The organism is Streptomyces vulcanius, from assembly GCF_042653945.1.
In the GTDB taxonomy this organism is placed as follows: domain Bacteria; phylum Actinomycetota; class Actinomycetes; order Streptomycetales; family Streptomycetaceae; genus Streptomyces; species Streptomyces mangrovi.
This window is the reverse complement of sequence record NZ_JBHSFK010000015.1, coordinates 1-55,937: the sequence shown is the minus strand read 5'-3', so window position 1 is coordinate 55,937 and position 55,937 is coordinate 1. Positions and strand designations below refer to the sequence as shown.

50 protein-coding genes and 5 pseudogenes (1 of these 55 running past the window's edge) are annotated in these 55,937 nt (G+C 70.8%); 23 read left to right on the top strand and 32 right to left on the bottom strand.

The features are described 5' to 3' along the window. Positions 1–2,436: the 5' portion of an alpha-L-rhamnosidase gene (locus tag ACFPIH_RS23370; protein ID WP_381175045.1), read on the bottom strand. Its footprint begins 777 nt before the window's first position; 2,436 of the gene's 3,213 nt are visible here — the first part of the coding sequence; the start codon lies at positions 2,434–2,436; the stop codon falls past the left edge of the window. Between the two features lie 22 nt (positions 2,437–2,458). Here ACFPIH_RS23370 and ACFPIH_RS23365 point away from each other — a divergent pair, with 22 nt between their 5' ends. Continuing rightward, on the top strand, positions 2,459–3,106 hold the full coding sequence (locus tag ACFPIH_RS23365) for a serine hydrolase (RefSeq protein ID WP_381175047.1): 648 nt from the start codon (positions 2,459–2,461) through the stop codon (positions 3,104–3,106). 43 nt (positions 3,107–3,149) lie between these two features. Here the strand turns inward: ACFPIH_RS23365 and ACFPIH_RS23360 are convergent, their stop codons facing one another. After that, entirely contained in the window at positions 3,150–3,878 is a 729-nt protein-coding gene (locus ACFPIH_RS23360) for a TetR/AcrR family transcriptional regulator (protein ID WP_381175049.1), read from the bottom strand. Between the two features lie 124 nt (positions 3,879–4,002). On the opposite strand from ACFPIH_RS23360, the gene ACFPIH_RS23355 reads away from it, so the two are divergent. From ACFPIH_RS23355 to ACFPIH_RS23345, 3 genes are all read left to right on the top strand, one after another. Further along, positions 4,003–4,710 carry an NAD(P)-dependent oxidoreductase gene (locus ACFPIH_RS23355; protein ID WP_381175051.1) on the top strand — a complete coding sequence of 236 codons (708 nt, stop codon included), beginning with the start codon at positions 4,003–4,005 and terminating at the stop codon, positions 4,708–4,710. A 125-nt stretch (positions 4,711–4,835) separates the two neighbouring features. Next, positions 4,836–5,405: a PadR family transcriptional regulator gene (locus ACFPIH_RS23350; protein WP_381175053.1), complete on the top strand. Its 570-nt coding sequence runs from the start codon at positions 4,836–4,838 to the stop codon at positions 5,403–5,405. Then, on the top strand, positions 5,392–6,210 hold the full coding sequence (locus tag ACFPIH_RS23345) for an SGNH/GDSL hydrolase family protein (RefSeq protein ID WP_381175055.1): 819 nt from the start codon (positions 5,392–5,394) through the stop codon (positions 6,208–6,210). The genes ACFPIH_RS23350 and ACFPIH_RS23345 overlap by 14 nt, the downstream gene beginning before the upstream one ends. A 392-nt stretch (positions 6,211–6,602) precedes the next feature. Here the strand turns inward: ACFPIH_RS23345 and ACFPIH_RS23340 are convergent, their stop codons facing one another. Then, complete coding sequence (locus ACFPIH_RS23340) at positions 6,603–8,135, bottom strand: UbiD family decarboxylase (protein ID WP_381175057.1); 1,533 nt, start codon at positions 8,133–8,135, stop codon at positions 6,603–6,605. A 74-nt stretch (positions 8,136–8,209) separates the two neighbouring features. Here ACFPIH_RS23340 and ACFPIH_RS23335 point away from each other — a divergent pair, with 74 nt between their 5' ends. Beyond that, positions 8,210–8,443: a Rossmann-fold NAD(P)-binding domain-containing protein gene (locus tag ACFPIH_RS23335; RefSeq protein ID WP_381175059.1), complete on the top strand. Its 234-nt coding sequence runs from the start codon at positions 8,210–8,212 to the stop codon at positions 8,441–8,443. A 6-nt stretch (positions 8,444–8,449) separates the two neighbouring features. After that, entirely contained in the window at positions 8,450–8,635 is a 186-nt protein-coding gene (locus ACFPIH_RS23330) for a hypothetical protein (protein WP_381175061.1), read from the top strand. Positions 8,636–8,718: 83 nt separating this feature from the next. On the opposite strand, the gene ACFPIH_RS23325 is transcribed toward ACFPIH_RS23330, so the two are convergent. The 3 genes from ACFPIH_RS23325 to ACFPIH_RS23315 all read right to left on the bottom strand — a co-directional run bounded on the left by ACFPIH_RS23325 (position 8,719) and on the right by ACFPIH_RS23315 (position 13,010). Continuing rightward, positions 8,719–9,399, bottom strand: coding sequence for a response regulator (locus ACFPIH_RS23325; RefSeq protein ID WP_381175063.1), 681 nt, complete (start codon positions 9,397–9,399; stop codon positions 8,719–8,721). Then, a complete protein-coding gene (locus ACFPIH_RS23320; RefSeq protein WP_381175065.1) occupies positions 9,396–10,607 on the bottom strand; it encodes a sensor histidine kinase in 1,212 nt (403 codons plus the stop codon). The genes ACFPIH_RS23325 and ACFPIH_RS23320 overlap by 4 nt, the downstream gene beginning before the upstream one ends. A gap of 129 nt (positions 10,608–10,736) precedes the next feature. Continuing rightward, the gene (locus ACFPIH_RS23315) at positions 10,737–13,010 is read right to left on the bottom strand and encodes an MMPL family transporter (RefSeq protein ID WP_381175067.1); all 2,274 of its coding nucleotides are present in this window, start codon (positions 13,008–13,010) and stop codon (positions 10,737–10,739) included. A gap of 377 nt (positions 13,011–13,387) precedes the next feature. On the opposite strand from ACFPIH_RS23315, the gene ACFPIH_RS23310 reads away from it, so the two are divergent. Continuing rightward, positions 13,388–13,807, top strand: coding sequence for a phage holin family protein (locus ACFPIH_RS23310; RefSeq protein WP_381175069.1), 420 nt, complete (start codon positions 13,388–13,390; stop codon positions 13,805–13,807). Further along, positions 13,804–14,268 carry a DUF3618 domain-containing protein gene (locus tag ACFPIH_RS23305; RefSeq protein WP_381175071.1) on the top strand — a complete coding sequence of 155 codons (465 nt, stop codon included), beginning with the start codon at positions 13,804–13,806 and terminating at the stop codon, positions 14,266–14,268. The genes ACFPIH_RS23310 and ACFPIH_RS23305 overlap by 4 nt, the downstream gene beginning before the upstream one ends. A gap of 22 nt (positions 14,269–14,290) precedes the next feature. Here ACFPIH_RS23305 and ACFPIH_RS23300 read toward each other — a convergent pair whose 3' ends face one another. Further along, entirely contained in the window at positions 14,291–15,178 is an 888-nt protein-coding gene (locus ACFPIH_RS23300) for an oxygenase MpaB family protein (protein ID WP_381175073.1), read from the bottom strand. A gap of 236 nt (positions 15,179–15,414) precedes the next feature. Here ACFPIH_RS23300 and ACFPIH_RS23295 point away from each other — a divergent pair, with 236 nt between their 5' ends. Beyond that, a complete protein-coding gene (locus tag ACFPIH_RS23295; protein WP_381175075.1) occupies positions 15,415–16,647 on the top strand; it encodes an MFS transporter in 1,233 nt (410 codons plus the stop codon). An 18-nt stretch (positions 16,648–16,665) separates the two neighbouring features. On the opposite strand, the gene ACFPIH_RS23290 is transcribed toward ACFPIH_RS23295, so the two are convergent. From ACFPIH_RS23290 to ACFPIH_RS23235, 12 genes and pseudogenes are all read right to left on the bottom strand, one after another. Continuing rightward, positions 16,666–17,640, bottom strand: coding sequence for an aldo/keto reductase (locus ACFPIH_RS23290; RefSeq protein WP_381175077.1), 975 nt, complete (start codon positions 17,638–17,640; stop codon positions 16,666–16,668). Next, the gene (locus tag ACFPIH_RS23285) at positions 17,637–18,380 is read right to left on the bottom strand and encodes a thioesterase II family protein (protein WP_381175079.1); all 744 of its coding nucleotides are present in this window, start codon (positions 18,378–18,380) and stop codon (positions 17,637–17,639) included. Before ACFPIH_RS23285 ends, ACFPIH_RS23290 begins: the two co-directional genes overlap by 4 nt. Then, complete coding sequence (locus tag ACFPIH_RS23280) at positions 18,377–18,601, bottom strand: MbtH family protein (RefSeq protein ID WP_381175081.1); 225 nt, start codon at positions 18,599–18,601, stop codon at positions 18,377–18,379. Before ACFPIH_RS23280 ends, ACFPIH_RS23285 begins: the two co-directional genes overlap by 4 nt. 4 nt (positions 18,602–18,605) lie before the next feature. Continuing rightward, positions 18,606–24,755, bottom strand: a pseudogene (locus tag ACFPIH_RS23275) (amino acid adenylation domain-containing protein); the annotation flags it as partial. Between the two features lie 243 nt (positions 24,756–24,998). Beyond that, the gene (locus ACFPIH_RS23270) at positions 24,999–25,937 is read right to left on the bottom strand and encodes an amidohydrolase family protein (RefSeq protein ID WP_381175086.1); all 939 of its coding nucleotides are present in this window, start codon (positions 25,935–25,937) and stop codon (positions 24,999–25,001) included. After that, entirely contained in the window at positions 25,934–26,182 is a 249-nt protein-coding gene (locus tag ACFPIH_RS23265; RefSeq protein WP_381175088.1) for a phosphopantetheine-binding protein, read from the bottom strand. The genes ACFPIH_RS23270 and ACFPIH_RS23265 overlap by 4 nt, the downstream gene beginning before the upstream one ends. Further along, entirely contained in the window at positions 26,179–27,228 is a 1,050-nt protein-coding gene (locus ACFPIH_RS23260) for an amidohydrolase family protein (RefSeq protein WP_381175090.1), read from the bottom strand. The genes ACFPIH_RS23265 and ACFPIH_RS23260 overlap by 4 nt, the downstream gene beginning before the upstream one ends. Further along, positions 27,225–28,730 (bottom strand): AMP-binding protein, encoded by a 1,506-nt coding sequence (locus tag ACFPIH_RS23255; protein WP_381175092.1) that lies wholly within the window; start codon positions 28,728–28,730, stop codon positions 27,225–27,227. The genes ACFPIH_RS23260 and ACFPIH_RS23255 overlap by 4 nt, the downstream gene beginning before the upstream one ends. 45 nt (positions 28,731–28,775) lie before the next feature. Further along, positions 28,776–30,479: an aspartate aminotransferase family protein gene (locus tag ACFPIH_RS23250; RefSeq protein ID WP_381175094.1), complete on the bottom strand. Its 1,704-nt coding sequence runs from the start codon at positions 30,477–30,479 to the stop codon at positions 28,776–28,778. Then, positions 30,451–31,098, bottom strand: coding sequence for a GNAT family N-acetyltransferase (locus ACFPIH_RS23245; RefSeq protein WP_381175096.1), 648 nt, complete (start codon positions 31,096–31,098; stop codon positions 30,451–30,453). Before ACFPIH_RS23245 ends, ACFPIH_RS23250 begins: the two co-directional genes overlap by 29 nt. Positions 31,099–31,132: 34 nt before the next feature. Continuing rightward, entirely contained in the window at positions 31,133–32,089 is a 957-nt protein-coding gene (locus tag ACFPIH_RS23240; RefSeq protein WP_381175099.1) for a fatty acid desaturase family protein, read from the bottom strand. Between the two features lie 200 nt (positions 32,090–32,289). Further along, positions 32,290–33,588, bottom strand: coding sequence for a condensation domain-containing protein (locus tag ACFPIH_RS23235; RefSeq protein ID WP_381175101.1), 1,299 nt, complete (start codon positions 33,586–33,588; stop codon positions 32,290–32,292). 757 nt (positions 33,589–34,345) lie between these two features. Between ACFPIH_RS23235 and ACFPIH_RS23230 the strand changes: the two are divergent. The 6 genes and pseudogenes from ACFPIH_RS23230 to ACFPIH_RS23205 form a co-directional block, all read left to right on the top strand. Further along, positions 34,346–34,573, top strand: a pseudogene (locus tag ACFPIH_RS23230) (discoidin domain-containing protein); the annotation flags it as partial. 230 nt (positions 34,574–34,803) lie between these two features. After that, a complete protein-coding gene (locus tag ACFPIH_RS23225) occupies positions 34,804–35,742 on the top strand; it encodes a M20/M25/M40 family metallo-hydrolase (RefSeq protein ID WP_381175103.1) in 939 nt (312 codons plus the stop codon). A gap of 66 nt (positions 35,743–35,808) precedes the next feature. Beyond that, on the top strand, positions 35,809–37,299 hold the full coding sequence (locus ACFPIH_RS23220) for a M1 family metallopeptidase (protein ID WP_381175105.1): 1,491 nt from the start codon (positions 35,809–35,811) through the stop codon (positions 37,297–37,299). Further along, positions 37,296–38,381 (top strand): alpha/beta hydrolase, encoded by a 1,086-nt coding sequence (locus tag ACFPIH_RS23215; protein ID WP_381175107.1) that lies wholly within the window; start codon positions 37,296–37,298, stop codon positions 38,379–38,381. Before ACFPIH_RS23220 ends, ACFPIH_RS23215 begins: the two co-directional genes overlap by 4 nt. A 272-nt stretch (positions 38,382–38,653) precedes the next feature. Further along, a pseudogene (locus tag ACFPIH_RS23210) lies at positions 38,654–38,809 on the top strand (IS5/IS1182 family transposase); the annotation flags it as partial. Further along, positions 38,749–39,486, top strand: a pseudogene (locus tag ACFPIH_RS23205) (transposase); the annotation flags it as partial. The pseudogenes ACFPIH_RS23210 and ACFPIH_RS23205, both read left to right, overlap by 61 nt. A 20-nt stretch (positions 39,487–39,506) precedes the next feature. Here ACFPIH_RS23205 and ACFPIH_RS23200 read toward each other — a convergent pair. From ACFPIH_RS23200 to ACFPIH_RS23180, 5 genes and pseudogenes are all read right to left on the bottom strand, one after another. After that, on the bottom strand, positions 39,507–39,683 hold the full coding sequence (locus ACFPIH_RS23200; protein ID WP_381175109.1) for a hypothetical protein: 177 nt from the start codon (positions 39,681–39,683) through the stop codon (positions 39,507–39,509). Between the two features lie 324 nt (positions 39,684–40,007). Then, positions 40,008–40,541 (bottom strand): TetR/AcrR family transcriptional regulator, encoded by a 534-nt coding sequence (locus ACFPIH_RS23195; protein WP_381175160.1) that lies wholly within the window; start codon positions 40,539–40,541, stop codon positions 40,008–40,010. A gap of 22 nt (positions 40,542–40,563) precedes the next feature. Then, entirely contained in the window at positions 40,564–41,400 is an 837-nt protein-coding gene (locus tag ACFPIH_RS23190; protein WP_381175111.1) for an alpha/beta fold hydrolase, read from the bottom strand. 132 nt (positions 41,401–41,532) lie between these two features. Next, positions 41,533–41,667, bottom strand: a pseudogene (locus ACFPIH_RS23185) (MFS transporter); the annotation flags it as partial. A gap of 6 nt (positions 41,668–41,673) precedes the next feature. Continuing rightward, positions 41,674–42,966, bottom strand: a complete 1,293-nt coding sequence (locus tag ACFPIH_RS23180; protein WP_381175113.1) for a multidrug effflux MFS transporter — start codon at positions 42,964–42,966, stop codon at positions 41,674–41,676. Between the two features lie 61 nt (positions 42,967–43,027). Here ACFPIH_RS23180 and ACFPIH_RS23175 point away from each other — a divergent pair, with 61 nt between their 5' ends. After that, positions 43,028–43,531: a MarR family winged helix-turn-helix transcriptional regulator gene (locus ACFPIH_RS23175; protein ID WP_381175115.1), complete on the top strand. Its 504-nt coding sequence runs from the start codon at positions 43,028–43,030 to the stop codon at positions 43,529–43,531. Positions 43,532–43,705: 174 nt separating this feature from the next. Here ACFPIH_RS23175 and ACFPIH_RS23170 read toward each other — a convergent pair whose 3' ends face one another. From ACFPIH_RS23170 to ACFPIH_RS23155, 4 genes are all read right to left on the bottom strand, one after another. Further along, the gene (locus ACFPIH_RS23170) at positions 43,706–44,326 is read right to left on the bottom strand and encodes a hypothetical protein (protein WP_381175117.1); all 621 of its coding nucleotides are present in this window, start codon (positions 44,324–44,326) and stop codon (positions 43,706–43,708) included. 68 nt (positions 44,327–44,394) lie between these two features. Continuing rightward, positions 44,395–45,543: an ABC transporter permease gene (locus ACFPIH_RS23165; RefSeq protein WP_381175120.1), complete on the bottom strand. Its 1,149-nt coding sequence runs from the start codon at positions 45,541–45,543 to the stop codon at positions 44,395–44,397. A 107-nt stretch (positions 45,544–45,650) separates the two neighbouring features. Beyond that, entirely contained in the window at positions 45,651–46,373 is a 723-nt protein-coding gene (locus tag ACFPIH_RS23160) for an ABC transporter ATP-binding protein (RefSeq protein ID WP_381175122.1), read from the bottom strand. Then, a complete protein-coding gene (locus ACFPIH_RS23155; RefSeq protein WP_381175124.1) occupies positions 46,370–47,722 on the bottom strand; it encodes an efflux RND transporter periplasmic adaptor subunit in 1,353 nt (450 codons plus the stop codon). The genes ACFPIH_RS23160 and ACFPIH_RS23155 overlap by 4 nt, the downstream gene beginning before the upstream one ends. 81 nt (positions 47,723–47,803) lie before the next feature. On the opposite strand from ACFPIH_RS23155, the gene ACFPIH_RS23150 reads away from it, so the two are divergent. Together ACFPIH_RS23150 and ACFPIH_RS23145 are read left to right on the top strand one after the other, a co-directional pair. After that, on the top strand, positions 47,804–48,574 hold the full coding sequence (locus ACFPIH_RS23150) for a response regulator transcription factor (protein WP_381175126.1): 771 nt from the start codon (positions 47,804–47,806) through the stop codon (positions 48,572–48,574). Beyond that, a complete protein-coding gene (locus ACFPIH_RS23145; RefSeq protein WP_381175128.1) occupies positions 48,571–50,439 on the top strand; it encodes a sensor histidine kinase in 1,869 nt (622 codons plus the stop codon). The genes ACFPIH_RS23150 and ACFPIH_RS23145 overlap by 4 nt, the downstream gene beginning before the upstream one ends. Positions 50,440–50,670: 231 nt before the next feature. Here ACFPIH_RS23145 and ACFPIH_RS23140 read toward each other — a convergent pair whose 3' ends face one another. Genes ACFPIH_RS23140 through ACFPIH_RS23125 form a run of 4 tightly spaced genes read right to left on the bottom strand, consistent with a single transcriptional unit; the run spans position 50,671 to position 52,307 of the window. Beyond that, on the bottom strand, positions 50,671–51,528 hold the full coding sequence (locus ACFPIH_RS23140; RefSeq protein ID WP_381175130.1) for a class I SAM-dependent methyltransferase: 858 nt from the start codon (positions 51,526–51,528) through the stop codon (positions 50,671–50,673). A 20-nt stretch (positions 51,529–51,548) separates the two neighbouring features. Continuing rightward, positions 51,549–51,893: a VOC family protein gene (locus ACFPIH_RS23135; RefSeq protein ID WP_381175132.1), complete on the bottom strand. Its 345-nt coding sequence runs from the start codon at positions 51,891–51,893 to the stop codon at positions 51,549–51,551. A 1-nt stretch (position 51,894) separates the two neighbouring features. Further along, complete coding sequence (locus tag ACFPIH_RS23130; RefSeq protein WP_381175134.1) at positions 51,895–52,074, bottom strand: CopG family transcriptional regulator; 180 nt, start codon at positions 52,072–52,074, stop codon at positions 51,895–51,897. Between the two features lie 17 nt (positions 52,075–52,091). Beyond that, positions 52,092–52,307: a hypothetical protein gene (locus tag ACFPIH_RS23125; protein ID WP_381175136.1), complete on the bottom strand. Its 216-nt coding sequence runs from the start codon at positions 52,305–52,307 to the stop codon at positions 52,092–52,094. Between the two features lie 875 nt (positions 52,308–53,182). On the opposite strand from ACFPIH_RS23125, the gene ACFPIH_RS23120 reads away from it, so the two are divergent. The 5 genes from ACFPIH_RS23120 to ACFPIH_RS23100 all read left to right on the top strand — a co-directional run. Continuing rightward, on the top strand, positions 53,183–53,329 hold the full coding sequence (locus tag ACFPIH_RS23120) for a hypothetical protein (RefSeq protein WP_381175138.1): 147 nt from the start codon (positions 53,183–53,185) through the stop codon (positions 53,327–53,329). Between the two features lie 58 nt (positions 53,330–53,387). Next, a complete protein-coding gene (locus ACFPIH_RS23115; protein ID WP_381175140.1) occupies positions 53,388–54,491 on the top strand; it encodes a mandelate racemase/muconate lactonizing enzyme family protein in 1,104 nt (367 codons plus the stop codon). Between the two features lie 29 nt (positions 54,492–54,520). Beyond that, complete coding sequence (gene catA, locus ACFPIH_RS23110) at positions 54,521–55,375, top strand: catechol 1,2-dioxygenase (protein ID WP_381175142.1); 855 nt, start codon at positions 54,521–54,523, stop codon at positions 55,373–55,375. Positions 55,376–55,384: 9 nt separating this feature from the next. Continuing rightward, positions 55,385–55,678 (top strand): muconolactone Delta-isomerase, encoded by a 294-nt coding sequence (gene catC / locus ACFPIH_RS23105; RefSeq protein WP_465270379.1) that lies wholly within the window; start codon positions 55,385–55,387, stop codon positions 55,676–55,678. Then, a partial coding sequence (locus ACFPIH_RS23100; protein ID WP_381175146.1) for a CoA-transferase occupies positions 55,675–55,937 on the top strand: 263 nt, incomplete at its 3' end. The genes catC and ACFPIH_RS23100, both read left to right, overlap by 4 nt.

The following is a 55,937-nucleotide window of genomic DNA, read 5'->3' as shown; positions in this document are numbered from 1 at the left end:
CCGGGCCGCGAGGTCGGCGCCGTGCGCGAAGTAGGCGGTGGCGATGACGTCCTTGGGGGTCTCGTCGGAGACGTTCAGCCAGTCGCCGTAGCCCTCGGCCGGCCGCAGCAGATTGGTGCTGTTCCTCTCCAGATACTTCAGCCAGGCCTGGATGGACGACCAGGCGTCCTCCAGAACCTGCCGGTCGCCGTAGGCCTGGTACAGGGACCAGGGGACCGTGACGCCCGCGTCGCCCCATCCGGCGACACCGTCGCCGAGCCCGCCGACCGCGGGCGCCACGTTCGTGAAGGAGCCTTGGGCGGTCTGGGCGTCGCGCAGGTCCACGAGCCACTTGGTGAGGAAGCGGGCCGATTCCATGGTGTACGCGGCCGTGGGCGCGAAGACGTTGATGTCGCCCGTCCACCCCAGGCGCTCGTCGCGTGCGGGGGTGTCCGTGGGGACGGAGAGGAAGTTGCCGCGCTGCCCCCAAGTGATGTTGCTGTGCAGCTTGTTCAGCATCGGAACGTCGGTCTCGAACGCGAAGGTGAGGGGCGCGGAGGTGTGCATGACGCGACCGGTCACGGCTTTCGCCGAGGGGGTGCCGGGGAATCCGGTCACCTCCACGTAGCGGAATCCGTGGAAAGTGAAGCGCGGCTCGTACGTCTCCTCGCCGCCGCCCTTGAGGGTGTACGTGTCGGTGGCCGCGGCGGTGCGCAGGTTCGCGGAGTACAGGGTGCCGTCCGGGTTGAGCACCTCGGCGTGCCGCAGACGTACGGTCGTTCCCGCGTCGCCCGAGACGCGCAGCCGTACCGACCCGACCATGTTCTGGCCCAGATCGAACACGAAGACGCCCGGCTTGGGTTCGGTCACTGCCCTGGTCCGGAGTTCCCCGGCCACCCGGACCGGGCCGTCCACCTGCGCGACGATCAGGCCGGGAGCGGCGTCGCCCGCGGCGCGGACGTCGAGCCAGGTCCGGTCGTCGAAGCCGGGTAACGTCCAGCCGGAGGTCTCCTTGCGCGCGTCGTACGTCTCACCGCCCAGCAGGTCGGCGGAGACGATCGGTCCGGAGGTGGCCCGCCAGTCCGTGCCCGAGGTGATGCGCTCGCTCGTTCCGTCGGCGTACTCGACCTCCAACTGCGCACGCAGCGCGGGGCGTTCGCCGTACTGGTGGGGTCCGAACATGCCGACGTTGCCCGCGTACCAGCCCGGCGCCACGTATGCGCCGATGGCGTTGGCGCCGGGCCGCACGAGGCTGGTGACGTCGCATGTCTGGTACTGAACGCGTTCGCGGTAGTCGGTCCAGCCGGGGGCGAGCTGGTCGCGGCCCACGCGGCGGCCGTTGAGGTGGGCCTCGTACAGGCCGAGAGCCGTGGCGTACAGGCGGGCGCGTGACACCTTCTTGCGCGGCAGTGCGAACTCGTGCCGCAGCTGGTTGGCGGCGAACGACGCCGGGACGACCCGCCCCCAAGGGCCGGCTCCCCAGGCGGCGGCGACCTTCGCCGCGGGCCAGCCGCTGTCGTCGAAGTCCGCCTCGCGCCAGTCGGCGGCGGGCGCCTGGTTCGCCGACCTCCAGGAGGCGTCGGTGACGATCCGCTGTTCGCCCGCCGCCATGTGGACCGTGAGGACGGCGACCAGCCCGGCGGGTCCCACGGTCGCGTTGGCCGCGGAGACCGCGAGGACGTTCTTCCCGGACCGCACCTGATCGAGGACGTCGAGGACGGCCGGCCGACGCCAGTCCTCGTTGTCCGTCTCCAGGTCGGTGCGGGCCACCTCGGTGCCGTTCACGGAGACGGCGTACACGTTGTCGGCGGTGATGGCCAGAGTCGCGGCCGTGATCCCGTCCGGGAGGTCGACGGTACGCCGGAACCAACGGGTGGCCGCGGGCGCGCTGTTGGCCGGTTCGCCTTCCGGGTACCAGATCCACGCGCAGCCCTCCAGCGAGGGCGCGTCGGTGAGGGCCGCGGGAGCGGAGACCCATTCCGCGGACCACTGCGTGGCGTCCATGAGGCCGGTCTCCCACCAGGCCGGCGCGCTCCAGCCAGAGGCGTCGCCGTCGGCGTCCCATACGCGTACGGACCAGAAGTAGCGTGTACGCGGCTTGAGCCGGGGTCCGGCGTACGGGACGAGGACGGACTCGCCGGAGGTGACCTTTCCGCTGTCCCAGACATCCGGGTGCGACAGGCCCGACGCGCTGGAGGCGACGCGGATCCGATAGGCGCTCTGGCTCGCACCCGGCCTGTCCGAGGCCATCGGCCAGCTCAGCCGCGGGTGCTGGGCGTCGAGACCGAGGGGGTGCTGAACGTACTCGACGGTCGGCGCGGTGACGCGCAGGGCGCCACGGTGCGTACGTGTGTGGGCTGGTGTGGACGCCTGGGCGGCCCCTGCTGCTCCGGCGTCGGTGGCAGCGGCGGCCACTGTGGCGGCTGCGGCCGCCAGGACGTTCCTCCTGCTGATCATTAAGGCCCCCTGCATAGAAGCGATGAATCGATTCACGGCGGTGAACGTAGGGACGTATGGGCCAAGGGTCAATGGAACGCGCAGAAACTTCCTGACGGGGCGTCGGGCGAACACGTCGGATCGGCGATGCGCCACGCGTCCCCGACAGGTGCGATTGAACGGTTTCAATCGACCGGCTCCTCGCAGCGGTGGGAGGTCGGGCGCCCTCGCGTACGACGGCAAGGTGACGCATACGGCCGGCGTCGCGAACCTGGAGTCGGGCCGTCCGATGGTCGGTGGGCAGGGCCGGTTCCGGGTGGCCGGCAACTCCAAGGCGTTCACCGCGGCGGCCGTGAGGCGCCTGGTGGCGGACGGGCGGCTACGACTCGGCGGCCGCGACGTCTACCCGGCGGGCAGCCGCTACGGCTATGGTGTCGCCTCGGTCCCGCTCAGCTGCGGCGGTGTCTACTGGGGCCACGGCGGCGATCTGCCCGGCGGCTCGGTGGGCGGCGGCAGGGCCACGGCCGGGCGCGGCACCGTGACCGTCCGCACCACGACTTGGGCGGCCGAGGGCGAAAGCCTGCGCCATCTCCAGGGGGCGGTGGACGCGGCCCTGTGCGCCCGTGGCCGCCGGCTCGGCCTTTCGTCCGGGGTCCGGCTGAAGCCATCCCGTGCGGCGACGGGCCGGTGAGATCGCCGGCCGAGCTCTCATTGGCGGGCGGACACCGACGCGGTCATGGCCGGCTCGGAATGCCCAACGACCGTACGAGCTGGGTCACTTCCTCGCGGAAGAGCTTGTCCGGGCTGGTCGTCTGGGTGCGCAGATGGCCGTAGATCTCCAGTGACACCAGGCCGTGCAGGCGTCCCCAGAGGCGCAGGGCGAGCGCGACGGCAGCGGGCGGCAGGCCGGGGAAGTCCGCGCGGACCTTGTCGACAAGCCCGGCGTCGAAGTCGGACCACTCGAACTCGCTGCTCTCATGGAGGTGTGCGGCGTGCGGCCAGGCGGCTGCCGCGAGGGCGGTGAGCCCCGCGCAGACCCGGTGGGCAGCCTCGGGGGCGGCGCCTCCGTGGGGGGTGTCGTAGCCGGGGACGGGATCGCCGTAGACGAGCCGGAAGCCCTCGGGGTTGGTCAGGGCCCAGCTCCGGAAGGCGCCGGCCCAGCCCTGGATCCGGATGGCCGGACCCTCGGCGGAGGCGCCCTCCCATGCGGCGTCCACGGCGTCGGCCAACTCGGTGTACACGTCGCTGATGAGCACGGTGACCAGATCGTCGCGAGTGGCGAAGTAGCCGTAGATGGCGTTGGCCGTCATGCCCATCTCGCGGGCGATGGCCCGCAGGGTGATGGCCTCGGGGCCGCCGGAGGCCATCAATTCCAGCGCCACGTCCTTGATTTCGGCCGTCGTCTCGGCCCGCAGCCGCTCGCGTCGCCCGTTGCTTCCTGCCCTGCTCGCTGTACCTGCCACCCGGGCACTCTACAGCGTCACTGAAATTGAGAGCCATATAGAAACTTCACGGCGTATAGTCACCGCACGGGCCTGCCGAATCGCGTTGGTTGCGCCCGCACATCCGCATGAACAGGGGAGAACCATGCACATCGGAGTCGTCGGAGCCACGGGGACCATCGGCAGCCGGGTCGTCACCGAGGCCCTCGACCGGGGGCATCGCGTCAGGGCATTGAGCCGTGACGCGTCGCGGCCGCAGGCCGACGAGAAGCGGGAGAACATCACCTGGGCGAGCGTCGACGTCCTGGATGCGGCGAGCATCATGGCCGTACTGCCGGGCCTCGACGTTCTCATCAGCGCCTATCAGCCAGGCAATGCCGCCAAGGACTTCGAGGACACGGTCCGGCGTTCCATCGCCGACCCCGCGGCCCACTCCACCGTGGCGCGCGCCCTGACGAAGGCGCTGGAGAGCCATCCGCGAACCCGGCTGATCGTGATCGGCGGCGCAGGCAGCCTGGAAGTCGAGCCCGGACTGGTGCTCGCCGACTCGGACGAGCGCATGCACGAGACCCTCGACGAGCTCGGGCTGCCCCGCGCCTACGCGGCGGCGGCGCGCGGGGCCCGCGACGGTTTCAACGTGCTGCGCACCTCGAACCGGTTGTGGACCTACTTCAGCCCCGCCGAGGAGATCTCCCCCGGCGAGCGCACCGGACGCTTCCGCTTCGGCGGCGACCAGGCGGTCCGCGACGCGCAGGGGCGCAGCCGCATCTCGGCAGAGGACGCGGCGGTCGCCTTGGTCGACGAGGCGGAGCTGCCACGGTTCGTGCAACGGCGCTTCACGATCGGGTACTGAAGGGTCGCGTTGCCCTGAGGCCCCGGCCGGTTCCCTGTCCCTCCCTCTCAATACTCAAGGATATGATTAGTCATTTTCTTGAGTATGATGGAGTGTCGGACGAGGACCGGGAAGGGGCTGCTTCGATGGCCTTGCGGCATGCGGTGCTGGCGGCGCTGCTGGACGGCGAGTTCAGCGGATACCAGCTGGCGAAGGCGTTCGACATCGGCGTCGCGAACTTCTGGCACGCCCTGCCGCAGCAGCTGTACGCCGAGCTGGCCAAACTGGAGAAGGAAGGGCTGGTCTCGGGTCGGCAGGTGGTCCAGGAGACCCGGCCCAACAAACGCCTGTTCCGGGTCACCGACGCCGGTCGCGCCGAGCTGGAGAAGTTCGCCGCAGCCGTATCGAAGCCCTCCTTCATCCGGGACGACCTGCTCGTCAAGGTCCAGGTCGCCGACCGTATCGGCACGGCGTCGGTGATCGAACAGCTCGAGGAGCGGGCGTCCGCGGCCGAGGCCAAGATCGAGCTTCTCGGCAAGCTGCTGCGGCAACTGCGCGGCGAGGCGGACGAAGAGGAGTTCCTCCGCCGGGGCGAGCGGATCGGGCCGTACCTGACCTGCCTGCGCGGCCTGGCCTTCGAGCAGGAGCACCGGGACTGGTGCCTGCGGATCGCAGCCGTCCTCAAGGAAAGGCAGTCGAACCATGCCGAACGGTGAGTACCTGAGCTACGTCGCCCTGGGCGACAGCCAGACCGAAGGACTCGGCGACGGGGACGACACCGTCGGTCTACGGGGCTTCGCCGACCGGCTGGCCGAGCACCTCGCGGCCGTCAACCCGGGGCTTCGGTATGCCAACCTGGCCGTACGGGGCCGTGTCGCCGGCCAGGTCCGCAGTGAGCAACTGGGGCCCGCCCTGGCCCTGCGGCCCGACCTGGCCACCGTAGTCACCGGGGTCAACGACCTTCTCCGGCCCCGGTTCGACGCCGCAGAGGTGGCCGGGCACCTGGAAGAGATGTTCTCCGCGCTCACGGCAGCCGGGGCCCACGTGGTGACGCTGACCTTCCCCAACGTAGGGAAGATCGCGCCCCTTGCCCGCCCGATCAGGTCCCGCGTGTTCGACCTCAATACCCGCATCCGCGCTGCGGCCGCCCGTCACGGGGTCACGGTCGCCGAGACCGGCCGACAGGCCGTCGCCACCGATCCACGGCTGTGGAGTGCGGACCGACTCCACGCCAGCCCCCTCGGCCACGAACGGATCGCCGCAGCCGTCGCCCAAGCCATCCACCTGCCCGGAAGCGACGACGCCTGGACGCTCCCCCTGCCGCCGCAGAGAGTTCCCACAGCTGTGCAGGCCGCGGGAGCCGAACTGCGCTGGGCGGCCGCGTTCCTCGGCCCCTGGCTCGGTCGCCGTCTGCGCGGTCAGTCCTCCGGAAACGGCCGCACCGCGAAACGCCCCCAGCTCCTGCCCCTCACCGCCACGCCCGGCTCCGCGGCGGTCACCGGTCGACAGGAGTCTTCGTAAGGTCTTACCGAGTTGTGGCAGCGCTTCGACAATTGGCTGGCCGGGCATGCTCCCGGAACCACGGGTCCTTGCGGCCGGGTTGTCCTGACGGCGAGATCGAGCGCCTGGAAGACGGCCTCGGTTTCTCCCTCCATGAGGATATGAGGACAACTCTCGGAGGACGCCCGCGAGGAGGGCGAGGAGGACCTGGTCGTCGGCCACATCGCCGACAGGCAATGGGTTCCTCTCGCCCAGAACATCTCCGGCGATCTGCTGTTCGTGGAGAACAGCGCTCCGGTGACCTCCGTACCGCGTGGCACGTCCGCCCCCCACTGCACCTGCCGATGTCCGGGCAGCGGGACGGACATGGGGCAAGCTATCGCTGAGTTCCCGGCACGGGCCCGGTCGTTCGCCTATTGGGCCCAGTGGGACCGGATGTGCCACTGCAGGTCGGGGGAGAAGTTCTCGGCGAAGGCCGTACTGCGGGGGGCGTTCCTTGTGGTGGGCAGGAGGCAGTTCAGCAGTTCGACCGGGCCGCGCGCGTTGCCGCGTTCAGCCCGGGTGTAGAGCACATCGCTGCGTGCGATCGGCTGGCCGCCGACAACCGTACGGTCGTTGACCGGGTGACAGCGGGTCGCCCAGGCCCACATCAGGTCCCGCAGGTCGGTGGGGTCGATGTCCTGGTCGACCAGCATCACACGGGTGGCGAGCCAGCCACCGTGAGTGGCCTTGCAGATGGCGAGTATGCGGTGGCCCAGATCGGCCGCGGACAGCGGGATGCGCCGCGCCCAGTCAGGGGCGACGACAACGGCCAGCACATGCGCTGCGGATTCGGGTACGAACCAGGCGGCGCGGGCCGGAATGCCATCGGCGCGCAGGGCTTCCAGGACGACCGCCGCGAATCCCGGTCCCATGATCGTGTGGTCCTCGTCGACCGGCTTGCCCGCGGCCACCACCGGCAGGATCGGACGGTGCCGATGGGTGATCGCGCTGACGTGGTAGACCGGCTTGTCCTTGGCCCCGCCGTGCAGATAGCCGTGGTACTCGCCCATCGGCCCCTCCTCCCAGACCTCCTCCGAGGCGACGTAGCCCTCGACGACGATCTCCGCGGTCGCCGGCACCTCCAGGTCCACGGTCCGGCAGGGCACCGTCTCCACCGGCTCTCCGAAGTAGCCACCGAGGTAACCCGCCTCGTCCACCCCTTCGGGCAGTGCCATGCCGGCGACGAACAGAGCGGCCGGCTCGGCCCCCTGAACGAGAGCGAAGGGCATGGGCTCGCCGCGGTCACGCCACATCTGGCGGATCATCCCTATGTGTTGGGAACCGCCCATGGAGCCGGTCATACGCGCACCGTCGATCATCATGGCGCGGGTGATCGACCAGTTGCTCCACGTCCCGTCCGGGCTCCGCAGTACGACCATGCCAAGGGTGTTGAAGTACCGGCCTCCGTCCCCGTCGTGGATGAGCGGGACCGGAAACTTCGTCAGGTCCGCCTTGTCACCGATGAGCACGTGCTCCTGGCAGGGCGCATCGCGCACGGTCACCGGAGGGACGGGTAATGCGTGGGTGGCTTCAGCCAGTGCTTCGATGATCCGCAGTCCGTGGGTCGTCCTGTCGAGACCCAACGCGAGGGCGACCCTGGCCATCCGGGCCTCCGGATCGGAACTGTAGGAGAGCGGGGCTCCCACCACGCGGTAGCCGGCATGGTCACGGATGTTGGTGAACAGCGGTGCGGGCGCGTTCACTTCATGACAGCGGCGGATGATCGCACCGATCTCCAGGTGGGTGTCCACCTCACGTGCGACCTTCTGGAGATCACCCAGTTCGGCCAAGGCGTCCAAGTAGGCCCGGAAGCTCTTCAGACGCTTCTTCGCGGGGAGTTGACCACTCACGACGACACCCTCCAGCTCGCTCGGCGCACCCGCCCCGCCCCTGTGGACCGTCACTCCGCGAGGCTGCCGAAGCGTCTTGACCGGCCGGTCACCCAAGCGACGGCATATGCCACGTGTACCGTACCGGCTTGCATATCGTCGAGGGCCCCATCGACCGCGGCCGGCTCGGCCCTGCCGACGTACTGGTGCCGGCCGCCACCTCCTACGCCGTCCACGACGCGAACCAGGACCGCGTCGTCGCCCCGTACATCGTGGAGGCGGCGAACCTTCCGGTGACAGCGTCCGCGGAGGAGAAGCTGCGCCGACGCGGCTGTGTCATCGTTCCCGATGTCGTCGCCGATTCGGGAACCAATGCCTGGTGATGGTGGGTGCTCTTCGGCGATGTGGCACCGGACGCGGCGTCGTCGCTGGCCAAGGTGCGGATCTCGTTGCGCGCACTGGTGACGGAGACGCTGCGGCTCGCCGAGGAAGCGGCATGCACCCCTCACCAGGCGGCGCGCCGCATCGCCGAGGCCCGGCACGAGGAACTCCTGCGTCGGCCGGGTACCGGATGACGGCATGCCCTTCGCGGACGTACTTCGATGGCAGAGGCGTGCGCCGCAGGACATCGCCGACGGCGCCCCGGAGGCCGTCGAGGTCAGGGCCGTGGCGTTGTGGGCCGCACCAGTCCGGTCTGGTAGGCGATGACGACCAGTTGGGCGCGGTCTCGCGCGCCGAGCTTGGTCAGAGCGCGCTGAATGTGACTGCGTACGGTCAGGACGCTCAGGAAGAGTTCCTCGGCGATCTGGTCGTTGGACTTGCCCCGGGCGGCGAGTGCGGTGACCTCGCGTTCTCGGGGAGTGAGGTCGTTCAGGCGCTCCGGGGGTGCCAGGAGGGTTCCTGGGGCCGGGGCGGTGAGGAAGCGGGTGATGAGGGCGCGGGTGGCGCCGGGAGACAGGAGGGCCTCTCCTGCGGCGACGGTGCGGATGCCGGCCAGCAGGGCGTCGGTGGTGACGTACTTGCCGAGGAAGCCGCTGGCGCCGACGCGCAGTGCCTGGGCTACGTATTCGTCGGTCTCGAACATGGTGAGCACGAGGACCCGGGTACCGGCCAGCTCGGGGTCGTCGCAGATGGCGGCGGTGGCGGCGAGACCGTCCGTGCCGGGCATACGGATGTCCATCAGGACGATGTCGGGCCGGTGGGTGCGGGAGAGTTCCACCGCTTCCTGGCCGTTGGCGGCCTCGCCGACCACCACCATGTCCTCGCAGGAGTCGATCAGCAGACGGAACGTGCCGCGCAGCAGGGCCTGGTCGTCGGCGAGCAGAACACGAATGCTCAAAGGGTTGCCTCGTCTTCTCTCAGGGCGAGGGGGTGCAACGGCAGTGCGGTGGCGACCTCGAAGCCGCCCTCGGGGCGAGGGCCGGCGTGCAGGTCGCCGCCGACGGAGTGGGCACGCTCACGCATGCCCATCAGACCGTAACCGCCGCCCGGGACCGACGAAGTGGTGGCGGTCACGTCGTTGGTGACCGAGATGCGCAGGCGGGAGTCGGAGTACGTGAGCCGGACGCCCGCCCCTCTGCCCGCGCCGTGCTTGGTGACGTTGGTGAGGGCTTCCTGGATGATCCGGTACGCCGTCAGGTCCACGCCCGGTGACAGGGACCGTGGTTCTCCCTCGGTCGTGACGGTGACGTCGAGACCGGCGGTTTCGCACGTCGCGATCAGCTCGGGGAGGCGGTCCAGACCTGGGGCGGGTTCCAGGGATTCGGAGTCGGGGTCGCCGGTCTGGCGCAACACCCCGACGGTGGCACGGAGTTCGAGCAGCGCGGACGATGTGGTGGTGGTCAGCTCGTCGAGCAGTTTCCCCGCCTGTTCGGGGTGGGTGGGTGCGAGGTGGCGGGCGGTGCCGGCCTGTGCGTTGGCGACGGCCATGTGGTGGGCCACGACGTCATGGAGCTCGCGGGCGATACGCAGCCGCTCCTCGGCGACCCGCAGCCGGGCCTCCTCCTCACGGGTGCGCTCGGCGTACGCGGCACGCGCCTGCACGGAGTCCACGTAGTCACGGCGCAGACGGTCCCGGCCGCCGCCGACCAGGGGCAGCATCAGCCACAGCACGGGGCCGATGCTGCGCAGCAAGTACATCCCGGTCGTGGGGGTGTCGGTGTCGATCACTGCGGAGGCCACCACCACGGCGATGGTCAGGCCGCCGTACACGCGCGTGGTCCGGGGGTCGGTCCCGGCGGCCAGCCGGTACAGAGCGATCATCAGAGGGGCCAGCAGGAGGGGTGACACCAGGTAGCCCAGGGCCACGGTGATCACCGTGCAGACCGTGGTCACGACGAGAACGCTGCGCGGGCGGGCGCGTGCCTTCAACTGGACGAGACAGGAGACGGCCGCGAGGAGCACGGCCGGCCAGTCCTCGCGCGGTTGGCTGATGCCGGGGATGGCGATCGAGGCACCGAGCGTCACGGTGCCGAGCAGCCCCAGGGCCAGGACCAGGTCCGTGGCGAAGTGCCAGCGCCCTGTGTAGCGCTCCAGGCTGGTGGTCATCTGTCTCTCCAGGTGAAGGGCCTGAGCCCCATGGTGGACGACATGCGGCACGCAAGGACGCGCGGGCCGCCCGTGGCCTTCGCCACGGACGACCCTGGAACGGCCCTGGAACGGCCGGGGCCGGCCCGGTCAGACGTGCGCCTCGACCGGCTCGTCCGGGGTCGGGCCCGGGTCGGAGCGACGGGCCGCGGCGTCGGCCGGGTGCCGGGTGAGGGCCTCGCCCTCGATGTCGACCCTGGGCAGCAGCCGGTCCAGCCACTTCGGCAGCCACCAGGCCCGGTCGCCCACCAGGGCGAGGACGGCGGGCACGATCGCCATCCGGACGACAAAGGCGTCGAGGAGCACCGCGGTGGCCAGGCCGAAACCGATCATCTTGATCATGGAGTCGCTCTCGCCGATGAAGCCCGCGAAGACGGCGATCATGATCAGTGCGGCGGCCACGACGACCCGGGCGCTGTGCCGGAACCCCGAGACGACCGCCTGCTTCGCCGACTCACCGTGGACGTGGGCCTCCCGCATGCGCGACACGAGGAAGACCTCGTAGTCCATGGCGAGGCCGAAGACGATGCCCACGAGGAAGATCGGCATCAGGCTCATGATCGGCCCGGTCTGCTCCACCCCGAACATGCCCGCGCCGTGCCCCTGCTGGAAGACCAGGACGACCGCGCCGAGGGCCGCGAGCACCGAGAGCAGGAACCCGAGCGCCGCCTTGAGAGGAACGAGCAAGGACCGGAAGACCACCAGCAGGAGGACGACGGCCAGCCCGACGATGGTGATGAGGTAGGGCACCAGCGCCGCCTGGACCTTCCCGGCGATGTCGATGTTCAGTGCGGTGGTGCCCGTGACCTCGAAGGACGCGCCGGCCCCCGACTCGATGGCGGGACGTTCACCACGGATGGTCTTGACGAGGGTCTTGGTCCTCTCGTCGGTCGGGCTGGTGGACGGTGTCACGGTGAACACAGCCGTGTCCCCGGCCTCGTTGAAACGAGGCGTGGCGACCGAGACGACGCCCTTCGTGTCGGCGATCCTCCGGTTGACCGTGCTCACCGCGGCCTGGGCGTCGTCGGTTCCCTTGGCGTCGACGACGATGGTCAGGGGCCCGTTGAAGCCGGGGCCGAAGCCCTGCGCGAGGGCGTCGTAGGCGCGGCGCTCGGTGGTGGAGGCGGACTTGGCCTCGTCGCCCGGCATGCCGAGCTCCAACTGGGTCATCGGGATCGCGAGGGCTCCAAGGCCGACGACACCCAGCAGCAGAACGGGGATCGGGCGGCGCAGCACGAAGCGGGCCCAGCGGGTTCCGCGGTTGTCGCGCTCGCTCTGGCTCTGGCTCTGGCTCTGGCTCGACGGTTTCCTGGATCGGAGCAGACGCCCGCCCCGCCCCTGCCTGCGTACGGAGCCCGAGAGCACGGCGTTCGGCCAGAAGCCGATCAGAGCGGGCACGACGGTCAGGGCGATGACCACGGCGACGACGACCGCGCCGGCGGCGGTCAGGCCCATCTTGGTCAGCATCGGAATGCCGACGACCGCCAGGCCGGCCAGCGCGATGACCACCGTCAGGCCCGCGAAGACGACCGCCGAACCCGCCGTACCGACCGCGAGACCGGCCGCCTCCTCCGGAGTGTGTCCGTTGGCGCGCTCCTCGCGGTAACGGGAGACCACGAACAGCGCGTAGTCGATACCGACCGCGAGACCCAGCATCATGGCCAGGGTGCCGGTGCTCGTGGACAGACCGAGGGCGTCGGCCAGGATCGTGATCGTGAACATGCTTACGCCCACGCCGAGTATCGCCGTCAGCAGTGGCAGCCCGGCGGCGGCCAGCGAGCCGAAGGTGACCAGCAGCACGACGGCCGCCACCGAGATGCCGATGATCTCTGCGACGCCGCCGGGTCCGCCGCCGCTGTCCATGGCGGAGCCGCCCTCCTCCACGGTCAGGCCGGCCTCCCGGGCCTGGTCGGCGGCCCTCTCCACCGCCGTACGGCTGGCGTCGGTGACCTCGGACGACGTCACCTTGTAGGTGACGGTCGCGTACGCGGTGGAGCCGTCCTCGCTGACCGCCTTCGTCCGGAAGGGATCCGCGACACCGGCCACCTGCGAGCCGTCGCCCAGGGCGTCCACCGTCTCCTCGATCGCCTCCTTGTTGGCGGTCGCGGTGACCTTCTGCCCGTCGGGGGCGACGAACACCACCCGGGCGGTGGCGCCGTCGGCGGCAGCGCCGGGGAAGCGCGCCTGCATCAGGTCGTACGCCTTCTGGGACTCGATGCCCGGCATCGAGAACTCCTCGTCGGAGGCTCCCGGCGCCTGCAGGGCGCCCAGTCCGACGGCGGCCAGGACGGCCAGCCACATCAGGGCGACGTAACCGCGCCGCCGAAAGGCCAGACGGCCCAGTCGATACAGAAAAGTAGCCACGTCAGGGAACTCCGCATCTGCTCTCGCTTACCCCGGTCAGGCTCTCCCGGCGGGGGCGCTCCCGTCGTCGTACGGCTACTGGCACTGCCGCCTACCGCATCCGCAGGACCGACTACTGAAACCGCGGTACGCGCCCGGGCCGCCGTCTCCTGCTCCGGTACGACGACGCCCTGCCCGTCAGCGGACGTGATTCACGTGCGACGGCTGCGGTGGCAGCGACAAGCCACCGAAACCGCAGGTCCGCCGGATGATCTGTCCGCTCGTGGGTACCCGGGGCACGGCGAAGGTCGCCGTGCCCCGGTCAACGGCACGGGCCGACGCCTGTGTCCAGGGCCCGACCACCGACCACCGGCAGCTGAGAAAGGCGGCAATCAGTCATGAGTACGCAGTATTCCCACCGCGGCACGAGCGGTACGCGGGAGCCGGTCGGTGAGCTGGTCCAGCGGGCCTCCCAGCAGCTGACGGAGCTGGTACGCGGGGAGATGCGGCTGGCGCAGGCGGAGATGAAGGAGAAGGGCAGGCGGTACGGCAAGGGCGGGGGCCTGTTCGGCGGGGCCGGTCTGGTCGGTTTCCTGGCGCTGCAGGCCTTGGTCGCCACCGCCATCGCGGCGCTGGCCGTTCCCCTCCCGGTATGGGCCGCGGCACTGATCGTCACCGCCGTCCTCGGCGTGATCGCCGCCGTGCTGGCCCTGACCGGCAAGAAGGAGGTCAGCCAGGCCGCTCCACCGGCACCGCAGCAGACCATCGACAGCGTCAAGGCCGATGTGGCCGAGATAAAGGAGAGTGCACAGCGATGACCCAGCCGCCCCACGAAGAGCCCACCGCCTCCAGCCCCGAAGAGCTGCGGGAGCAGGTCGAGCAGACCCGCCACGAGCTCGGGAAGACAGTGGAGGAACTGGCCGCCAGGACGGACGTCAAGGCCCGTGCGCAGGAGAAGGCGACCGCACTGAAGGAGCAGGCGGGCGCCAAGGCCGCGCAGATGACCGGGCAGGTGAGGGTGAGGACTGCCGAGGCTGCGCACCTGGTCCAGGACAAGCTGCCCGACCCGGTCAAGGACAAGGCCGCCGCAGCCGCCGTGCAGGTGAAGGCCAAGGCCGGACAGGCCGGTCATGTGTGGCAGGACAAGGGACCCGAACCAGTCCGCGTCAAGGCCCGGCAGGGTGTCCGGGCAGTGCGCGACAACCGCACCGCGTTGATCGTGGCCGGCAGCGTGGCGGTGGCCGCGTGGCTGCTGCTGCGTCGCCGAAGCAGGAGGTAGCCGTGACGGCGCCGGACGTCGCCTACAAGCCGGTCGGCCTGGCGCTCGGCGCGCTCAGCGGCGTGCTCGCCGCCGGAGTCATGGCCCAGCGGATGGTCCGGGTCAGGGCCTGCCCCGTGGGGCGTACGGCGAGGTTCTCGACGACCGGCACCCGGGGCAGCCACAGCATGCCACGGGCCCAGGCCGGGAGCAGCGCGACGGCGTTCGCGGCCAGCCCGCCGTAGAAGGGCCGTACCGCAAGGGGCAGCGGAGGCCGGAACAGCAGGAAGCGGGCGGCGGCCCGGGCCTCGGATGTGGCCCTGAGTTCGTGCCGGTAGTCGGTCAGGCGCTCGGACAGCTCGCGGCGGTCGCGTGGTGGGTCGCTCACCCCCAGCGCGTCGGCGACGCGGGCGGTGTCGGCGACGTAGGCGTCGTAGCCGGCGGCGTCCAGCGGGCGGGCTCCGAAGCGTTCGTGGGCGCGCAGGAAGCTGTCCGTCTCCGCTGCGTGCACCCAGCCGAGCAGTCGCGGATCGGCCGCGTGGTAGGGCACGCCCTCAGCCGTCGTCCCGCGGATCCGTTCATGGATGGCGCGGACGGTGTCGACCGCCCGCTGGGCGTCCGCGGCGGTGCCGAAGGTCGTCACAGCCAGGAAGGTGCTGGTGCGTTGCAGTCGGCCCCACGGGTCGCCGCGGTAGCCGGAGTGCCCGGCCACCGCCGCCATGGCGAGCGGATGCAGGGACTGCAAGAGCAGTGCCCTCAGCCCGCCGATGAACATCGAGGCGTCACCGTGGACGGTCCGGATCGGGCGGTCCGGTCCGAACCAGCGCGGGCCGGGGGTGTGGTGGATGCGGGCACGCGTCGCCGGGCCGTCGGGGCCGGCGACGCGGCGGAACAGGGCTTGGCCCAGCTGTTCACGGACTACGGTCAGCACGGTCGGCCTCCCCTCTCCTGCTGCCCAGTGTCCGCGATATCCACCCGAATGCGGACATATCAGTGGAGTCATGTTCCGACTCGGTAGGTCACATGGATGCGGGCCTCGCCCTCGCCGACCGACCCCCACTTTCGGACAGTCGCACGTCAACGGGCCCGTGCCGGTGGGGTGGCGGGTACGTTGAGTGTGGATCAGCCGTGGGGCGGGCGAGGCGAGCGGGAAGCGGAAGAGGGCGTATGGGCGTGGGGCAACCGGCCGGATGGCACAGGCTGGCGGTGCTCGTGGCCCTGATGCTGGCCGCGTTCACCTTCAACACCGCGGAGAATCTGCCGATCGGACTTCTGGAGCTGATCTCCGACGGTCTGCGGGTGTCCTTGTCGGCCGTCGGGTATCTGGTCACGGGTTACGGCCTGACGGTCGCCGTGGTGTCGCTGCCGCTGGCCCACGCCACCCGTGCCATGCCCCGGCGCCATGTGCTGACGGTGCTGCTGGCCGCGCTCGTCGTGTCCAGTCTGGTCTCGGCGCTGGCCACCTCGTACTGGATGCTCCTCGCGGCCCGGCTGCTGACCGCGCTCGCCCAGGCGTTGTTCTGGGCGGTGATGGGGCCGGTAGCGGTGGGTCTCTTCCCGCCCGAGGTCCGCGGGCGGGTGGTGGGGGCGCTCTCCGTCGCCGGTTCGCTCGCCCTGGTGCTCGGGGTGCCCGCCGGGACCTGGCTGGGCCAGCAGAGCGACTGGCCGGTGCCGCTCGCGGTACTGGCGGTTCTGGGGCTCGTCTCCCTCGTGACGATCGCCGTACTGCTGCCGACCTCGCGCCCGGAGGAGGGACACGCCGCCTACGGGAGCGCTCCCGATGTCCGCCGGTTCCGCATCGTGCTGGCGACCACGACCCTGTCGGTGACCGGGGCGTTCGCGGGATACACGTACATCGTGAAGTTCCTGGGCGAGGTGAGCGGGTTCTCGCCGGGCACGGTCAGCGCGCTGCTGGCGGTCTCCGGTGTCGCGGGGGTGGCCGGGGTCAGCGTCACGGGGGTTTTCCTGGACCGCTACCCGCAGCGCGCGCTGACGATCGCCGTGGCCGTGCAGGCGGGGGGCATGCTGGGCCTCTACGCGACCGGCGCCTCGCCGGTGGTGGCCGTGGCCTTCCTGGCGCTGCTGGGCGGTTCGCTCGGGCCGGTCTTCATGGCCACCCAGAACGAGATGCTGCGCTGCGCCCCGAGCCGCACGGAGATGGCCCTGGCCGCCAACTCGGGCGCCTACAACGCCGGTATCGCGGCGGGTGCCGCGCTCGGGGGCCTGATCCTGCCGCTCACCGGGGTGCGCGGCACCTTCCTCGTCGGCGGGCTGCTGACCCTCGGGGCCTGTGCGGTGCTGCTCGGCGAACGGCTGCTGCCGCCGTCGGCCAAGGCCGCGGCGGCAGCACAGAATCACCAGGGCACACCCGCGCAGGAGGATCTCATCGAGCGCGGCTGACCCCTTCGGCGGGGCGTTTCACCAGGCGTACGCCTCCGGTGCGGGCCCTCCGGGACCGGGGAACAACGCGTCGAGCTCCTTGAGGCGGTCGCCGTCGAGGGAGATCCGCAGCGCCGCGAGCCCGTCGTCGAGCTGCTCGGCCGTACGAGGGCCCAGGACCGGCGCGGTGACGCCCGGCTGGTGCAGCAGCCAGGCCAGCGCCACCCGGGCCGGCGGGACACCGAGACCGTCGCACCACTTCTCGTACGCCGTGATCGCCTCGTGGTGGCGTTCGAGCTGTCTGCCGGACTTGGTCGACGCGGTACGTCCTCCGGCGGCGGCGCGGCGCAGTGCCCCGCCGAGCAGTCCGCCGTGCAGCGGGCTGTACGGCAGCAGCCCGATGCCGTAGGCGCGGCAGGCGGGCAGCACCTCCAGCTCGACGGTCCGCTCCAGGAGGTTGTACACCGACTGCTCGCTCACCGGGGCGGTGGCGTCCCGGTGCCGGGCGTACTCCTGCGCCCTCGCCAGGTGCCAGCCCGCGAAGTTCGACGTGCCGATGTAGGTCACCTTGCCCTGGGCGACGAGCAGTTCGAGCGCCTGCCAGGTCTCCTCCCAGGGTGTCGTCCGGTCGATGTGGTGCAGTTGCAGCACGTCGATGTGGTCGGTGCGCAGGCGCCGCAGGGAGTCCTCGCACGCCTTCCTGATGTGGAAGGCGGACAGCCGCCCCGCGTTGGGCCGGTGGCTCATCAGTCCGTACATCTTGGTGGCGAGGACGATCCGGTCGCGGCGTGCGGGGTCCAGGGCCAGCCAGTTGCCGATGATCTGTTCCGTCTCCCCCTCGCCGAGCCGTGAGCCGTAGGTGTTCGCGGTGTCGACGAGGTTGATGCCCTTGTCCACGGCCCGGTCCAGGATGGCGTGGGCCTCCGTCTCGGAGGTGTGCACCGCGAAGTTCATCGTGCCCAGACCGAGCCGGCTGACCATGAGGCCCGAGCGGCCGAGATTGGTGTACTTCATGGACGGGCCTTCACCTCTCGATGGTGGAGCGGGGGGACACGGCCGGCCCGCCTCTCCAGGTCGGCGACGAGCGGACCGGGAGCCCGCTGGACGAAGTAGTGGTCGCCCGGCAGCCGTACGACCGCCGCGCGTCCGGTGGTGTGCCGGCTCCACGCCTGCGCCGGCACGTCGTCCCGGTCCCCGTAGTAGGCGACGACATCGCAGGCCAGGGGCGTCGCGGGGGCCCGGTACCCGTCGTAGAGGGCCAGGTCGGCGCGGAACACGGGCGTGGTCAGGGTGACGACCTCCTCCAGCATTCCGGGGTCGGCGAGCCCCAGGGAGCGGGTGAACTCACGGACCACGTGCTCCGGTTCGGCCTCGAAGCCGGACCGGCCCCGGTCCGTCGGCGGTGAGCAGCCCGCGACGCACAGCAGCTCCGCCGGCACCAGGGCGGCGACGTCCCGTGCCAGCAGGGCGCCCAGGCTGTGACCGAACAGGACCAGTGGCCGGGGCGAGCTCCGCAGCCGCGAAGACCGGATGGCGGCGGCCACTTCCTGTGCTGCCGCCTGGGCATCGGTGTGGAAGGGTTCGGTGAACCGCGCGCCGCGGCCGGGCAGGCAGACCGCGGACAGTCTCCAGGACGGCCGGATCCGCCGTGTCCAGGGGAGGAAGGCGGTGGGGCCTCCCCCGCCGAACGGCATGACCACCAGGTCGAGTTCGGGGTCCGCCGGGTCGTGGAGAAGCGTCAGGGTCCGGGTCATGCCCGCGTCCCGGACGGTGCGGCGGCGCCGGGCGGGGAAGCGGGCCCCAGCTCCGTCCAGGCGCGTTCCACGTAGTCCACCGCAGCGGGGCGGCCACTCGGTCCGAACACGGTCTGCCAGCCCGGGGGGATCTCGGCGAACACCGGCCACAGTGAATACCGGCCCTCGTGGTTGACCAGGACGAGGAACGTCCCCGCCGGGTCCTCGAACGGGTTGGCCATGGTTCTACTTCCTCTCTTGCGGGATCGGTTCGGGCGTGTCCGGGCGCCTGGGGCGCAGCCGTGGCGCCAGGGCCGCGACGGTCGGTGCCTCGAAGAGGTCGCGGACGGCGAGGTCCGCGTCGAGTTGGGCGCGGACGGCGGACACCAGCACGGTGGCCAGCAACGAGTGGCCGCCGAGGTCGAAGAAGCTGTCGTCGATGCCGATCCGGTCCGCTCCGAGGACCTCCGCGAACAGGTCGCACAGCGCCTTCTCGTCGGGGGTGCGCGGGGTGCGGACGGTTCCGTGTCCGCCCGCCTCCGGTGCGGGCAGGGCGGTGCGGTCGAGTTTGCCGTTGGCGTTCAGCGGCAGTGCGCCGAGCGCGACGAAGGCGGCGGGGACCATGTACGGGGGCAGCCTGCGCTCCAGATGGCGGCGCAGTTCCCCGGGCCGCTGCTCCGGCCCCGCGGTGTCCCGGCTCGGCACGTGGTACGCCACCAGTCGCTTGTCCCCCGGCCGGTCCTCCCGGACCGTCACCACCGCGTGCGCCACGGCCGGATGGTCCGCCAGGGCGCTCGCCACTTCCCCGGGTTCGATCCGGAATCCCCGGATCTTCACCTGGTCGTCCGCCCGGCCGACGAATTCCAGGGCGCCGTCCGGGCGGCGGCGGACGATGTCGCCGGTCCGGTACATACGCTCACCCGGACCTCCGAAGGGGTCCGCGACGAATCGGGAGGCCGTTGTCCCGGGGCTGTTCAGATAGCCGTGGGCAAGCCCCGCGCCCGCGATGTACAGCTCGCCGGGCACCCGCGGGGGCACCGGTTTCAGGTGCCGGTTGAGCACGTGGACGCGGGTGTTGGGCAGCGGGCGGCCGATGGGCGGGGCGGCCCTTTCCGCGTCGTCGGCGAGCCAGGCCGCCGTGGTGTAGACGGTGGCCTCGGTCGGGCCGTAGACGTTGGCGATCCGGGCCCGGGGTACAGCGGCCCGGATTTCCGCCACGACATGGCCGGGCAGTGCCTCGCCCGCCAGTACGACGTCGTCCGCGTCCAGGGTGACGTCGTGGTGGCCGACGAGGTTCGACAGGGCCGACGGTACTCCGCTGAGGAGGCTTCCCTCCCAGCGTCCCGCCGGGCGTTCGGCGAGGGAGAGCACGTCGCGCACCACTTCCACGCTGCCGCCGCACATCAGGGGGCAGAGGATTTCGAACACGGAGACGTCGAAGGTGAGCGAGGTGGCGGCCAGGACGTGGGAGAGCCGCCCCGGACCGAAGGCCTCCCGGGCCCACAGGGCCAGGTTCACGACGGCGGAGTGCGGAATCAGGACCGCCTTGGGCCGGCCCGTGGAACCCGAGGTGTGGATGACGTACGCGGTGTGCTCGGGGCGGAGTGCCTCCGTGCGATCGGCGTCGCCGGGGTCGGCGTCGTGGCCCGGCCCGTCCGGCAGGAGGCGGGGCACGCTCTCGGGGAACAGCCGGGAGCCGTCCGCCGTGGTCACCGCGCAGACGGGGACCGTGTCGGCGAGGAGCAGGGCGATGCGCTCGGCCGGGTGGCGCGGGTCCAGCGGCAGGTAGGCAGCGCCGGTCTTCAGTACGGCCAGCACCGCGACGACCAGGTCCGCGGAGCGTGGCAGGGCGAGTGCGACGAGCCGTCCGGGTCCGGCGCCCGCGTCCAGCAGCCGCCACGCCAGCCGGTTGGCGCGGGTGTTGAGGTCCGCGTAGGTCAGCCGCTGGTCTCCGCAGCTCACGGCGGGCGCGTCGGGGGTCCGCCGGACCTGTTCGCGGAACAGGTCGGGCAGGTTGACCGCGGGCCTCGGGCGGTGCGGTCCGCCGCGCTGCTCGGCCAGCAGGCGCTGCTCCTCGGGAGTCAGGACGTCCAGCGTCTCGAACGGCGTGTCGGGGTCGGCGGCGGCCCGGACGAGGAACAGCGCGAGACGGTCGGCCAGAACGCGCACGGTGTCCCGGTCGAGCAGGTCGGTGCTGTACTCGACGAAACCGGTCAGGCCCGCGGGAGCGCCGTCGCCGTCGTACTGTTCCGTGAGGTCGATCAGCAGGTCGAAGCGGGCCGCGCCGGGGTGCAGCAGCTCGGTGCCGAGTTCGAGGCCGGGGACGGTACAGCGGGGCCGGGGAACGTTCTGCAGGGCCAGGGAGACCTGGAAGAGGGGGTGGCGGCCGAGGGCCCGGGGCGGGTTCAGGTCCTCCACGAGGTATTCGAACGGCAGGTCCTGGTGGGCGTAGGCGCCCAGCGCCGCGTCGCGGGCCCGGTCCAGCAGGTCCCGGAACGTCGGGTCGCCCGAGGTGTCCAGGCGGAAGACGAGGGTGTTGACGAAGAAGCCGACCGAGCGCTCCAGGGCCTGGTCGGTGCGGCCGGCGACGGGTGAGCCGATGGGGATGTCGTATCCCGCGCCGAGCCGGGTGAGCAGCGCCGCAAGGCCGGCCTGGAGCACCATGAACAGGCTGGTGCCGGTGCGCCGGGACAGCTCGGTGAGGGCACGGTGCAGTTCGGCGTCACAGGTCAGGGGCAGGGCGCTGCCGCGGTGGGTGGGCTGTGCGGGACGCGGGCGGTCCCAGGGGAGTTCCAGCTCCGCGGGCAGGCCCGCCAGGCGGTCGCGCCAGTGGGCGAGCTGCCGGGCGAGGGGGCTGCCGGGGTCTCCGGGGTCGCCGAGCAGTTCCCGTTGCCAGAGCGCGTAGTCGGCGTACTGGGCGACGGTCTCGGTGGGCCCGGCCGGGGGCAGGGTTCCGGCGCGGCTGCCGTACGCCGCCATCAGGTCTTCCACGATGGGCGCGAACGACCAGCCGTCGCAGGCTATGTGATGGATCGTCAGCAGCAGTGCGTGCCGGTCCGGGCCGAGCCGGTACAGGTCGGCTCGCAGCGGGATGGCGGAGGCGAGGTCGTAGGCGCCGGACATGGCGTCGTCGAGTGCGGCGGGCAGGGCGGTGTCGGTGGTCTCGTGCACGGGCATCGCCACATGGACGTCCGCGGGGTCGAGGATCTTCTGGCCGGGTTCGCCGTCCTGGTCGGGGAAGACCGTACGCAGAGCCTCGTGCCGGGTCACCAGGTCCGTGAGGGCGGCCCGCAGGGCGTCGTGGTCCAGGGGGCCGGTCAGGCGGAGCAGCCAGGGAACGTGGTACGCCCTGCTCGCGCCCTCCAGTTCGTGCAGGAACCACAGCCTGCGCTGGGCGAAGGACAGGGGCAGCGGGTCGGGCCGTACACCCGCCCGCAGCGCGGGCCGGGGGGTGGCATCGGCCTGGGGGCCGGCCGGCAGGGCGGCCAGGGCGGCGACCGTCGGAGCGTCGAAGAGTGCCCGGACGGGGAGTTCGACGTTCCACACGGCGCGGATTCTGGCCACGAGGCGGGTGGCCAGCAGGGAGTGGCCGCCGAGCGCGAAGAAGTCGTCGTCGCGGCCGATCCCGCTGACGCCCAGGACGTCCTCGAACAGCGCGCACAGCGTCCGTTCTCGGTCCGTGCGCGGGGGGCTGCCGGAGCCCGATTCGAGCACGGGTGCGGGCAGCGCCGCGCGGTCCAGCTTGCCGTTGACGGTCAGGGGCAGCCGCTCCAGGGGGACCACGGCCGTCGGCACCATGTAGTCGGGCAGCCGGTCCCGCAGATGGGCTCGGAGAGCGGTGGTCAGCTGTGTGCCGTGGCGTGCCGTCATGGGGCTGTTGGTGTGGGCGGCCGGTTCGGCGAGTGCGGTGGCGGGCTCGTACGCCTCCAGGACCCCGTCCGTGCGGGAGAAGAGGATGTCCACCGTGCCCACGTTCGTCGCGGACGGGGCGACCGCCACCCGGTAGCCCAGTTCACCGCCGAGCGCGTGCCACGCGTCCGGTTCGGCCCCGTGCGGCGCGCGGGCCAGCAGGCCGCGGATCTCCGCGAGGCCCGCTCCGTGGTCGAAGGCGCGGGTGGCCGCGGCCTCCTGGGCCGTCCGCCGGTCGGGGACGCCGGTCACCCGGAGCCGCTCGGGCCGCCGCTCGCGCAGCCGGGCGACGATGCCGGCCGGGGACGCCGCGTCCTCGGGCCAGCGCAGACGGACGGTGTCCGGCAGGGCGGGGGCGGCCGGGGTGATGTCCGCCTTGTGGAGAACCGCGTCGTAGCGGTACCGGGTCATCTCGTTGTGGTGGCGGCCTCGGCGCACCTGGATGTCCACGGCGGTCACCCCCGGCTCTTGCCGGGCGAAGGCATGGAAGAAGTCCGGCGCGGCCAGCAGTTCGGCTTCCAGGGTCAGGGCGCGCTCGACGGTCTGGCGCAGCGTGCCCCGGTCGTCCCGGGCCGACGCGCGGCGCAGGGCCACGGCGCTGGTGAAGCAGCGCAGGGACCTGGCGTCACGGACGTCCCCGACGAAGAGGGCGCCGCCCGGACGCAGCAGCCGCCAGGCCTTGGCCAGGACGTCGGTCAGGTAGTCGGCGTCGGGGAAGTACTGCACGACGGAGTTGAGGACCACGACGTCGAAGTGTCCGGCCGGCAGGTCGCCGGTGTCGTGGGCGGGCCGGTGGCTCAGCCGGACCCGGTCGGACAGGGCGGGCAGGGATTGTGTCGCGCGACGCAGGGTGTCGATCGCCTGTGCGGACACGTCGGTGCCCCAGTACTCCTCGCATCCGGGAGCGAGGGGTGCGAGCAGCAGGCCGGTACCCGCACCGATCTCCAGGACGCGGCGGGGGCCCAGTTCACGGATGCGCCGTACCGTCGTGTCGCGCCACTCCCGCATGTGGGACACGGGCAGGGGGGCGCCGCCGGCATAGCTGTCGTGCCAGCCGGTGAAGTCCTCGCCGAAGGCTTCCGTCGTCCCGGTGCTCGCGTACTGGGAGTCGAACACCCTCGCCCAGTCGTCGACCTGTCCCTCGGCCGTGGGGCCGGCCGGTGTCCGCGCCCGGCGGTCGGGGACGACGTAAGCGATCAGCCGCCGGTCGCCGGGGGTGTCCTCGCGGACGGTGACGGCGGCCTGGTGCACCGCCGGGTGGGCTTCCAGCGCCGCCGAGATCTCGCCGGGCTCGATCCGAAAGCCGCGGATCTTCACCTGGTCGTCCGCGCGGCCGACGAACTCCAGGTCGCCCCGCTCGCCGCGGCGGACCACGTCACCGCTGCGGTACATCCGGCTGCCGGGCGGTCCGAAGGGGTCGGCCACGAAGCGGGCGGCGGTCAGGTCGGGCCGGTTCAGATAGCCGCGGGCGACACCCGGTCCGGCGACGTACAGCTCTCCGGCGACGCCGTCCGGCACGGGGCGCAGCGCCTCGTCCAGGACGTGGAGGGACAGGTCGGCGATGCCGTCGCCGATCCGGCTCGGGGCGCCGGCCGCGGCGTCGTCGCGGGTGAGGGCGGTGATGGTGACGTGGACGGTGGTCTCGGTGATCCCGTACATGTTGACCAGGACGGGGGCGTCGTCGGCGTGCCGTGCGTACCAGGGGGCCAGCCGGGCGAAGTCGAGCGGCTCGCCGGCGAACACCACGCTGCGCAGGGCGAGCCGGTCCCCCGTCGCGGGGTGGTCCCGGTCGGCGTGCACCAGGGGGTAGAAGGCGGACGGGGTCTGGCTGAGGACCGTGACCCGCTCGTCGGCCAGCAGGGCGAGGAAGCGCTCGGGAGCGCGGCTGGTCTCGTACGGGACCACGACCAGGCGTCCGCCGTACAGCAGCGCGCCCCACATCTCCCAGACCGAGACGTCGAACGCGTAGGAGTGGAAGAGCGTCCAGACGTCGTGTTCGGTGAACCGGAAGAAGGCGGCGGTGAGGGTGAACAGACGGACGACGTTGTGGTGGGTGACCACCACGCCCTTGGGCCGGCCGGTGGAGCCGGAGGTGTAGATGACGTACGCGGCGGTGTCCGCGGTGAGCGGGCCGTGGCGGTCGGCCGCGGTGGGCGGTGCCGACGGGCGGTCCGCCAGGTCCGCCGCGGTACGCGGGTCGCGCAGCACCATCCGCGGGGCGTCGGTGCGCAGTTCGACCGGATCCAGGCTGAGCAGCAGCACCGGGCGGGCGTCCTGGAGGGTGTGCTCCAGGCGTTCCCGGGGGTGGTCGAGGTCCAGCGGGAGGTAGGCCGCGCCGGTCTTGAGGACGGCGAGGACCGCCACCACGAGGTCGGCCGTGCGGGGCAGGGCCAGGGCGACGAGCCGTTCGGGTCCTGCGCCGTACTGGATCAGCGCGTGGGCCACTCGGTTGGCGCGCTCGTCGAGCGTCGCGTAGTCGAGGTGCTCGGAGCCGCAGGTGACGGCGGTTCTGTGGGGGTGCAGCAGCGCCCGTGCCTCGAACAGGTCCGCCAGGGTGGCGGCGGCCTCGGCGGGCGCGAGGTCCGCTGCCCGCCGGTGGCGCACGGACGCACTGTCCGGTCCGGTCATCGCCATCGCTCCTCCCGTTTCTCGTTCGTGCGTTCGTTCGTCCAGCGGATGGGGGTGGGTGCCGGGCCGTCCTGGTCCCGGCGGACTCGCTTCGCTTCGGCTCTAGGGAGCCGGACGGCTCGCCGGCGCCAGGACACGCAGGAGGTTGCCGCCCAGGACCAGGTCCCGCTCGGTGCGCGGTACCCCGGCGAAGACGGCGGGCCCGTGCACGACCTCGTCGACGAGGCGTTTCAGTCCGCCCGCCATACGGCCCAGCGGCCAGTCCGTACCGAAGATGATCTTGTGGTTGAGGCCCAGCCGGAACAGCCGGTTGAGGTGGTCCGGCCAGTCGCGCAGCGTCGGGGTGCTGGCGAATCCGCCGATGTCCAGATAGACGTTGGGCCGGTAGGCCGCGAGGTAGCCCGCGGTCTCCACGTGCGTGAGGCCTGCGTGCCCCAGGACGAAGGGCACCGTGGGGAAGTCCCGTGCCGCCCGGTCGATCAGCAGCGGGTGGGCGGACTCGTAGTCCAGACTCGCCGCCGTGGGCCCGGTGTGCACGAAGACGGGCAGTGAGCGGGCGGCGCAGATCTCGTAGTACGGGTAAAGGCCGGGGTCGGAGGGTGAGTAGCCGCAGGGCGGATAGAGCTTCACCCCGTCCAGTCCGTAGCGTTCCACCTGCTCCTCGAAGTCGCGCACCCCTTCGGGGCCGCGCCGTGGGTCGACGCCGATGTAGACCCAGAAGCGGCCGGGGTGGCGCAGCCGGATCCCGTGGTGGAGCCGGGCGGTCTCCTGTGGGGGCGGGCTGCCGGGCAGCCGCAGGGCGAAGTCCGGCACCAGCAGCACCGCCCTCCGCACACCGGCCGCGTCCATCTCGGCCACCAGGCCGTCGGCGAGGTGGTCCTGGTGCCGGCCGGCATACCCCTGGGCGATACGTCCGGCCGACGGCGCCGGGCCATGGGCGGCCAGTGCCTGGTGGACGTTGCCGGCGACGTCCTCGACGAACCGCCCGGGGATGAACCGGGTGGACGCCACATGGCAGTGGCCGTCGTAGAGGGCGGTCATCCGAGGCAGTGCCGGACCAGGCCGCGGATGGTGACGCCGTCGGCGGGGTCGTAGGTCGCGAAGTCGAAGGACACGTCGGCCTGTTCCTCCAGGTGGGCGATGAGGCCGACGACGGCCATGGAGTCCAGCACACCGGTGTGGCTGAGGTTGGTCTCCGCGTCGACGGCCACCTGGGCGGCGTCCGCCGTCCACTCCTCCACCCAGATGATCAGGGCCTTCTCCAGCTCCAGCGTCTCGCCGTTCATGTCCGCTCCCTCCTGTCCGTCGGTCCGGTGCCACCGGCGGGCGCCGGGTCCGGGGTGTGCTGTGCCCGGCTCTCACGTCGGCTCCGGCCGAGCAGCCGCAGGGCGTTGCCGCTCATCACCAGCCGGCGTTCCCGCTCCCGCAGTCCCTCGACGGCGGGGGCGCCGGGGGCGAAGGCGGTGACCAGTGAGGTCAGCGACTCGCTGAGCCGGTAGGAGGGCCAGCAGGTGCCGAAGAGCACCTTGTGACCGATTCCCGTGCTCAGGAGCCGGTTGATGTGCGCCCGCCAGCCGTCCGCGTGCAGCACCGAGTGGAACTGGCTGATGTCCAGGTGCACGTTGGGCCGGTGGGCACAGAGATACGTCGACTCGTCGACATGGGTGACTCCCCCGTGGCCCAGGATGAAGTCGACCCGGCGGAAGTCGCGCGCCGCCCCGTCCAGCAGCAGCGGGGCGCCGTAGGTGAAGTCGAGCGGCCCCCAGCCGGGGCCCGTGTGGCTGAGCACGGGCAGCCCGTACCGCTCGCAGATCTCGAAGTACGGGTACAGCCGGCGGTCGCTGGGTGAGTAGCCGCACAGCGGGTACAGCTTCAGCCCGGAGAACCCGTACGCGGTCACGCAGTGCTCGAACAGGTCGACCCCGTCCTGCCCGGCGCGCGGGTCCACTCCCCAGAAGACGTGGAAGCGGCCCGGGTGGCGGACGGTCACCCGGTGGTGCAGCGCGGCGAGTTCCGGTCGGGTCAGCCGGCACCGGGCCACGTGCGAGAAGTCCGGCACGACCAGGAACGCCTGGTCCACGCCGGCCTCGTCCATCTCGGCGACCAGCTTGTCGGCCTCGTCGTCCTGGTGGACGGCGAGCACCTGGTCGAGGATCCGCGTGGGGCGCACCGTATGGCCGTGGGCGGTGAGGCGGTGGTGGACGTTGGCGGCCTGGTACTCCAGGAAGGCCCGGGGGATGGCGAGTTCGCTGCCCAGCTGCACCTGGGCGTCGACGACGGCCGTCCGCCCGGTGTCCGCCGGGGCCGGGCCGGCCGGCGCCGGGCCGCTCATGGGGTGTCCTCGCTCCCGACGAGCACCGGGTCGCCCGCCTCGGCGAAACGCTCCGCGGCACGCGCCCTGCTCAGCTTGAGGTTGCCGGTCAGGAACGCGGGGTCGGCCCGCAGCGGCCGGTCGGAGAAGACCAGCGCCGTCACCCGGTGCTGGGGGTCGAGGGTCCGGTTGACCTCGGCGATCCGCGTCCGCAGCCGTGACCGCAGCGCCGGGTCGCCGGGGTCGGCCGGGGTGACGATCGCACCGATCCTGCCCGACCGGGGCGTGGGTACGACGACGATCTCGCCGAGGTCCACCACCTCGGCGAACGCGGCCTCCACTTCGGCCGGATGCACCTTGCGCCCGCTGCCGAGCACGATGACGTCCTTCTTGCGCCCGACGAGGGTGAGGTACCCGTCCTCGTCCAGCCGGCCGTAGTCTCCGGTCAGGATCGAGCCGTCGGGGCGGAAGGTGTCCTCGGGCGCGGAGACGCCGTCGGTCTCGAAGTAGCCGAGGCTGAGCGGGGCCGGGCGGTCGATGACCACCTCGCCGTCGTCCAGGACGGTGACCGCCTCCGGGTCGATCAGCCTGCCGACCGTGCCGAGGCGGACGGCGTGCTCCGTGTTCCAGGCGATCATGCCGGTCTCGGTCAGTCCGTACGCCTCGAGGAGGCGCACGTCCCGGGACCAGTACCCCTGCAGGGTTTCCCGCCGGATCGGGGCCATGCCCGTGATCAGGAAGCGGATCCGCCCGCCGAGGAAGTCGTGGAGGGTGCCGTCCGTGCCGCTGCCGAGGTAGAGCTGCAACGCCGTGTCGTAGAAGACCGGCGGGCCGATCAGGAAGGTGGGCCGCTCCTGGCGCACCGCCTGGAAGACCCGCTGGTACGGGGCGAGGACCAGGTCGGCGCCGAGCCACAGGCAGCAGTAGAGCGACAGCCGCTGCTGGTAGTTGGCCAGGGGCAGGAAGACGAGGTGGCGGTCCGCGCCGGTGACGTCGAAGGCGTCGATGAAGCGGTTGATGACGTAGGCCGTGCCGGCGGCGCTGATCTCCAGGCCCTTGAGCCGCCCGGAGGTGCCGGAGGAGTAGACCAGGCTGTGCAGGTCCGGCCGGTCGGTCACCTCGGCCGTCTCGGGCACCGAGCCGGGCGCGGGTACCCCGTCGGGCCGTACCACCGCGGGTGCGTTCGCCGGGACGGGGACATCCGCGATCAGCAGGGCGAGTCCGTGCCCGGACACGAACTTCTCCGGGTCGGAGAGGTCGGTGTCGTCCGGGAACGCCTTGAGCAGCGCGCCGACGGCCAGGGCCGCCAGGTCCCAGGACAGCCAGTCGATGCTGTTGCCCGCCCGGATCCCGATGAGATGGCCGGGCCGTACGCCGGCGGCCGTCAGCTGCTCGGCGCGGGCCGCCGCCAGGGCGTGCAGTTCGGTGTGCGTGGTCTCCCGGCGCCGGCCGGCGACATCGATCTCCACCACCCGGGCCGTGCTGTGGGCGCCGTATCGGTCCGTGAGGCGGGACAGACTCATGCTCACTCTTCGGTCACCTCTCGCTGTGCGGACGGTCGGGGCGGCTCACGCGGGGTTCCGCGCGGGCTCGGGTAGTGCGGTCCGGAAGGCCGCCAGACGCTCGGTCAGGCCTCTTTCCACGAAGAAGCCGATGCGTCCGCCGACCATGTCCTCGTAGCCGGCGCTGTCGGTGTCCCAGGTGACGCGGACGTGCAGGACGCTGCCGTCGGCGCCGTCGGGCTCGACCCTGGTCTCGCGTTCGAGCGTGCGCCACAGCCAGCCGGGCTCGGCCCACAGCCGTACCCCCTGGCCGGTGAGGTCGACGTGGTCCGTCCATACGACGGTGTCCGCGCCGAGCCGCCCGGTGAACTCCGGGTCCCCGCCTGCCGGGGCGCGCGTGCCGTCGGCGGCGAAGGGGTCCAGGGCCCGGGGGGCCGCGTGCAGCGCGTCGAGGACGTCCCGGACGGAGTGCGGCAGCCGTACGGTGCGGGAGACGGGTGACAGGGTGACGCCAGGGCCCCCGCCTGTCGCGTCCCCCAGTGCTTCGGTCTCGGCCAGCAGGGTGTCCAGCACCGCCAGACAGTGGGCGAGTTCGTCCGCGGCGATGACCATGGGCGGCTGGACGCGCAGGACCCTGGGGTTGTAGAGCGAGTACGTCGAGGTGATGCCCTCTTCCAGCAGTCGGCCCAGCACATGCCCGGCGGTCGCCTCGTCGTGGAACTCCAGACCGTGCATCATGCCCAGGCCCCGGTGCGCGGCCAGTACGCCGGGGTGGCGCTGTGCCGCCGCGCCCAGCCGCTGCCCGATGACGACGGCCCGTTCCCGCACGCCGGCCAGGAACGCCTCGTCGGAGGCGATGGCGATGCTCTCGAGGCCCACTCGGCAGGAGAGCGGGTTGCCGCCCAGACTGGACCCGAAGGTGGAGGGCAGTTCCCGCAGCACCGTCCACACCTCCTCCGTGCCGAGCACGGCGGACAGCGGCAGCATTCCCCCGCCGAACGCCTTGCCCACGCACACCAGGTCCGGTGTGATGCCGAACTGCTCGTGTGCGAAGAACGTGCCGCACCGGCCGAAGGCGGTCTGCATCTCGTCGAGCACCAGCAGGGCTCCCGCCTCGGTGCACAGCCTGCGCACCTCCTGGAAGTAGCCGGGCGGCGGCACGATCACACCGGCCTCCGCCTGTACGGGCTCCAGCAGGACCGCACCGACGCTGTCGTCGAGTACGGCGGCCAGCGCGTCCACGTCGCCGAAGGGCACCTGCCGGAAGTGCTCCATGAACGGGCCAAGACGAGCTTGGTGTTCGGGTCTGCCGGAGGCGCTGAGCGTGGCGAAGGTCTTGCCGTGGAAGCAGCCCTGGGCGCTGATGACGCCGGGGCGGCCGGTGGCGGCCCGGGCGAGTTTGAGCGCGTTGTCGATGGTCTCCCCGCCGCCGTTGGCGAGGTACGAGTACGGCAGCCGGTTCCCGGTGGTCCGTGCGAGGCGTTCCGACAGCCGTATCTGCACCTCCTCGAACATGATCTTGGTGCTGTTGAGCACTCCGCTGTCCAGCTGCTCCCGCAGGGCGCCCACGATCCGGGGGTGGGAGTAGCCGAAGGACTGGTTGCCGTACTGGTCGAACAGGGCGAGGAACGACCTGCCGTCCTCGTCCAGGACCCGGCTTCCCTCTCCCCGTCCCTGCACCCCGCAGCCCATGACGAACGCCATGCGGGCGTAGGTGGGGTGGTTGTGGGCCGCTTTCAGCTCAGCCAGCCGCTGGCGCCGTGCGCGCATGCGCTGCCTCCTTCGGGGGTGCGGCGGCGTAGGTGTCGTAGTCGCCGAAGAAGAACTGGAGCAGCCGGCTGCCGCGGTGCTCCCCGGTCCGCGCCCGGCGTACCGCGTCGGCCGTGTCGAGGACGGCGACCAGGCTGAGCGGAGCGCCCTGGAAGCGGATGTCCCGGTACGGCTCGTGCAGGGCGGTGAATCCGATTTCCCTGTAGAAATCCCGGAGGCCGCCGGAATCGTCGACGAAGAAATCGCCGAGTATATGCGTCGCACGGTGGGCGCGCACGCTGTGCACAAGCGCCTCGCGCATCAGCACCATGCCGATGTTCTGGCTCCGGACGGCCGGCAGGGTCATGAGGTGTCCGAATTCCACGAGCCGGTTTCCCGGGCGCAGTGCCGTGAGGTCGACGGTGTCGTCGCACGGCAGCCCGAGCGGGGAATCCGGTACCACTTTGATGGTGCCCACCGGTTCGTCGCCGCGGTATCCGACGATGTACTGGGCCTGACCGTCGAAACGGTCGAAGGTGCCCGCGGTGTCGGCGGCGTCGGCCAGCCTCTCCTGGTCCTGGACATATACCGCGTCGCGCAGCCGTAGTACGTCGGCGCGTTCCTTTTCGGTCCGCGCCATGCGAAAGGTCACGTCCACTGCCGGTCCCTTCGGATCACTTGCGGAGCAATTTGGTGAAGTAGTCGAAATAGCCGCGGTGGAAATACCGGATCCGGTCCCGGACCTCCCTGTGGAGGTCCGGCAGCCGCTCGATCGGGAGGTTGGGCATCAGGTGGTGTTCGACGTGGTAGTTGTTCCCGTTGGTGAACCACGTGGCCAACCGGTTGGACCGGATCGTCCGGGTGTTGGCGAAGGGATCGCGGTTCAGCGTCTCGCATCCGTAGTGCTCGGGCAGTTCGACCGCGGCGTGCACCGGGGCGGCCACCAGCACCAGGGGCAGCAGCCACGCCCAGAGGACGACGGCGCTCCCCGTCCACCAGGAGAGCGCGGCGAGCGCGAGGACGGCCGCCGCCGCCAGGAGGTGGTCGCGCCGGATCCGGCGGGAGATCCGGGCGTTCTCCCCTTCGAAGTCCCTCCCCAGCAGCGAGCGCCCGAGGTTCGCGGCGAACAGCGCGTAGTGGTGGACCATCGCGAACCGGGCGGCCCAGTCCAGTCCGGCGGCGAGTCTCGACCGGTCGCCCTTGGTCCCGTACTGGTCGCCGTAGTCGAAGAACTCCCGGTTCATCGGCGTGCCCAGATCACGGTGGTGGCGCATGTGTGCGGCCCGGTAGGCGGCGAAGGAGATCAGCATCGGCAGCCCGAGGACGATGCCGCAGACGGCGTTCGTCCGGCGGCTGCGGTACGCCAGGTTGTGCAGCGTCTCGTGCTGGAGCTCCGCCGCGTGCGCGAACATGGCTCCGGTCAGGATCACTCCGGTGATCCGGGCCCACAGGTGCGGCTGGAGCGCGAGGGCGACGCCGGTGCCCGTGAGGACCGCGCACAGGCCCACCTTGAAGGTGAACACCCAGCCGCGTGGCTCGGTTCTCAGATGTTTCAGGGCCGCTTTCAGCTCGGTGGTGTCAGAAGGACTGTGCGCCCCGGAGGGTGCGCTCTGGCCTGCCGGCGCCTCCATGTCTCTGTCTCCTTTTCCGCTGGTGAACGGCAGTGCGGGTGGGGTGGGGAGGCCGCGAGTCGAGGCCGGGCCGACCGATGCCGGTGGGCGTGTGGCGGCGCCGGGTGCCGGTGCGGATCCCGCGGACGGGGCGTCCGGGAGGGCGTGGGCAGCCGGGTGTGTCCGGCGTCCGCGTGCGGTGTCCCGGTGAACGGCGTCTCTCAACTCGCCGGTGTACGGAGCGGCTCGCGGCACACCTCGTGCAGAGGGGTCTGCGGGCCGGCCGCCTCCAGGGCGCGAAGCAGCGACAGCAGCCCCTCCAGGTGCGCGTCGGTCGTCTGCTCGTCGTAGAGGTCCGGATGGGTGTCGAGGATGACCTCCACCGTGCCGTCCGCGTCGCTTTGCAGCAGATACACCGTCATGTCGACCGTCAGAGGGATCGAAGCGGTGTGCATGGTCGCCGGCGCACCCGCGAAGTCCAGCCGGTGGTCGAAGAGCATGACGTTGGCCATGGCGGCCCACAGCCGCCCCGATCCGCCCCGCTCGGCGATCTCCCTGGACAGCTCCGCGGTCGGGTAGCGCGAGTGCAGCAGCACCTCGCGGACGCCGCGGGAGACGCGTCGCGCATGCTCGGCCAGGGTCGATCCGGAGTCGAAGGGAACCCGCAGCGGCAGGATGTTCATGGCCATGCCGGGGGCCCTGCGAGTCTGCGGGCTCAGCCGCCCGGCCGTGGGCAGCCCCAGGAGCACCTCCGGGATGCGCGCCGCCGTGCCCACGTAGGCCGTGACCGCGCTCACGGCCAGGTCCGACCAGGTCACGCCCATGCTCCGGGCCGTGGCGCCCAGGCGCGCCACCCGGTCGGGCGGCAGCTGGTGCCGGCGTCTGCGGCCGACGGCCACCTCGGCCCGCCCATGTGACGGCCCGACGGGTTCCGGGAGGTCGGCGAACGCGCCGAGCCAGTGCTCCCGGTCCCTGGAGAGACCTTTCCCCGCCCGGTACGCCGCCTCGCTCTCCAGCAGACACGAGAACGGTGCCGGCGCTCCGTCCGAGCCGTCTCGGCCGACGGCGAGCTCGGTGTACACGGCCGCCACGCGGTTGAAGAGCAGTGCCAGACTCCAGCCGTCCACCACCGCGTGATGGACCTTCCAGTACAGCAGGAACCGGTCGGGTGCCGTCCTGATGAGCGTGGCGCTGCACAACTCACCTGGATCCACCGGAAGTCGCACATCCGCGTCGATCCACGCCTGGGCCGCCGCGGCCGGGTCGAGGGCGCCGCAGAGGTCCAGCAGGCGCAGTGGGGAGGGCTCCGGCCTGACGAACTGGCGGTGCTCACCGCCCTCCGTCGCGATACGCAGACGCAATGCCTCGGTCTCCCGCTCGACCTGCTGATGCGCCGCGCGCATCACGTCGGGGTCCACCGGGCCGCGGATCTCCAGATAGTCGCAGATGAAGAACACCGGGTTGGTCGGATCGCGTTCCTGTGCCTTCCAGGTACGTAATTGCGGCGGAAGTAAGGGCACGCCCGATTCACTGATGTTTCGCACAGCATCCTTCCCTTTGTCGGACACGTCCGCAGGCATGCGAACGTCACCGTCGGCTCAATCGGTTCAGAAGGCTGCAAGGAAAGAGAAAGCCATGGCTTTCTCTTGGAGATCGCGCTCGATCACTAGAACTGAAGGCTGGATCTCAATCAGTCGACCGCCAGACAGGCGGCAACACCCCGTACATAAGGGCACGTTCTCCAAATATCGATGCATGGACCGCGGGGAGCAGGTCACGGAATTTCCGCTGCACATCGATCGAACGTTTTCCCTTACGGATACGAAACATTACAACACAGAACCCACCACTGCCAATGGCCCCTCCACTCGAGAGCAAGATCCAGCCAGCCGCCCGCCCATTCCGGTCCTGCGCCCGCCTTTTCGGTGACGGCCACAGAAACCGCTGGCCATCGCACTCATGAGCGCGGTGCTGCACACCGGGCCAGTGCTGCTGGTGGGGCATGTGGGATCGATGAGTCCCACAAGTCGACAGGGCATGGCGGGATCTCGGCTTCCGGACCGATCTGCACGGTCGCGCCCGGGGCGGACAGCGCGAGGAGTTCGGCCGGCGTCGCGGCGCGCGCCCGTACCCTGTGCCGGTGGGGCGAATCGTTGCCGGCGCCCCCGCCGGCGGTGCCGCGGCACGGCGAGGGGGCGTACCGGGTCCGCGTCCCGGCCCAGAAGGTGCGCAGCATTCTCGTCGAGGACCAGTGAGCCTTTTCCATCCTCAGTCTGAGCCGGCCAGGCCCGCACACAGACCCTGTCCGTGCAGGGCAGCACCGACGGCTCGGCGTACTCCACCGTCCCCGCGTCCACGAACTACCGGTTCGACCCGGCGACCGGCAACACCGTGACCATGCAGCTGCCAGCGAGTACCAACCTTCGCCGGCCGCGGCTGAACGTCACCGCGAACACGGGCTGGACGGCGGACCGGTTCAGCGAGGTGGAGGCATATCTGGTTTGAGTCGACCGGTTCCACGACACTCACAGCGGCCCGTCCCCAGCGGACGGCCCCGCTCTCCTGCGCGGCCGGAGACCACCCCTGGCGCTTTGCCAGTTCTTTACAACCCGGTTCGCCGCAAGACCGTCTCTCCCTCCGGAATCCAGGGCATCGCAAGCGCCCTGTTCGTGATCTCCCGTGCCCGGTCATCCGGGCACACCCGCCGTCAACTCCCTTCGGAGAGAAGCGCACCGATGCACTCGATCAACACTTCAGGTCTCCACTTAGCCGGTCGTCGCACGCCCCGGCCCCGCACGTCCTCCGGCCTGCGCCGCGCGACCGCGGTCCTCGGCCTGTGCGCCGCCCTCGTGGCCGGCGCCTCCACCGCCATGGCCGAACCCCGCACCGGCCTCACCCCGCCCGTCGTCACCGCGGACCAGGTCATGCCGCATCTGGACGCACTACAGCGGATCGCGGACCGCGACGGCGGCAACCGCGCCCACGGCACCCAGGGCTACCGCGACTCGGTCGCCTATGTGAAGGCCAGGCTGGACAAGGCCGGTTTCCGCACCACCCTGCACCGCTTCACACACAACGGCGCCACCGGCTACAACCTCGTCGCGGACTGGCCCGGCGGCGACCCCGAGCACATCGTGTTCGCCGGGGCGCACCTCGACAGTGTCGAGACCGGCCCCGGCATCAACGACAACGGCTCCGGCTCCGCGGCACTGCTCGCCACCGCCCTCCAGGTGTCCAAGGCCGGCCTCAAGCCCGACCGCCATCTGCGTTTCGCCTGGTGGGGCGCCGAGGAGGCCGGATTGGTGGGATCCAGTGCCTATGTGCGGGATCTGCCGGCCGCCGAACGCGACCGGATCGACGTCTATCTGAACGTGGACATGGCCGGCACGAAGGGCGGCCGGCCGTGGCTCATCGTCCAGGACGACCCGGCGGCGGCCCAGGCGTTCAAGGAGTACTTCGCGGCCCGTAACCTGCGCACGTTCGAGATCGGCACCGGCGGCAGCGACCACGAGTCGTTCGCAAACGCGGGCATCCCGGTGGGCGGCTTCGCCACGGGCCTCGACGACTGCTACCACGAGGCGTGCGACCGCCTGGAGAACGTGGACCCGGTGACCGAGACCACCAGTACCAACGCGTTCATCAGCACGGTCTGGCAGCTCGCCGCCCGCAGCTGACCCCGGCCCGGCCTCTCAACACCTCCCGAGCCCCCGAACTCTCCCGGCCACCGAAGGAGCAGACGCATGCCTGCCCGCTGGAAACGTCGCCCCCGCACCACCACCCTGGCCACGGCCGTGGTTGTCGGCATCGTGCTCACAGCCCTGCCCGCCTCCGCCGCCCCCGCCACCCCCGGCGGCGCCGGTGACCCGTACTACCCCGAAGACGGCAACTCCGGCTACGACGTCTCCCAGTACGACGTTCGCGTGAACTACGACCCGGCCCGCCCCCGCCACCTGGAGGGCGACACAACGGTACAGGCCCTCGCGACACAGGATCTGGACCGCTTCCACCTCGATCTGGAGGGCTTCCAGGTCACCTCCGTCACCGTGAACGGCACACCCGCTCGTGCCGTGTCCCGCGAGCGCGCGCACGAACTCGTCATCACCCCCGCCAGGCCGCTCGCGAAGAACACGCCCTTCTCCGTACGTGTCCGCTACTCCGGCGAACCGGTCGGCAAGGGCTGGCACACCCTCGCCGACGGCGGCGCGAACGTGACGGGCGAGCCGCACGCCGCCACGGCCTGGTACCCGGCCAACGACCACCCCTCGGACAAGGCGACCTTCCGGCTCACGGCCACGGTCCCCACCGGCTGGACGGTGGTCGGCAACGGTCGGCCCGGCGACACGACCACCGATCGGGACACGACCACCTTCCGCTGGTACGAGGACCGGCCGATGGCCACGTTCCTCAGCACCGTCGCCATCGACAGGTTCACGGTGCGCACCTCGACGCTCTCCGACGGCACCCCCGTCATCAACGCCTACAGCCCCGAGGCCCGCATCGAGCCGGCGAAGGAGGCGCAACTGCCGGAGATCATCGACTTCCTGGCCTCGAAGTTCGGCCCGTACCCGTTCTCCTCGGCCGGGGCGATCGTCATCACCGGCGACGACGGCGAGGGCCCGTCCGCCCTGGAGACACAGAGCCGCCCGACCTACCACAACGGGTTCTTCGACGCCTCCGTGGTCCACGAGAACACCCACCAGTGGTTCGGCAACAGCGTGTCCCTCTCCGACTGGCGCGACGGCTGCCTGGCCGAGTGCGTCGCCCAGTACGCCGTCCAGCTGTGGTACGAGAAGGACGGATACGACCTGGACGAAACCTTCTACCGCAGCATGCTGGAGGAGAGCCAGGCCGACCCCGAGTTCTGGACGACCAAGCTGTACGACCCCGGCCAGGGCCGCGAGCTGGACGGCGCCCTGTACTTCAAGGGGTCGATGATGCTGCACGCCCTGCGCCGTACGGTCGGCGACGCGGCGTTCTTCGGCACCCTCCAGCGCTGGCAGCGCGAGCACCGCTACGGCAACGCGTCCTGGCCGCAGTTCGAGGCGCTCATGGGGAAGGTCTCGGGCAAGAACCTCACCGGCTTCTTCGACGCGTGGGCGCACGGCACCACCGTCCCAGAGAGGAAGTACCTCTACCCGGGGTCCCTCGAGTCACTCGACCCGGCAGCGGAGCACGGCGGCGGAACGGCCGCGGCGCGCAACACCTCGAGCGGGTCGGGAGACCACACATGAGAAACCCGATCCGTCTGGCGGCCGCGCTGCTGTTCGTCTCCGCCCTGCTGGCGGGGGGTGCACACGTGCCCGCCACGGCGCAGGACAGTGCCGGCTCGGTCGCGGTCGCCGAGTACGACCTGGGTGACAAGGCGTTCACCGATTCCCGGTCCGGCACGGTCAGCGAAGTGCGCGCGAAGGTGCACTATCCGCGGCGCCCGGCCGGCCGGCTCCCCCTGATCGTCATGGCACACGGCTCGTGGTGGGCCTGTGACTCCAAGGACGCCGTCGACTGGCCCTGTACGAAGGGATCGCGCCCGTTCCCGAGTTACCGCGGCTACGACTATCTGGGCGCCGCGCTGGCAGCCCGCGGTTTCGTCGTGGTGTCGATCAGCGTGGACGCCATCAACCAGACGTCCTTCGACTACGGCGACCGTGCCCGGCTCGTCAACGAACACCTGCGGCTGTGGCAGCAGTTGGCCGCGGGCAGGGGCGGACCGCTGGCACGGCATCTCGTCGATCCGTCCGGGCGGCCGGTCGCACCGGACTTCACCGGCCATGTCGACATGAACCGCGTCGGCACCCTGGGACACTCACGTGGCGGTAAGGGCGTGATGTGGCAGGCATCGGACAAGCACCGGGGCGAATGGCCGGCCGGTGTGCGCGTCCGTGCGGTCCTGGGGCTGGCCCCGGTCAAGTTCGACGACCCGGAGGGCGACCACAGCGACACGCTCATCACCAAGCTGCCGTTCGCGGTGGTCACCGGCTCCTGTGACGGCGCGGTCCGCGAGGCGGGCCAGAAGTACCTGGACGACGTCACCGGGCTGAACACCGCGACGGACTACTCGATTTCGCTGAAGGGCGCGAACCACAACTACTACAACACGACCTGGACGCCGCCGTACCTGTTCGGTGTGGACGACAGCACCTGCCCGGCCCAGGAACTGGCCCCCTCCCGGCAGCAGGACGCACTCGTCGCCTACGCGACCGCGTTCTTCGGCTATGAACTCCAGGGCGACCAGGACGGGTTGCCGGTACTCACCGGCGAACGGCCCCTGCCGGACGTCACCGCGACGACGCGGGTGGTGCCGGCTCACCGGTAGCGCCCGGGGTAAGCCGGACACGCCGCCGACCGGTCGGCGGCTCACCGGCCACGGTGACCGTTCCACGAAGGTCATGGAGCGGGTGAGGCACCCGAGCAAGAGGTGACAGTCACTGTGGTGACCTCGCCAACGGATCATGGGTCTGCTCGTGTCCGGTGAACATGGCCGTTGGGGGTCCAGGCTGGTGGCCATCAGAAACCCAGACGTGTGACCAGTGGTGTTCTGGGGGTGGGGTCAGTTCAAGGGGACCACTCCCTTCCCGGCCAGGGAGCATGCTTGTCTACTCGTCCGGCGTCGACGTGTCCAGCTCTGCCCTCCGCTTCCTCGCCGCCCGCCTGAGGGAACGCCGGCGCGCTCTCGGCACCCGATGGCGTCGCCTGAGCGCGGGCCGACAGACACTGCTCACCCTCGTCCACCTCCGCAACGGCCCGAACTGGAGCACGTGCACGTCCCTGCCGTCCTTGACCACCTGGGGGGCTGCTGGACACCCGGGAGTTCCCGGCCACCGCGGCCGGCTACCGCCAACTTCTTGATCGGGCAAGCCAGTTCGGAACAGTACTGCGGGCCGGGGTGGAGTGCACCGGCTCCTACGGCGCTGGCCTCGCCCGCTACCTCGCGACCCGGCGGGTGCCGGTGGCAGAGGTCAACCAGCCCGACCGATCCACCCGAGCCGCACTGTCGCGCACAGCGCGTCTTGCGGCTTCGGCAGGAGGTCACCGAGCTCGGGCGGCGAATGACCGCAGCGGTCCGGGCCAGCGCACCCAGCCTGCTGGAGCGGCTCGGGATCGGGCCGGACAGTGCCGCGGCCCTGCTGATCACCGCCGGCGACAATCCCGAGCGGCTGAGCAGCGAGGCCTCCTTCGCCGCGCTGTGCGGCGCCAGCCCCGTTGAGAAGTCCTCGGGCAAGACCCGGCGCCATCGGCTCAACCGGGGCGGGGACCGGCAGGCCAACGCCGCGCTGCATCGCATCGTGGTCACCCGCATGCGCCAGGACGAGCGCACGCGTACCCACCTGGAGCGACGCACCGCCGAGGGACAAAGAAAGCGCGAGACAACGCGCTGCCTGAAACGCTACACAGCCCGCGAGGTCTACGCGCTGATACGGGCCGACATGATCACATGCCATCAGCGGCCTGACGATCCATCAACCCTCACCACCGCGAGCAGCCTGAGCGGACCAGCCGTGAGGGACAGCCGCTGGGTGAGGGTGCAGAGCGCGAGGCGGTCCTCGTCGAGGCCGTCGATCAGCACGGGGGTTGCCGTCCCGGTCCACCAGCACGTGGTCCAGCCCCAGCTCGCCATGGACGACCGAGTACTCGGCACGCGACCGCACCGCTGCGGCGAGTTCACGCAGCCGCTCCTCCAGCCGGTCCCGGGCGTCCGCGATCCTCCGGTCACGCGAGGCCGCCTCGGCCAGACAGCACGGCGCGAAGTCGAGCGCGGTCTTCTCGCACGACCCTTCCTGCTGCCGCCCGCGAGCCGCTCGACGGCCTCCAGCAGCCGGCCCGCGCCGCTCCCGTCAACTGGTCCCGCGTCACTTTCCGGGGTGTCACGTCCACAGCCCACCTTCACAGCTCGGCAGCCGGGGCACCTTGCGCGAGCCGCCACTCCATGCCGAGCCATTTCTCAGATGGCGCGCAGGCCCCGGTCGGCGAAGGCGATCAGCCACTCGAAGCTCTCGTCGATGTCGGCGCTCCACTGGAAGCCGCCTGCCACCTGCAACGTGGCGAAGCCGTGGCAGAGGCTGCGGAGCATGCGCAGGGCGTGGTCCACGTCGGACTCGCCGATCTCGTAGCCGCGCAGGACCGCCGTGAACGCGCCGAGCAGCCGCTGCGCCGCGGTGGCCACCGGGTCGTCCGGGCCGGACGGTTCCACGCCGATCGTCGCGGCGTACCGGCCGGGGTGCTCCAGGACGAAGGCGCGGACGGCGCGGGCCGCGGCGGCCAGGGCGTCGCGGCCCGCGTACCCCTGGACGGCGCCGCCGACGGCGTCGGCGGCCTCGCTCAACGCCAAGGCGGCGATGCGCCGGTTGAGGTCGTCCTGGCCGCCCACGTGCTTGTACAGGGACGGGGTGCGCACGCCCACCCGCTCGGCCAGCAACCCCATCGTCAGGTTGGCGAGGCCCACCTCGTCGGCGAGGGCGGCACCGGCCGCGACCACGGCCGACGGGTCCAGGCCGACCCTAGGCACGGGCGGCGTCCGATCCGAGGAAGGCGAGCATGAGCGAAACCACCTGATCGGGGAACTGGTCGTGCGGGTAGTGCCCGGCGCCCTCGATCATCTCGAGGCGACCGAGGCCGGACGGCAGGGCGTCGACGATCGCCGAGCCCTCGGCGTGCGGGTCGGCCCAGTCGGGGTCGAGCGTGCCCATCACGACCAGGACCGGGCAGCGGACGTTGCCGAGCTGCGCGCCGGCGTCGGTCGGGGCGCTGCGGCCCATGCCCTGCATCGCCTTCATCCGGCCCGGCTCGCGCATCAGGGAGTCGACGCGGCCGAGCCGCTCGGCCCAGTCGGCCGGCTTCACACCGGGGTAGGCCGCGTCGAGGTACGAGCGCCAGAGCGGCACGCTGCCGAACACGCCCGTGCCGAGCAGTCGCAGCATGCCCTGCCGGAAGCGCTTCACCCGCAGGTCGCCGAGGCGGATCGACTGCTTGCGGGTGAACGGCGCCAACTCGACGACCGCGGTGATCAGCGAGGGTTCCCGCGCGGCGGCGATGGTGGCGGCGCCACCGGAGATCGAGTGGCCGACGAGCACGGCGGGGCCGCCCAGGTGGCGGATCACGGCGAGCAGGTCGCCGGCGATGGCGGTGCGGCTCCAGGCCGGCCAGCCCACGCTCGATTCGCCGCAGCCGCGCAGATCGACCGCGGCGACCCGATAGCCCGCCGCCACCAGCGGCGGGATCACGGCACGGTAAGCGGCACGGCTGTCGCCCATGCCGTGCGCGAGAACGATCAGCGGGCCGGACCCCGCCACCTCGTAAGCGATCGTGCCGCCGTCGACGGCAAGGTGCTCGGTCATGACATCCCCCAGGGCTTGGCTAACTCCGTTAGCCAAAAGCTAATCCCATTAACCAAACCTGTCAATGCCGCAGGCAGCCCAGGTCGCCCAGGAGGTACGCCGTCTCCACCGGGACGGTGCAGGAGGCGATGCCGCGACGACCAGCAGGCGTTCGCGTCCCAGCCGGTCGATGACAACTCCCGCGAAGGGCGCAAGCGGCGCGAGGGCGAGCCCGGGGATCGACAGGACGACCGGTACGAGCGCCCTGGCGCCGGCCACCTCCGCGAAGCACGACTATGCGCCAGGGCCTCCCCGGACCGCCGAGTCGTCCGGCTCACCATGCCCCTGCCAGGGCCGGGCGAGCCCGACGAGGGCGAGCCCCGCCGCGGCCACGGCGATCAGCATGATCAGCGCCATCGGCAGGGAGCTGTCCTCGCCGAACAGTCCCACCAGCGGTGAGGCGAGGGCCCCGAGGAAGAACTGCAGGCCGCCCAGGAGCGCGGACGCCGCGCCCGGGGCCGCCCGGCCCACCGTCTGCCCGATGCTCATGCCTCCGGGGAAGACCATGCCGATGCCACCGACGGTCACGAACAGCGTGATCCAGGTACCCACGAGGGTCTCGCCCACGACCACGACCTGCAGGACCTGCGCCAGTGCGCCCAGCAAGGAGATGCCGACACCGGCCGTGAGGAGCGTGTTCAGGCGTACGCCCCGGCCGGCCAGGCGGGCGAAGACCGCCCCGGCGATCAGCATGCCCACGGCGTTGGTCGCGAAGATGAGCGAGTACGTCGTCGAGGAGACCCCGTGGAGGTTCTCGAAGACGAAACTGGAGCCGCTGATGTAGGTGAACAGCGCGGCCGCGGCAAGGGCGACGACGAGGACGTAGCCCATGAACGTGCGGCGCGCGAGCAGCGATCCCATCGCGCCGAAGGTGCTCGCCACCCCGCGGCCGTGGCGCCGCTCGGGCGGCAGCGACTCGGGCACCGCCCGCAGTACGGCGAGCAGGAGCAGCACGCCCAGGACGGCCAGTGCGGCGAACACCGCGCGCCAGGTGGCCACGGACAGGATCGCTCCGCCGAGTACCGGCGCGGCGATCGGCGCCACGCCCATCACCTGGGAGAGCACAGCGAAGTAGCGCGGCAGATCGGCCCCGTGGAAGCGGTCGGTGAGCACGGCACGGGCCAGCACCATGCCCGCAGCGCCGGCCACGCCCTGCAGGAAGCGGACGCCGGTCAGGACGGCGATGTTGGGGGCGACGGCGCAGGCGAGGGAGAAGAAGACAAATCCGGCCGACCCGGATATCAGCAGCCCACGCCGGCCGAGGCCGTCGCTGAGCGGACCGATGATCAGCTGGCCGACGACCAGTCCGGCCAGGAACGCGGTCATCGTCAGTTGCACGGCTGAGCTGCTCGCCCCGAGCGCGTCCCCCATCGAGGGAAACCCGGGGACGTACATGTCGATCGCGAGGGGGGCCACGGCGGTCAGCGCCCCGAGTACGGCGACGAGGGCGGCGGCCGGGCGCCGGGAAGAACCGGGACCGGCGGAGGCCTGTGCGGTGGCGGCACGGGAGGGGGACGGAGCTACCATGAATTGAAAGGTAACCTATAGTTCACCCGTTAACAAACATGAGAGCGAGACGGCGAGCCGCATGTCCTCCTCCCCCGCCTCCCCTGCCGACGTCCGCGCCCGGTGGGCCGAGCACCATCCCGGGCTCGACACCTCCCCCATGGAAGTCGTCGCCCTGCTCAAGCGCGCCACGGGTCTGCTCAACCGTGCCGTCGAGCCCCTCTACGCGGGTGCGCCGCTCACGGCACCGGAAGTCGACATGCTCATCCCCCTTCGCCATGCCACCGACCCGGTCATCGCCCGCCGGCTCGCCGAGCGTCTCGGTCTGTCCCGTGCCGGGGTGAGCAAGACGCTGGCCAAACTGGAGAAGCGCGGCTTCATCGCCCGCACCCCCAACCCCGCCGACCGCCGCGCCGCCCTCGTCACGATCACCGAGGCCGGCGCCGAGGCCGTCGACGCTCTCTTCCCCCGCCAACTCGCCGCCGAGGTGGACTTGTTGGCGGGACTCGGAGACGACCGCGAGTGGGTGCTCAAGGCACTGGGACGGCTGGTGGAGGTCATGGAGTCCCGCGCGGGCCACGACTGACTGGCTGCGCTTCGACGCGGAGCCCTCGGAGGACAGCGAGGTCGATCGGTCACGCGGTGGCACGCGGGGCCCGCTTCCTCCATGGGGTGGGCACGGTCACTTCCAGTGGACGGAAGTCGATATCGCAGTCGAGCGGATCGGGGAGGGCCGACAGGGCCGGCAGCCAGTGGCTCGTCACCCGTCCTTGTCGCTGAACGCCTCGATGCGGCAGCGCTTTTCGAGGTCCGGCAGGTTGGGCACGTTGATCTCGCCGGAGGGCCAGGTGTAGCCCTCGCCGTCGGGCATCGGCTCCACCTTGACTCCGGCCTCGTGCATGCAGGCGATCTCGGCCCGGAAGTCGTCCATGTAGTGCGGGTTCTTCGCACGGTCCAGCTCGGGCGGACCGACGGGCAGCTTGCCGATGCACGCTTTGGCGGCTGCGGGATATGCGCGGTGGGTCTGGTCGGGGACGTTCTTGCCGTCCTTGACGATGTCCTGCATTGGTACCCCGTGCTCATGAATGCAGGCCGACCAGATGTTGAACAAGCGGTTCTCCTCCTCTTCGCTTGTATCCAGGCGCAGTTGAGGGCGTCCGGCCTCGGGGTCCTTGGACTGCTTCCCTTGCGCCTTGTCGGACGAAGCGGTGCCGGTACCCGTCTCGGTGATGGATGCCACCCCCGTGCCGGAGTCGGCGTCTCCGCCGCACGCGGTGAGGGTGGCGAGCGCGAGGATCGCCGTGGCCGATACGAGGGCTGGCACCCGCCGAATCCGGAGCCGAGGCTGGACGTCGGGCTGGAAGCGGTGATGCTGGTTCATGTCTCCTGCTTTCTCTGCGAAGGTAAGGGCCCGGGTTGGAGTGAGCTGGGGATCCTGTGGTGCGGGCTTCATGCCGAGGCAAGTGCCTCGGTCGGGGACAGGCGTGCGGCGCGCAGGGAGGGGTACAGTCCGGCGATCGCTCCCACCAGGACGGTCCCGGCGACGCCGCCGGCCACCGCGGTCGGGGGGATGACCGGGGGCCAGTCCTGGTAGGCGGTGTAGGCAAGGGTGGCCAGGACGCCGAGCAGGGTGCCGGCCAGGCCGCCGAGGGTGGACAGGGCGATGGATTCGGTGAGGAACTGCAGCCGGATGTGGCCGCGAGTGGCGCCGAGGGCCCGGCGCAGACCGATCTCGCGTCGTCGTTCGAGCACCGAGACGACCATGGTGTTGGCCACTCCGACCCCGCCGACCACCAGCGCCACCCCTGCCAGTCCGAGGAAGAGGGCCGAGAAGGTGGTCTGGGTGTCGCGTTTCGCGGCGAGGGCGTCCGAGGGGCGGCTGATCATGATCACGCCCGGCAGACCGGGATTGACCGTGTCGGACAGGACGTCCCGTACCGCTTCGATCCGGGGCTCCTCGGCCTTCACGTAGATGACCGTGGGATGGCCGTCGAAGTCCAGTTCGGTGCGGGCGGGTTGCCAGGGGACGAGGACGGAACGGTCGATGTCGGGGGACAGCGGGGTCTGCTCCAGGACGCCGATGACGGTGAACCACCGGTCGTCGATATAGATCTGCGGGGCGGGGCCGCCGGGCGAAACGCTGGGCAGGCCGAGCCGTGCGGCCGCCACCGAGCCGAGCACCGCGGTGGGGAACGCGTCGGACGTCCGGTCGAGGAAGTGCCCCGACTGCACACGCGCGTTGATCAGGGACAGCAGGTTGTCCTTCGCCGCCAGGACGGTCAGGCCCGCGTAGGTGTCCGGGTCCACCTTGTCCGAGCGGTTGACCACGGCATGGGTGTTGGCCACCGCGCTGACCGCGGTGACGGGGCCGATGCGGGCGACCATGTCCACCGACTCCTCGGACAGCAGCACCGGCGGTTTCAGGTCGGGTTGGGCCTGTGCCGTGAGCATGTTGGTGCCGAGCGCGGAAAGCCGCTCCATCAGCGCCTTCTGGCTGGATGCGGGGATGGCGGTCACAACGATCATCGTCGCGATGCCCAGCGAGATGCCGAGGGCGGACAGGGCGGCCCGTACCTTGCGGGTACGGATGCCCAGCATCCCCAGAGCGAGGACGTCCCGAAGAGGAAGGCGGACCGGTCGGATCCGCGGGGCCACAGCGGAGGCTGTAGTGGGCCCGGTGGCAGGGGCGGTTGGGTTACGGGGGCTCACGACTGGGCGTCCAGGGGTTCGAGGTCAGTGCCGGCAGGTCCGAGGCCGGTGTCGGCCACGAGGCGTCCGTCGAGGATCTCCAGCCGTCGGGGCAGCAGGCCGGCGATGGTCCGGTCGTGGGTGATCACCGCGATGGTCGTGCCCTGGCGGTTGAGATCCGACAGCAGCTTCAGCACCGCTTGTCCGTTGGCGGTGTCGAGGGCACCGGTGGGCTCGTCGGCCAGGACGAGCGCGGGCCGGTTGACCAGCGCACGGGCGACGGCGACCCGTTGCCGCTCGCCGCCGGACAACTGGTGCGACAGGTGGTGTTCCCGGTGCATCAGCCCGACCTGGGCGAGCGCCTCACGCGCCATCGGCCGACGACGCCGGCGCGGCACCCCGCTGTAGAGCAGGCCCGTGCTGACGTTCTCGGTCGCGCTCAGTCCGTCGGTGAGGTGGAAGTGCTGGAAGACGAAGCCGAGGTGGCGGCTGCGGAGGGTGGAGATCTGACGGTCGGTGAGGGTTGCCACGTCCTGACCGGCCAGTTCGACGGTGCCGCTGGTGGCACGGTCGAGGGTGCCCATGATGTTCAGCAGCGTGGATTTTCCCGAGCCCGAGGGGCCGAGTACGGCCACGAACTCGCCTTCGTGGATCGTCAGTGACACATCGTCGAGTGCCTGCACGCCGCCATAGGCACGGCTGACCTTGCGTACCACCAGAACCGGGGACGGGGGTCTCATGACGTGGTCACCACCCTTGTGCCGGCCGTGACCGACCCGCTGATCTCGACCAGGCCCTTGGCGAACAGCCCGGTGGTGACCTTGATCAGCTTCCCGTTCCGGAGCTGTACCGCGTAGCCGCCCTCACTCAGCGCCAGCAACGCACCGACCGGCACGACCAGGACGTCCTTGTTGGTCCGCCCCGGGAACCGCACCTGTACGGGCGCCGAGTCGATGCCCCGGACCGCTGTGCGTGCCTTGTCTTCGTCCAGGACGACGGTGATGGTGCGGGTGAGGTCCGAGCCCGCGTCCCCGCCGTCCTCGGAACCGGAGCGGATCATGGTGCCGACCACACTGATCCTGCCGGGCACCGTCGAACCGTCGGGCAGGGTGACTTCGACGGCGTTGCCCTTCCTGAAGGCCGAGGAGTCACCTTCGGAGGTCTGTACGGTGACGCGCTTGCCGGTGACGGTGACGGACAGCAGTTCGCCCGAAGCGGCGTCGCCCTTCTGCACCTTGAGCTGGGCGACCCGGACCGCGCCCGTGGTCACGACGACATCGCCGGACTCCAGCACCGAGGTCTCCGGCACTCGCGTGTCCCGCTGCCACCGTCCGATCGCCGCCATCAGCCCCTGGGTCAGCACCGAGTCGCCCGGCTGGACCCGCTGGGGGACGGACGACGCAGCGGGAGAAGGGTTGCCGGAGACGGCGGGCGACGGGCTGCCGGAAGCGGCCTCACCCCCCTCCGACTTCTCAACCCCCTCCGACTCCTCAGGGCCCCCCGACTCCTGAGCGGCGTCGGCCCGCGACGGGGTGACAAGCGTGCCCGCCTGGGGTTGGGCACCGATGTCGTACCCCAGAGCCCTGAGATTGTCGGCCACCACCCGCACGTCCGGGCCGACCATGCCCACCGTGTCCAGACGCCGGTACAGCGGGGTGGACCCGTAGAACACCACGGCCGGCCGGTTGTCGACCCGGTAGAGCTGGTGGCCGCGGGCGATGGTGGCCCCGACCGCCGGCAGCCAGGTCACCGTCCCGGTCGAGGGGCCGCCGATCGCGCGGGGGATGCCGTAGTCGAGCGTCCCGTCCATCGACACCGAGTCCGACAGATCGGTGCGCCGCACCACCACCGAGCTCACCGACGGAGTCGCGGCCTTCGAGGGCGACCTCGCGGCCTCGGTCCAGTGCGGGACGAGGACGACACCGCCCGCGGCCACCGCGATGACGACTCCCCCCGCGATGAGCGCCGTCCGGCGGGCCGAGCGCCGCCGAGCGGTGTCCGCGGTCGCGGAACCGAACTCCTCGCCGGGGTCGTCCGGCCGGCGGGAACCGTGTAGGGACAACCTGACCTCCGACGTGTGGCGCGACATGACTGACAGCCTGTCGACCGGATATGAAGGTCTGGTCAGGACCGTATGAGCGTCCCGTCCACAGCACTTACAGTCCCGGCTATGGGTGCGAACGTCCTGGTCGCGGAAGACGACGTCAAACAAGCCGAGATCATCGGCCACTACCTCGTGCGGGAGGGGCATGTGGCCCGGCTCGTTCACGACGGCCGCACAGCCCTGGAGGAGATCCGCCGCAGGCCCCCCGATCTGCTGGTGCTGGACGTCATGATGCCCGGCGTCGACGGCCTGGACATATGCCGGGTGCTGCGCGCCGAACCCGTCCACGCAGGCCTCCCGGTGCTCATGCTCACCGCGCGCACCACAGAAGAAGACCTGCTGCTCGCCTTCGCCCTGGGCGCGGACGAATACGTCACCAAGCCGTACAGCCCGCGCGAGCTGATGGCCCGCATCCGCAACCTGCTCAGACGAGTGGAGCGACTGTCGGAGGCGCAGCAGTCGTCGCAAGCGCCGACGGGCGCGGCGGGCGATGCCTCCGATGTGCTCACGGCAGGAGCAGTCACGGTCGACCGCAGACGCCACACGGTCACCGTCGACGGCCGGCCGGTGTTGATCACGGCCGGCGAGTTCGACCTTCTCGCCGCCATGGCCGCCGAACCGGGACGGGTCTTCACACGGCGTCAACTACTCGCCGTCAGCCGGGGCACCAACGCCTACATCACCGAGCGAACCGTCGACGTACACGTCCTGAACCTGCGCAAGAAGATCGAGGCCGACCCGAGCTCCCCGGTCCACCTGCTGACGGTCTACAAGGTGGGCTACAAGCTCAACGACCGTACTCCGGCAGCCACATCCCTGCCCTCGGACAGCTGGTGAACGCCGTCGGCGCGACCGGGAACAGGCTGCCGGTCCACCGCAGTCTGCTGTTCAGGATGCTCGCCTCCGCACTGCTCATCGTGGTCTGCGCGATCACGGCCACCGCCTGGCTGGCGGTACGCACGACCACCGACGCCGTACGGGACCAGCAGGGGCAGGTACTCGCCGACGACACCATGATCTACCGCACCCTCGTGTCGTACGCCGCTTCACATCACGACTGGCGAGGTGCCGCCCCCGTGGTGCGCGACCTCGCCCGCAGCACCGGCCGGCACATCACCGTCACCCCGCAGGACACCCGGCGACCGGTGGTGAGCGGGCCGGTCCGCCCCTCCCGTACGCCCGCCAGGGCGTTCGCCACCATCGACCCGCTGCACACCGATCCGTTCCTGTCACCGCAGACGGGCGGCAGCGGCATCGACCGTGCCGCGCTGGGTCCCTACGCACTGCGGACAGCCGACCGGCAGCGTCTCGACCGCGCGGCGAACTCCGTCGCGAAATGCCTCACCGGCGCGAGCGTGCCCTTCCAGCGATCGGCGTCCCCCTCGGGCCGTCCGGTCATCGCGCTGCTGTACGACGTCTCGCTCCGGGAGCAGATGCAGGGCACGGATCAGCAGCAGTACCGCGCCAAGCGCGCCGACGAATGCGGACTGCTCGAACTGGACACCCCGACCGCCGGCGAAGACGACGCACTCGCCGCTCTCAACGAGGTCGTCAACGCGTGCCTGCGTCGCCAGAAGCTGCCCACGCTGACCCTCGGGCTGGGCTTCATGTCCGGCGCCACGGCGCAGGGCACTGTCCCGCGCTCCTCGCAGAACTGCGTCGACACCGGCCGCCGCGAACAGCTCGCGCCCTATGTCGCCCCCTCGGCGCTGCTCTACGTCAGCGACACCTCCGGCTCGCCGGCCGCGCCCTTCGACCTCTCGCCGGCCAACGCCCTGCGGACACTCGTCGTCACCGCGGTGGTCCTGCTGCTCGCCGCGTTCGTCACCGTCGTGACCGGCATCCACCTCGTCCGCCCGCTGCGAGCCCTGACCAGGGCGGCCCAGGACCGCGACGAACAGCTGCCCCCGGTGCCGGTCGCCCGGGACGACGAGATCGGCCGGCTCACGGCGGCGTTCAACGAACTCTCCGAGCACCGGGCGCGCACCGAACGGCAACGCAAGGTCATGGTCAGCGACATCGCCCACGAGCTGCGTACTCCGCTGAGCACCATCCGCAGCGCCCTGGAAGCGACCCAGGACGGCGTCATCGAGGCGGACCAGCACCTGACGGACTCCCTCCTGGAAGAGGTCCTGTTACTTCAGCACATCATCGACGACCTGCAGGACCTCGCCGCCGCCGACGCGGGCACCCTGCGGCTGTACGAGGAACAGGTCCTGGCCGAGGCCGTTCTGCGGCATGTGGCAGCCGCCCACCGGGTCGCGGCGGAGAAGGCGGGGGTCACGCTGCTGGTCGACAGCGTGGGCCGACTGGACCTGTGGGCCGATCCGCTGCGGCTGCGTCAGATCGTCGGCAACCTCGTCTCCAACGCCGTCCGCCACACGCCGCCCGGCGGCCGGGTCACCCTCCACGCGCGCGGGGACGCTGCCGCGGCCGTCATCGAGGTGACCGACACGGGCACCGGTATCGCGGCGGAGAACCTGCCTTTCGTCTTCGAGCGGTTCTGGCGCGCGGAGAAGTCCCGCAGCCGCAAGACCGGCGGCAGCGGTCTGGGCCTGTCCATCGCCCGGAAACTCACCGAAGCGCACGGCGGCATGCTGTCGGCCGCCAGCGCGCCCGGACGCGGCGCCACCTTCACCATCATGCTTCCCCAGAGCGAAGGGAAGAAGGGCAGGACTGCGAACGATCACGAGGGTTGCTAGGGCGACGGTGCCGGCCGCCGCATCGTGGTCGGCCCGGCACCGCTACGAGCCGTTCTCGATCTCGGCGGCGAGATCGTCATCACTGTTGGCCTTCCCAACCGACATACTGCCGCTCGTCCAGGCAGACCGGGCAATCAGCGCGAGGGGCTCCGTACTGCACACCACAGGTACAGCAGATCGAAGCCGGTAGGTGTCTTGAACCGCAGGGACTCGGCGGCGTCGACGAGGGGGTCAGGTGGTGGCCAGCAGCAGGTCCTCTCCGCTGGACGGACGGAGGCCGTCGGTGCGATCGGCGAAGTAGCGCTCGGCGAGCAGAGCTCCCGACACACGGTGGGCGTCCCTGAAGCCGGCTTCGCGGGCGAGTGCCAGCATCTCCTGCGGGGTGTAGAAGCTGATGAACGGCGTGCCAGATGCCCGCGCGCCTTCCTCACTCGCCTGGAGGCCGGGGCGGTCGGCGTCGTCGAGAAGTTCGGTCGGCAGCAGGAACGTCATGGCGAGCGTCGAACCGGGGGCGAACCCGGCGATCTGGCGCAGGGTGGCGACGGTGGCGTCCTTGGTGAGGTACATGGTGACGCCGGTGGAGACGATGACCGCCGGTTGGCCGGGATCGAAGCCGGCGGCGGCCAGTTGCTCCCACCAGGGCGCCCTCGCCTCGAAGTCGACCGGCACCAGGTGGAGCCATTCCGGGATGCCGTAGCCGAGTTCGACCAGGCGGTGACGCTTCCAGGTTTGGGGACCGGGCTGGTCGACCTCGAAGATCCGCAGGCGGGAGGCGATCTGCGGCTTGCGCTGAGCGAAGGTGTCCAGGCCGGCTCCCAGGACGATGTACTGGGTGACACCGCGGTCGGCCTGCTCGGTGATCAGGTCCTCGATGAAACGAGCGCGGGCCACAATGGCCGCCCGAAACCCGCTGGTGGCGCGCGGGTCCATGTCCGGGCGGTCGCGCCAGTCATCGCCGGGGGCCGCCAGCCGCAGGCCGATCTCGTCCTCGACCACGTGCGGGGGCGGGTCGACCCGGACGTGCAGCGCCCGCCAGAGGGCGGTCCGCACCGCGGTGCTGTCCGGCGCCTCGATCTGCTCGTCTGCCATGGTGTTCCCCTTCGCCGTGGTCAGTTCCCGGCGGGAGCCTGGAGGCTCCACAGACGCCCGTCGGGGTCGCGGACAGTCATCTCCCTGGTCCCGTAATGGGTGTCCTCGAACGGCGTGACCACCTCGACGGCCGGATCGGGACGAAACGCGTCCGCGTCGGGCACCTTCAGCACGATCCGCGTCTGGGGCTCCTGGTCCTCGGGGACCTCGGCGATGAACACGTAGGGACCGTCGCCGTTGCGGAGCCGGCCGGAGTTGTGGTCCGTCGCGAAATCCAGCTGGTAGCCCAGCGTCTGGAAGAACTTCGCCGCCCTACCCCAGTTGTGAGTCGTCAGGAACACGGCCTCGATTCCTTCGGTCGCCATGTCAGATCTCCTCCTCGGTCGATTGCGGTGTGGACCCATGGGCGTCGTCGAGATAGGCGCGCAGCGCGTCAGCGACCAACGCCGACAACGACGTGCCCGACTCGATGGCGCGGTACTTGACCTGCTTGATCAGCCCGATCGGCAGGTACACGTTGAACTGCTTGACTTCTTCATCACCCACGGACTGATGCTAGCATCCTAGCAAGCTAGCGTGGGATGCAGTCGGGCGCCCCGCAGGCGGGAGATCGTGACGGTACGGGTGCTGAGCTGGTCGTCGTCGGCCCAGGCGGGCATCCAGAACTCGTCCTCCGTGCGGACACCGCTCGCGACCGGGTTGATACCGATCCTTTCGGCGCCCTCGTCCGGGCCGTCGGTCTGGTGCACGGCGCCGCGGCTGAGGTCGTTCCACGGCATGGACCCGGCCAGGTACGTCTTCTGACAGGAGCGGAAACCCCTCCAGGTCGTCCGGGGTGGCCATGCCGGTGGCGTTGGAGAAGTCCTCGTACTGCCGGATGCGCCGGGCGCGGTCCTCGGCCGGCTCGCCCTTCGGGGCGACGCAGTAGATGGTGACCTCGGTCCTGTCGACGGAGATCGGCCGGAAGTGCCGGATCTGCGAGCTGAACTGGTCCATCAGGTAGACGTTCGGGTACAGGCACAGATTCCTGGACACGCCGATCATCCAGCCGGCCTTCTCCGCGCCGAACTCCGCCGCCAGCTCGTCCCGCTTCCCGTGCAGCGGCCGGTTGGCGGGGTCGAGCCACTTGGTCCACAGCAGCAGGTGGCCGTGGTCGACGAGCCGCGCAGCACCTCCAGGCCCTCCGGCGACTGGTCGACGACATGTCGATCACGACCGCCGCGTCACCCAGGTGCTCCGCGAGCGGCTTGACGTCCGGGTTGAGGCTGCCGAAGAGGAAGCCTCGACAGCTCTCGAAGCGGGCGACCTTCTTCAGGTCGTGCGAGCCGTCGGTGTTGAACTGCTCGGGGTAGCCGGCCTCCTGGGGGTCCTTCACGTTCAGCAGCTTGCCGCTGTTGTTGAACGTCCAGCCGTGGAACGGACAGGTGAAGAAGCGGCCGGGCCGCCTGGTCGGTCAGGCCCCGTTGCCATTGCTTTTCAGCACCATGTGACAGTGCGGTGAAAAGTCGGCCCCAGACATTTCCCCAGGGTTGGCCCAGGGGGATTCATATCCCGGGCGTCTCAATAGGTTGCAATCAAGTATTTGTGCCGTATGGGGTCCGATCCCTACGCTGAGGCTCATTCGAGGGTCCCGAAACGAGAAAGGGGCAGCCCGATGGAGCTCAGGCATCTCCGTTATTTCGTCGCCGTCGCCGAGACGCGTCATTATCACGCCTACGAGGTCACGGAGACCTCGGCCGCCCTCGCCCTGGTCGCCGCGGGCCTCGGCATCGCCGTCGTGCCGGACTCCATCCGCTCCTGAAGGTACTGGAACAAAACGACGTCTTTCTTGACGGACTCGAAGGACCTCAAGGAGTGGTATGAAGATCGTCCAAGTCGAGGCAATTCCCTTTGCCATTCCTTATGCGAAACCCCTGAAATTCGCGAGCGGTGAGGTGCACACCGCCGACCACGTCCTGGTCCGGGTGCACACCGACGAGGGCCTGACCGGGACCGCCGAGGCGCCGCCCCGCCCCTACACCTACGGCGAGACCCAGGAGTCGATCGTCGCGGTCATCGACAAGCTCTTCGCGCCGCAGATCCAGGGACTGACCGCCCTGGAGCGGGAAGCGGTCCACGAGCGTCTCGACCGGACCGTCGGCAACCCGACCGCCAAGGCCGCCGTCGACATGGCCCTGTGGGACATCCTGGGCCAGGCCGCCGGAATGCCGGTGTCCGGACTGCTCGGCGGCTACACCGACCGTATGCAGGTGAGCCACATGGTCGGCTTCGCGCCCGCCGACGCCATGGTCGCCGAGGCGGAACGCGTCCGGGACACCTACGGCATCACCACGTTCAAGGTGAAGGTCGGGCGGCGGCCGTACACCGACGACGTCGTCGCCTGCCGGGCGCTGCGCGAGGCACTCGGCCCGGACGTCGAGCTCTACATCGACGGCAACCGCGGCTGGAGCGCCTCCGAGTCCGCGCGGGCCCTGCAGGAGATGGCCGGCCTCGGCCTGACCTTCGCCGAGGAACTCTGCCCCGCCGACGACGTACTGGCCCGCCGGTGGCTGGTCGCCCGGAGCCCGATCCCCTTCATCGCCGACGAGAGCGCCACCCGGCCCGCCGAGGTCACCCGGGAGCTCCTCGGCGGTTCGGCCACCGCGATCAGCATCAAGACCGCCCGCACCGGCTTCACCGCCTCCCAGCGCGTGCTGCACGAGTGCGAGGGCCTGGGCGTCGAGGTGGTGATGGGCAATCAGATCGACGGCCAGATCGGCACGTTGTGCTCGGTCGCCTTCGGTGCCGCCCACCGGTCCGCCTCGCAGCACGCAGGCGAGCTGTCGAACTTCCTCGACATGACCGACGACCTCCTCACCGAGCCTCTGACCATCGAGTCCGGCACCCTGCGCATCCGCGAGGGCGCGGGACTCGGCATCGACATCGACCCCGACAAGCTGGCCCGCTACCGCCAGGACCGCTGACACACCTGATTCCGAGGGACGGGAACACCATGACCGACACCATCACCGAGCAGGCCACCGCCGCCGCGTCCGGGGCCGCCGCCACCGAGCAGTTCCGCAACAAGCAGCGGACGGAGACCGCCGGCGTCGACACCCGGCGCGTCGACACGCTGGTCTCCGAACTCCTCGCCGCCGCCCACGACATCATCCGCCGGCACAAGGTGACGTACGCCGAGTACGACGTGCTGAAGTCCTGGCTGATCCAGGTCGGCGAGGACGGCGAGTGGCCGCTGTTCCTCGACGTGTGGCTGGAGAACGTCGTCGAGGAGGTCGCGGGCGAGAACCGCGAGGGCAGCAAGGGCACCATCGAGGGCCCGTACTACATCCCCGACGCCCCGATCCTGCCCGCCGAGGCGACGCTGCCGATGCGCGACGGTGAGGAGGGCACCCCGCTGCTCTTCCAGGGCCAGGTCACGAGCGTGGACGGCACACCGCTGTCCGGCGCCACGGTGGACATCTGGCACGCCGACAACGACGGCTACTACTCCCAGTTCGCACCCGGGCTGCCCGAGTGGAACCTGCGGGGCACGGTCATCGCCGACGACCAGGGCCACTTCAAGATCCACACCATTGAGCCCGCCCCGTACCAGATCCCCACCGACGGCTCCTGCGGCCGGCTCATCGCGGCTGCGGGGTGGCACGCCTGGCGCCCTGCCCACCTGCACCTGAAGGTGTCGGCGCCGGGGCATCAACTCATCACCACCCAGCTGTACTTCCAGGGCGGCAGCTATGTCGAGGACGACATCGCATCGGCCGTGAAGCCCGAACTGATCCTCGCCCCGACCCCCGTCGCGGACGGCGACGGCAGCGAGGTCACCCACGACTTCGTCCTCGACAAGGGGTGATGCGCGGTGCTGTTCGCGGTACGGATGGACGTCGATATTCCGCGCGACCTCGATCCCGAGGTCCGCGCGGACCTGGTGGCGCGCGAGAAGGCGTACTGTCACGAGCTGCAGAAGTCCGGTGAGTGGGCGCACATCTGGCGGTGCGTCGGGCAGTACGCCAACATCAGCGTCTTCGACGTCGCCGACAACGAGGCCCTGCACCGGATCCTGTGGAGCCTTCCCCTCTTCCCCTATATGAAGGTCGACGTGACACCGCTGGCTCGGCATCCGTCCGACCTGGCAGCCGGCGAGGTTGTGGCGTGACGGACAAGGTCGTCGCCACCGCCGTGGAGGCGGTGGCCGATGTGCCGGACGACGCGACGCTCGCCGTCGGCGGCTTCGGGCTGAGTGGTGTGCCGAACGTGCTGATCCAGGCCCTCTACGAGCGGGGGGTGAGCGGTCTGGGCGTGGTGTCCAACAACTGCGGGGCGATGGAGTCCGGGCTGGCGGTCCTGCTGGCCGCGGGGCGGATCGCGCGGGTGACCGGTTCCTACATCGGTGCGAACAAGGAGTTCGCCCGCCA

What these genes read in the sequence shown, in the direction of transcription:
- ACFPIH_RS23365 (WP_381175047.1), top strand. Translation starts at nt 2,459, where the DNA reads ATGAATCGATTCACGGCGGTGAACGTAGGGACGTATGGGCCAAGGGTC.
- ACFPIH_RS23355 (WP_381175051.1), top strand. Translation starts at nt 4,003, where the DNA reads ATGCACATCGGAGTCGTCGGAGCCACGGGGACCATCGGCAGCCGGGTC.
- ACFPIH_RS23350 (WP_381175053.1), top strand. Translation starts at nt 4,836, where the DNA reads ATGGCCTTGCGGCATGCGGTGCTGGCGGCGCTGCTGGACGGCGAGTTC.
- ACFPIH_RS23345 (WP_381175055.1), top strand. Translation starts at nt 5,392, where the DNA reads ATGCCGAACGGTGAGTACCTGAGCTACGTCGCCCTGGGCGACAGCCAG.
- ACFPIH_RS23320 (WP_381175065.1), bottom strand. Translation starts at nt 10,607, where the DNA reads ATGACCACCAGCCTGGAGCGCTACACAGGGCGCTGGCACTTCGCCACG.
- ACFPIH_RS23310 (WP_381175069.1), top strand. Translation starts at nt 13,388, where the DNA reads ATGAGTACGCAGTATTCCCACCGCGGCACGAGCGGTACGCGGGAGCCG.
- ACFPIH_RS23305 (WP_381175071.1), top strand. Translation starts at nt 13,804, where the DNA reads ATGACCCAGCCGCCCCACGAAGAGCCCACCGCCTCCAGCCCCGAAGAG.
- ACFPIH_RS23295 (WP_381175075.1), top strand. Translation starts at nt 15,415, where the DNA reads ATGGGCGTGGGGCAACCGGCCGGATGGCACAGGCTGGCGGTGCTCGTG.
- ACFPIH_RS23290 (WP_381175077.1), bottom strand. Translation starts at nt 17,640, where the DNA reads ATGAAGTACACCAATCTCGGCCGCTCGGGCCTCATGGTCAGCCGGCTC.
- ACFPIH_RS23285 (WP_381175079.1), bottom strand. Translation starts at nt 18,380, where the DNA reads ATGACCCGGACCCTGACGCTTCTCCACGACCCGGCGGACCCCGAACTC.
- ACFPIH_RS23280 (WP_381175081.1), bottom strand. Translation starts at nt 18,601, where the DNA reads ATGGCCAACCCGTTCGAGGACCCGGCGGGGACGTTCCTCGTCCTGGTC.
- ACFPIH_RS23270 (WP_381175086.1), bottom strand. Translation starts at nt 25,937, where the DNA reads ATGACCGCCCTCTACGACGGCCACTGCCATGTGGCGTCCACCCGGTTC.
- ACFPIH_RS23265 (WP_381175088.1), bottom strand. Translation starts at nt 26,182, where the DNA reads ATGAACGGCGAGACGCTGGAGCTGGAGAAGGCCCTGATCATCTGGGTG.
- ACFPIH_RS23260 (WP_381175090.1), bottom strand. Translation starts at nt 27,228, where the DNA reads ATGAGCGGCCCGGCGCCGGCCGGCCCGGCCCCGGCGGACACCGGGCGG.
- ACFPIH_RS23255 (WP_381175092.1), bottom strand. Translation starts at nt 28,730, where the DNA reads ATGAGTCTGTCCCGCCTCACGGACCGATACGGCGCCCACAGCACGGCC.
- ACFPIH_RS23250 (WP_381175094.1), bottom strand. Translation starts at nt 30,479, where the DNA reads ATGCGCGCACGGCGCCAGCGGCTGGCTGAGCTGAAAGCGGCCCACAAC.
- ACFPIH_RS23245 (WP_381175096.1), bottom strand. Translation starts at nt 31,098, where the DNA reads ATGGCGCGGACCGAAAAGGAACGCGCCGACGTACTACGGCTGCGCGAC.
- ACFPIH_RS23240 (WP_381175099.1), bottom strand. Translation starts at nt 32,089, where the DNA reads ATGGAGGCGCCGGCAGGCCAGAGCGCACCCTCCGGGGCGCACAGTCCT.
- ACFPIH_RS23225 (WP_381175103.1), top strand. Translation starts at nt 34,804, where the DNA reads ATGCACTCGATCAACACTTCAGGTCTCCACTTAGCCGGTCGTCGCACG.
- ACFPIH_RS23220 (WP_381175105.1), top strand. Translation starts at nt 35,809, where the DNA reads ATGCCTGCCCGCTGGAAACGTCGCCCCCGCACCACCACCCTGGCCACG.
- ACFPIH_RS23215 (WP_381175107.1), top strand. Translation starts at nt 37,296, where the DNA reads ATGAGAAACCCGATCCGTCTGGCGGCCGCGCTGCTGTTCGTCTCCGCC.
- ACFPIH_RS23200 (WP_381175109.1), bottom strand. Translation starts at nt 39,683, where the DNA reads ATGGCGAGCTGGGGCTGGACCACGTGCTGGTGGACCGGGACGGCAACC.
- ACFPIH_RS23190 (WP_381175111.1), bottom strand. Translation starts at nt 41,400, where the DNA reads ATGACCGAGCACCTTGCCGTCGACGGCGGCACGATCGCTTACGAGGTG.
- ACFPIH_RS23180 (WP_381175113.1), bottom strand. Translation starts at nt 42,966, where the DNA reads ATGGTAGCTCCGTCCCCCTCCCGTGCCGCCACCGCACAGGCCTCCGCC.
- ACFPIH_RS23175 (WP_381175115.1), top strand. Translation starts at nt 43,028, where the DNA reads ATGTCCTCCTCCCCCGCCTCCCCTGCCGACGTCCGCGCCCGGTGGGCC.
- ACFPIH_RS23170 (WP_381175117.1), bottom strand. Translation starts at nt 44,326, where the DNA reads ATGAACCAGCATCACCGCTTCCAGCCCGACGTCCAGCCTCGGCTCCGG.
- ACFPIH_RS23165 (WP_381175120.1), bottom strand. Translation starts at nt 45,543, where the DNA reads ATGCTGGGCATCCGTACCCGCAAGGTACGGGCCGCCCTGTCCGCCCTC.
- ACFPIH_RS23160 (WP_381175122.1), bottom strand. Translation starts at nt 46,373, where the DNA reads ATGAGACCCCCGTCCCCGGTTCTGGTGGTACGCAAGGTCAGCCGTGCC.
- ACFPIH_RS23155 (WP_381175124.1), bottom strand. Translation starts at nt 47,722, where the DNA reads ATGTCGCGCCACACGTCGGAGGTCAGGTTGTCCCTACACGGTTCCCGC.
- ACFPIH_RS23150 (WP_381175126.1), top strand. Translation starts at nt 47,804, where the DNA reads ATGGGTGCGAACGTCCTGGTCGCGGAAGACGACGTCAAACAAGCCGAG.
- ACFPIH_RS23140 (WP_381175130.1), bottom strand. Translation starts at nt 51,528, where the DNA reads ATGGCAGACGAGCAGATCGAGGCGCCGGACAGCACCGCGGTGCGGACC.
- ACFPIH_RS23135 (WP_381175132.1), bottom strand. Translation starts at nt 51,893, where the DNA reads ATGGCGACCGAAGGAATCGAGGCCGTGTTCCTGACGACTCACAACTGG.
- ACFPIH_RS23125 (WP_381175136.1), bottom strand. Translation starts at nt 52,307, where the DNA reads ATGCCGTGGAACGACCTCAGCCGCGGCGCCGTGCACCAGACCGACGGC.
- ACFPIH_RS23120 (WP_381175138.1), top strand. Translation starts at nt 53,183, where the DNA reads ATGGAGCTCAGGCATCTCCGTTATTTCGTCGCCGTCGCCGAGACGCGT.
- ACFPIH_RS23115 (WP_381175140.1), top strand. Translation starts at nt 53,388, where the DNA reads ATGAAGATCGTCCAAGTCGAGGCAATTCCCTTTGCCATTCCTTATGCG.
- catA (WP_381175142.1), top strand. Translation starts at nt 54,521, where the DNA reads ATGACCGACACCATCACCGAGCAGGCCACCGCCGCCGCGTCCGGGGCC.